General features: G+C 44.1%; 51 protein-coding genes (1 of these 51 running past the window's edge). 31 read left to right on the forward strand and 20 right to left on the reverse strand.

Annotated features, from left to right (window positions below; genetic code table 11):
- Window positions 1-386: 386 nt before the first annotated feature.
- Window positions 387-1,889: a guanosine-5'-triphosphate,3'-diphosphate diphosphatase gene (gene gppA / locus QNM18_RS21625; RefSeq protein ID WP_211012515.1), complete on the reverse strand. Its 1,503-nt coding sequence runs from the start codon at window positions 1,887-1,889 to the stop codon at window positions 387-389.
- Between the two features lie 30 nt (window positions 1,890-1,919).
- Window positions 1,920-3,203, reverse strand: coding sequence for an ATP-dependent RNA helicase RhlB (rhlB, locus tag QNM18_RS21630; protein ID WP_211012516.1), 1,284 nt, complete (start codon window positions 3,201-3,203; stop codon window positions 1,920-1,922).
- Window positions 3,204-3,295: 92 nt separating this feature from the next.
- On the opposite strand from rhlB, the gene trxA reads away from it, so the two are divergent.
- The 3 genes from trxA (at window position 3,296) to QNM18_RS21645 (ending at window position 6,499) form a co-directional block, all read left to right on the forward strand.
- Window positions 3,296-3,622: a thioredoxin TrxA gene (gene trxA / locus QNM18_RS21635; RefSeq protein ID WP_211012517.1), complete on the forward strand. Its 327-nt coding sequence runs from the start codon at window positions 3,296-3,298 to the stop codon at window positions 3,620-3,622.
- Window positions 3,623-3,830: 208 nt separating this feature from the next.
- A complete protein-coding gene (rho, locus tag QNM18_RS21640) occupies window positions 3,831-5,090 on the forward strand; it encodes a transcription termination factor Rho (protein WP_023399073.1) in 1,260 nt (419 codons plus the stop codon).
- 131 nt (window positions 5,091-5,221) lie between these two features.
- Window positions 5,222-6,499 carry a methyl-accepting chemotaxis protein gene (locus QNM18_RS21645; protein WP_284138409.1) on the forward strand — a complete coding sequence of 426 codons (1,278 nt, stop codon included), beginning with the start codon at window positions 5,222-5,224 and terminating at the stop codon, window positions 6,497-6,499.
- Here QNM18_RS21645 and QNM18_RS21650 read toward each other — a convergent pair.
- A complete protein-coding gene (locus tag QNM18_RS21650; RefSeq protein ID WP_211012519.1) occupies window positions 6,476-9,301 on the reverse strand; it encodes a tetratricopeptide repeat-containing hybrid sensor histidine kinase/response regulator in 2,826 nt (941 codons plus the stop codon). The two genes, QNM18_RS21645 and QNM18_RS21650, sit on opposite strands and share 24 nt — an antisense overlap.
- 92 nt (window positions 9,302-9,393) lie before the next feature.
- Between QNM18_RS21650 and QNM18_RS21655 the strand changes: the two genes are divergently transcribed.
- Complete coding sequence (locus tag QNM18_RS21655) at window positions 9,394-9,996, forward strand: DNA-J related domain-containing protein (protein WP_247687504.1); 603 nt, start codon at window positions 9,394-9,396, stop codon at window positions 9,994-9,996.
- Window positions 9,997-10,016: 20 nt separating this feature from the next.
- Here the strand turns inward: QNM18_RS21655 and dbpA are convergent, their stop codons facing one another.
- Window positions 10,017-11,399: an ATP-dependent RNA helicase DbpA gene (gene dbpA / locus QNM18_RS21660; RefSeq protein WP_417714858.1), complete on the reverse strand. Its 1,383-nt coding sequence runs from the start codon at window positions 11,397-11,399 to the stop codon at window positions 10,017-10,019.
- 218 nt (window positions 11,400-11,617) lie between these two features.
- On the opposite strand from dbpA, the gene QNM18_RS21665 reads away from it, so the two are divergent.
- Both QNM18_RS21665 and QNM18_RS21670 read left to right on the forward strand, forming a co-directional pair.
- The gene (locus QNM18_RS21665) at window positions 11,618-13,027 is read left to right on the forward strand and encodes a M20/M25/M40 family metallo-hydrolase (protein WP_284138410.1); all 1,410 of its coding nucleotides are present in this window, start codon (window positions 11,618-11,620) and stop codon (window positions 13,025-13,027) included.
- An 85-nt stretch (window positions 13,028-13,112) separates the two neighbouring features.
- On the forward strand, window positions 13,113-13,889 hold the full coding sequence (locus QNM18_RS21670; RefSeq protein ID WP_211012521.1) for a sel1 repeat family protein: 777 nt from the start codon (window positions 13,113-13,115) through the stop codon (window positions 13,887-13,889).
- Here QNM18_RS21670 and QNM18_RS21675 read toward each other — a convergent pair.
- Window positions 13,874-16,489: an EAL domain-containing protein gene (locus QNM18_RS21675; protein WP_247687505.1), complete on the reverse strand. Its 2,616-nt coding sequence runs from the start codon at window positions 16,487-16,489 to the stop codon at window positions 13,874-13,876. The two genes, QNM18_RS21670 and QNM18_RS21675, sit on opposite strands and share 16 nt — an antisense overlap.
- A 288-nt stretch (window positions 16,490-16,777) precedes the next feature.
- Between QNM18_RS21675 and ubiD the strand changes: the two genes are divergently transcribed.
- The 3 genes from ubiD (at window position 16,778) to QNM18_RS21690 (ending at window position 19,652) form a co-directional block, all read left to right on the forward strand.
- Entirely contained in the window at window positions 16,778-18,253 is a 1,476-nt protein-coding gene (ubiD, locus tag QNM18_RS21680) for a 4-hydroxy-3-polyprenylbenzoate decarboxylase (RefSeq protein WP_211012523.1), read from the forward strand.
- 143 nt (window positions 18,254-18,396) lie between these two features.
- Window positions 18,397-19,110, forward strand: coding sequence for an NAD(P)H-flavin reductase (gene fre, locus QNM18_RS21685; RefSeq protein ID WP_211012524.1), 714 nt, complete (start codon window positions 18,397-18,399; stop codon window positions 19,108-19,110).
- 131 nt (window positions 19,111-19,241) lie between these two features.
- A complete protein-coding gene (locus QNM18_RS21690) occupies window positions 19,242-19,652 on the forward strand; it encodes a CBS domain-containing protein (protein WP_023399063.1) in 411 nt (136 codons plus the stop codon).
- Window positions 19,653-19,665: 13 nt separating this feature from the next.
- On the opposite strand, the gene add is transcribed toward QNM18_RS21690, so the two are convergent.
- The 7 genes from add to cyaY all read right to left on the reverse strand — a co-directional run bounded on the left by add (window position 19,666) and on the right by cyaY (window position 26,552).
- Window positions 19,666-20,661 carry an adenosine deaminase gene (add, locus tag QNM18_RS21695; protein ID WP_284138411.1) on the reverse strand — a complete coding sequence of 332 codons (996 nt, stop codon included), beginning with the start codon at window positions 20,659-20,661 and terminating at the stop codon, window positions 19,666-19,668.
- Between the two features lie 170 nt (window positions 20,662-20,831).
- Window positions 20,832-21,956, reverse strand: coding sequence for a heme biosynthesis HemY N-terminal domain-containing protein (locus tag QNM18_RS21700; RefSeq protein WP_284138412.1), 1,125 nt, complete (start codon window positions 21,954-21,956; stop codon window positions 20,832-20,834).
- The gene (locus QNM18_RS21705) at window positions 21,953-23,773 is read right to left on the reverse strand and encodes a uroporphyrinogen-III C-methyltransferase (RefSeq protein ID WP_284138413.1); all 1,821 of its coding nucleotides are present in this window, start codon (window positions 23,771-23,773) and stop codon (window positions 21,953-21,955) included. Before QNM18_RS21705 ends, QNM18_RS21700 begins: the two co-directional genes overlap by 4 nt.
- A gap of 1 nt (window position 23,774) precedes the next feature.
- Complete coding sequence (gene hemC / locus QNM18_RS21710; RefSeq protein WP_211012529.1) at window positions 23,775-24,713, reverse strand: hydroxymethylbilane synthase; 939 nt, start codon at window positions 24,711-24,713, stop codon at window positions 23,775-23,777.
- Window positions 24,714-24,731: 18 nt separating this feature from the next.
- On the reverse strand, window positions 24,732-25,562 hold the full coding sequence (locus QNM18_RS21715) for a DUF2914 domain-containing protein (RefSeq protein ID WP_284138414.1): 831 nt from the start codon (window positions 25,560-25,562) through the stop codon (window positions 24,732-24,734).
- A 16-nt stretch (window positions 25,563-25,578) separates the two neighbouring features.
- A complete protein-coding gene (locus tag QNM18_RS21720) occupies window positions 25,579-26,232 on the reverse strand; it encodes an alpha/beta hydrolase (protein ID WP_284138415.1) in 654 nt (217 codons plus the stop codon).
- Window positions 26,232-26,552, reverse strand: coding sequence for an iron donor protein CyaY (gene cyaY / locus QNM18_RS21725; RefSeq protein ID WP_023399056.1), 321 nt, complete (start codon window positions 26,550-26,552; stop codon window positions 26,232-26,234). Before cyaY ends, QNM18_RS21720 begins: the two co-directional genes overlap by 1 nt.
- Before the next feature lie 131 nt (window positions 26,553-26,683).
- Between cyaY and lptM the strand changes: the two genes are divergently transcribed.
- The 9 genes from lptM (at window position 26,684) to QNM18_RS21770 (ending at window position 35,186) form a co-directional block, all read left to right on the forward strand.
- Window positions 26,684-26,863: an LPS translocon maturation chaperone LptM gene (lptM, locus tag QNM18_RS21730; protein WP_211012532.1), complete on the forward strand. Its 180-nt coding sequence runs from the start codon at window positions 26,684-26,686 to the stop codon at window positions 26,861-26,863.
- Window positions 26,864-28,120 carry a diaminopimelate decarboxylase gene (gene lysA, locus QNM18_RS21735; RefSeq protein ID WP_284138416.1) on the forward strand — a complete coding sequence of 419 codons (1,257 nt, stop codon included), beginning with the start codon at window positions 26,864-26,866 and terminating at the stop codon, window positions 28,118-28,120.
- Window positions 28,121-28,167: 47 nt separating this feature from the next.
- The gene (dapF, locus tag QNM18_RS21740; RefSeq protein ID WP_284138417.1) at window positions 28,168-28,998 is read left to right on the forward strand and encodes a diaminopimelate epimerase; all 831 of its coding nucleotides are present in this window, start codon (window positions 28,168-28,170) and stop codon (window positions 28,996-28,998) included.
- A complete protein-coding gene (locus tag QNM18_RS21745; RefSeq protein WP_284138418.1) occupies window positions 28,995-29,621 on the forward strand; it encodes a DUF484 family protein in 627 nt (208 codons plus the stop codon). Before dapF ends, QNM18_RS21745 begins: the two co-directional genes overlap by 4 nt.
- Window positions 29,618-30,538, forward strand: coding sequence for a tyrosine recombinase XerC (locus tag QNM18_RS21750; RefSeq protein ID WP_211012536.1), 921 nt, complete (start codon window positions 29,618-29,620; stop codon window positions 30,536-30,538). The genes QNM18_RS21745 and QNM18_RS21750 overlap by 4 nt, the downstream gene beginning before the upstream one ends.
- A 78-nt stretch (window positions 30,539-30,616) precedes the next feature.
- Entirely contained in the window at window positions 30,617-31,318 is a 702-nt protein-coding gene (locus tag QNM18_RS21755; protein WP_284138419.1) for an HAD-IA family hydrolase, read from the forward strand.
- A 148-nt stretch (window positions 31,319-31,466) separates the two neighbouring features.
- On the forward strand, window positions 31,467-32,990 hold the full coding sequence (locus tag QNM18_RS21760; protein WP_284138420.1) for a peptide MFS transporter: 1,524 nt from the start codon (window positions 31,467-31,469) through the stop codon (window positions 32,988-32,990).
- A gap of 151 nt (window positions 32,991-33,141) precedes the next feature.
- The gene (locus QNM18_RS21765; protein WP_284138421.1) at window positions 33,142-34,020 is read left to right on the forward strand and encodes a dTDP-4-dehydrorhamnose reductase family protein; all 879 of its coding nucleotides are present in this window, start codon (window positions 33,142-33,144) and stop codon (window positions 34,018-34,020) included.
- 23 nt (window positions 34,021-34,043) lie between these two features.
- Window positions 34,044-35,186, forward strand: a complete 1,143-nt coding sequence (locus QNM18_RS21770; protein WP_284138422.1) for a TIGR02281 family clan AA aspartic protease — start codon at window positions 34,044-34,046, stop codon at window positions 35,184-35,186.
- Window positions 35,187-35,197: 11 nt separating this feature from the next.
- Here the strand turns inward: QNM18_RS21770 and QNM18_RS21775 are convergent, their stop codons facing one another.
- Window positions 35,198-35,935, reverse strand: coding sequence for a hypothetical protein (locus QNM18_RS21775; protein WP_284138423.1), 738 nt, complete (start codon window positions 35,933-35,935; stop codon window positions 35,198-35,200).
- 242 nt (window positions 35,936-36,177) lie between these two features.
- Window positions 36,178-36,483: a DUF6482 family protein gene (locus tag QNM18_RS21780; RefSeq protein WP_284138424.1), complete on the reverse strand. Its 306-nt coding sequence runs from the start codon at window positions 36,481-36,483 to the stop codon at window positions 36,178-36,180.
- Window positions 36,484-36,603: 120 nt separating this feature from the next.
- On the opposite strand from QNM18_RS21780, the gene QNM18_RS21785 reads away from it, so the two are divergent.
- Entirely contained in the window at window positions 36,604-37,314 is a 711-nt protein-coding gene (locus QNM18_RS21785; protein ID WP_247687506.1) for a pseudouridine synthase, read from the forward strand.
- Window positions 37,315-37,325: 11 nt separating this feature from the next.
- Here QNM18_RS21785 and QNM18_RS21790 read toward each other — a convergent pair whose 3' ends face one another.
- Window positions 37,326-37,709, reverse strand: a complete 384-nt coding sequence (locus QNM18_RS21790; protein WP_211012543.1) for an MAPEG family protein — start codon at window positions 37,707-37,709, stop codon at window positions 37,326-37,328.
- A 294-nt stretch (window positions 37,710-38,003) separates the two neighbouring features.
- Here QNM18_RS21790 and QNM18_RS21795 point away from each other — a divergent pair, with 294 nt between their 5' ends.
- Both QNM18_RS21795 and QNM18_RS21800 read left to right on the forward strand, forming a co-directional pair.
- Window positions 38,004-38,891, forward strand: coding sequence for a DMT family transporter (locus QNM18_RS21795; RefSeq protein ID WP_284138425.1), 888 nt, complete (start codon window positions 38,004-38,006; stop codon window positions 38,889-38,891).
- 112 nt (window positions 38,892-39,003) lie between these two features.
- Window positions 39,004-40,077: a GGDEF domain-containing protein gene (locus QNM18_RS21800; protein ID WP_284138426.1), complete on the forward strand. Its 1,074-nt coding sequence runs from the start codon at window positions 39,004-39,006 to the stop codon at window positions 40,075-40,077.
- A 4-nt stretch (window positions 40,078-40,081) separates the two neighbouring features.
- Here the strand turns inward: QNM18_RS21800 and QNM18_RS21805 are convergent, their stop codons facing one another.
- Window positions 40,082-42,382 (reverse strand): penicillin acylase family protein, encoded by a 2,301-nt coding sequence (locus tag QNM18_RS21805; protein ID WP_284138427.1) that lies wholly within the window; start codon window positions 42,380-42,382, stop codon window positions 40,082-40,084.
- 229 nt (window positions 42,383-42,611) lie between these two features.
- On the opposite strand from QNM18_RS21805, the gene QNM18_RS21810 reads away from it, so the two are divergent.
- The 6 genes from QNM18_RS21810 to folX all read left to right on the forward strand — a co-directional run bounded on the left by QNM18_RS21810 (window position 42,612) and on the right by folX (window position 49,539).
- Window positions 42,612-45,941: an ATP-binding protein gene (locus QNM18_RS21810; RefSeq protein ID WP_284138428.1), complete on the forward strand. Its 3,330-nt coding sequence runs from the start codon at window positions 42,612-42,614 to the stop codon at window positions 45,939-45,941.
- 99 nt (window positions 45,942-46,040) lie between these two features.
- Complete coding sequence (locus tag QNM18_RS21815; protein ID WP_284138429.1) at window positions 46,041-46,658, forward strand: YceH family protein; 618 nt, start codon at window positions 46,041-46,043, stop codon at window positions 46,656-46,658.
- Window positions 46,659-46,747: 89 nt separating this feature from the next.
- The gene (gene nadE, locus QNM18_RS21820; protein ID WP_211012549.1) at window positions 46,748-47,578 is read left to right on the forward strand and encodes an ammonia-dependent NAD(+) synthetase; all 831 of its coding nucleotides are present in this window, start codon (window positions 46,748-46,750) and stop codon (window positions 47,576-47,578) included.
- A gap of 245 nt (window positions 47,579-47,823) precedes the next feature.
- On the forward strand, window positions 47,824-48,531 hold the full coding sequence (gene folM, locus QNM18_RS21825; RefSeq protein ID WP_284138430.1) for a dihydromonapterin reductase: 708 nt from the start codon (window positions 47,824-47,826) through the stop codon (window positions 48,529-48,531).
- A gap of 55 nt (window positions 48,532-48,586) precedes the next feature.
- A complete protein-coding gene (gene folE / locus QNM18_RS21830; RefSeq protein ID WP_023399034.1) occupies window positions 48,587-49,144 on the forward strand; it encodes a GTP cyclohydrolase I FolE in 558 nt (185 codons plus the stop codon).
- A gap of 20 nt (window positions 49,145-49,164) precedes the next feature.
- Window positions 49,165-49,539: a dihydroneopterin triphosphate 2'-epimerase gene (folX, locus tag QNM18_RS21835; RefSeq protein WP_211012639.1), complete on the forward strand. Its 375-nt coding sequence runs from the start codon at window positions 49,165-49,167 to the stop codon at window positions 49,537-49,539.
- Between the two features lie 42 nt (window positions 49,540-49,581).
- Here folX and QNM18_RS21840 read toward each other — a convergent pair whose 3' ends face one another.
- Entirely contained in the window at window positions 49,582-50,007 is a 426-nt protein-coding gene (locus tag QNM18_RS21840; protein ID WP_284138431.1) for a YqaA family protein, read from the reverse strand.
- 101 nt (window positions 50,008-50,108) lie between these two features.
- Between QNM18_RS21840 and QNM18_RS21845 the strand changes: the two genes are divergently transcribed.
- Window positions 50,109-50,618, forward strand: a complete 510-nt coding sequence (locus QNM18_RS21845) for a TlpA family protein disulfide reductase (protein ID WP_211012552.1) — start codon at window positions 50,109-50,111, stop codon at window positions 50,616-50,618.
- A 26-nt stretch (window positions 50,619-50,644) separates the two neighbouring features.
- Window positions 50,645-51,076 carry a DUF2721 domain-containing protein gene (locus tag QNM18_RS21850; protein ID WP_211012640.1) on the forward strand — a complete coding sequence of 144 codons (432 nt, stop codon included), beginning with the start codon at window positions 50,645-50,647 and terminating at the stop codon, window positions 51,074-51,076.
- Window positions 51,077-51,331: 255 nt separating this feature from the next.
- Here QNM18_RS21850 and QNM18_RS21855 read toward each other — a convergent pair whose 3' ends face one another.
- Window positions 51,332-55,390 (reverse strand): S8 family serine peptidase, encoded by a 4,059-nt coding sequence (locus tag QNM18_RS21855; protein ID WP_284138432.1) that lies wholly within the window; start codon window positions 55,388-55,390, stop codon window positions 51,332-51,334.
- A gap of 362 nt (window positions 55,391-55,752) precedes the next feature.
- Here QNM18_RS21855 and QNM18_RS21860 point away from each other — a divergent pair, with 362 nt between their 5' ends.
- The gene (locus QNM18_RS21860) at window positions 55,753-56,202 is read left to right on the forward strand and encodes a c-type cytochrome (protein WP_211012554.1); all 450 of its coding nucleotides are present in this window, start codon (window positions 55,753-55,755) and stop codon (window positions 56,200-56,202) included.
- 60 nt (window positions 56,203-56,262) lie between these two features.
- On the opposite strand, the gene QNM18_RS21865 is transcribed toward QNM18_RS21860, so the two are convergent.
- The gene (locus QNM18_RS21865; protein ID WP_211012555.1) at window positions 56,263-56,445 is read right to left on the reverse strand and encodes a PA3496 family putative envelope integrity protein; all 183 of its coding nucleotides are present in this window, start codon (window positions 56,443-56,445) and stop codon (window positions 56,263-56,265) included.
- Window positions 56,446-56,799: 354 nt separating this feature from the next.
- Between QNM18_RS21865 and QNM18_RS21870 the strand changes: the two genes are divergently transcribed.
- A complete protein-coding gene (locus QNM18_RS21870; RefSeq protein ID WP_284138433.1) occupies window positions 56,800-57,588 on the forward strand; it encodes a DUF2884 family protein in 789 nt (262 codons plus the stop codon).
- A gap of 35 nt (window positions 57,589-57,623) precedes the next feature.
- On the opposite strand, the gene QNM18_RS21875 is transcribed toward QNM18_RS21870, so the two are convergent.
- A protein-coding gene (locus tag QNM18_RS21875; protein ID WP_417714859.1) for an aminotransferase-like domain-containing protein crosses the window boundary here: on the reverse strand, window positions 57,624-57,671 show its final stretch. The gene runs 1,389 nt beyond the window's last position; only the last 48 of its 1,437 coding nucleotides appear in the window; its start codon lies off the right edge, out of view; the stop codon is at window positions 57,624-57,626.

Below are 57,671 nucleotides of genomic sequence, written 5' to 3' on the forward strand. Positions count from 1 at the left end.
TCTAATTCTTTTGCTCCTGAATCAAGAGCTGTTAGAACTCAATCTGTACGAGTGCCCACACAGATGATTGCTTCATATTTTTAAAGAACAGTGTAACTAACCCTTGGTTAGTTACCGCAGCATTGCTGCGAAGTGGAGCGCCATATTAACCGCTTCACTTTTAAAGTCAACTAGAAAGTTTAATTTTTCTTAATTAAGCTTTCCGTTTAACTTTCACCTTCACTTTGCTTCTTGCTTTTCAGCGTGTTGTTCCGTGTCAGTGGGTGCGCATTATAGGGGGATTTGAGATTGACGCAAGCGTTTTTTTGATAAAAATACAAAAAAACGCTCAACAGAACAAAACACAACCAAAACACGTGATTTCAGCTTGTTTTTTGAGCAAAAAGCTATTCACTTTCTACATTTAGAAGCCACCCACACTTTTCTTGGTATCGCGCTTCTTGTTCTAGTTCACTGCACATAAGAGGATGTGCATCTAACCAACTTTTAGGCATCGTGAGTGTCAGCGTTTCCGGCTCTGAAGCCGTCAGGAATAGTTCTGGTAAAACATCATCCTGTCGACGCATAGATAAGATCACACCTATGCGGAGCAATCGGATCAAGACTTCCGCTAAATGTTGATTAACACCCAACTTAGAAAACGAATCGGTATCTATATCAAGACGATGGCAGCTCACTAAAGCCGCAATAAGCTGTTTTTGCGCACGTGTATACCCGGGCATTACACTATTATTCAGTATATATGCACTATGAAGGTGATACTCTTTGAAGTCGATCAATAAGCCAATTTCATGCATCACAGATGCAGCTTTAAGCGCGTCACTGCCAAAACGCATGTCTACAGACCAGTACCCTTGTAGCTGCTTTAAGAAACCATTACTAATTTCAAAAACTCGCTGTGCTTGTAAATTATCTACATGGTAACGTGCCATAAAACAGTTGAGAGTACGCTTTCGAATGTCTGCAACACTCAAGTCTTCAATCATACTGTACAATACACCTTCACGCAGTGCACCGCCCGCCAAACCCATATATTCAATTTCTAAAGATTCAAACAAGGCAATTAAAATTGCGAGGCCTGATACAAATACTAAGCGTCTTTCCTCACTCAACCCTGGGAGGTCGAGCTGTGGGATTGTTTTGCATTCGCTCGCAAGCGCCTTGATATCGTATAACTTGTCCAGTGATAGATATTCATCTAGACCTAGTGCCGAGAAAATTTCCTGAATTGCCTGTACCGTACCCGAAGCGCCTATCGCGAGCTCCCAACCAACCTGTTGAAATGCGGTGACATGAGGAGCAATTGTATTTTTTGCCGCAGCGATGGCGCTGGCAAAGTTTTCTTCACTTAACTGGTCATCTTTAAAAAACTTTTCTAGGTAAGTAACACATCCCATATTCAGGCTGTGGTAAACCTCCGCATCAAAGCCTCTGCCTATGACAACCTCTGTACTTGCGCCACCAATATCCACAACCAGTTGCTTGCCGTGACATGCCGATGTATGGGCCACACCTTTATAGATCGTACAAGCTTCAAGTTCACCACTAATAATTTCTATTTTATGGTTCAGTATACTTTGTGCTCGCTGTTTAAATTCATCAGCATTCACAGCCAAGCGCAATGTCGCTGTTGCAACAATCTTTATATTTTGCGCTGGAATATCCTGCAGTCGCTCAGCAAATAAAGACAGACATTCCCACCCACGCTCCATCGCTTCTTGTGATAAAACATTTTGTTCATTTAGCCCGGCAGCTAACCTAACTTTGCGTTTCACTCGGCCAATTGTATGGACTCCCCCTGCCATGTGCTTTGCAATAAGCATATGAAAACTATTAGAGCCCAAATCAATGACGGCATATACATTATTTAGTGGTGAGTTGTATCCCACGCTTGTAACCTCTACTTACCTTTACTGCTTTTAACTGTGCTTAGGCGATGACTTTTGGTAATTACCTTGACGTCTAGAATTACCACGCTTCCTTTGACCAGCAGGATAGTTTCTACGATGCTGCTTTACTGGCGCTTTTAAATCATCCAGAAGTGCAGACTTATCGTAGTGAGAAATGGGAATAGCATGTTCAATATACTCTTCTATCTCATGTAAGTTGTATGCATACTGCTCACACGCAAAACTAATTGCATGCCCAGAAGCACCAGCTCGCCCTGTACGCCCAATGCGGTGTACGTAGTCTTCTCTGTCATCTGGTAAATCAAAGTTAAATACATGACTGACTTCAGGAATGTGCAATCCTCGAGCAGCAACATCTGTTGCTACAAGCAAATCTAAATCACCTTTAGTGAACTTAGTTAAGATTGACAACCGCTTCTTTTGATTCACATCACCTGTTAATAAGCCAACTCGATGCCCATCAGCTTTTAGCCATTCGTACACGTTTTCACAACTATGCTTGGTATTAGCAAACACGATTGCTTTATCTGGCCACTCTTCCTCGATTAGCGTTAAAAGTAAAGGCAATTTGTCCTCTTGTGAGGGTTGAAATAATTCTTCTTGAATTCGTTTGCCAGTTTTAACATCAGGTTCTATTTGAACATGTACCGGGTTGTGCATGTGCTCAAATGCCAACTCTTGAACTCGATAAGACAGCGTCGCAGAGAAAAGTAGGTTCATGCGATCTTGCGTACCAGGCATGCGATTAAACAAATAACGTATGTCTTTAATAAAACCAAGATCAAACATACGGTCTGCTTCATCTAATACAACAACCTCTATACTATTTAGGTTAAAAGCCCCCTGTTTATAGAAGTCAATGAGCCTTCCCGTAGTGCCAATTAAAATATCAACACCTTTTTCTAGCTGTGCCCGTTGTTTTTCATATTCTTCGCCACCATATACTAGTCCTAGTTTTAAATTACAGTGCGGTGCGATGATTTGAGCATCTTTGTGAATTTGTATTGCAAGCTCTCGTGTCGGAGCCATTATAATGGCACGCGGCTGTACCGAAGTTTGCTGCTCTGGTTGCGATTGCATTAAACGATGACAAGTCGCTGTCAGGAACGCCAATGTTTTACCCGTTCCTGTTTGCGCTTGACCCGCAATGTCCCTGCCTTCACATACGTAAGGCATACACTTTGCTTGAATTGGCGTACAATATTCGAAGCCATTCGCTGTTAAACCGGCGACCACTTCCGGTGCTAAAGCAAAGTCTGAAAATTTCGTGTTGGTCAAATGTGTCTTAGTCATAGCAATAAAGCATAACGTTTAAACTTGCAATAAGAAACAAGAGTGTTTAAATACGCACTAAATAATTCGCCAAATTTCTATCGGAGAACGTAATGAGCGACAAAATAATTCAATTAACTGACGATAGCTTTGAAGCTGACGTACTAAATGCAACAAGCCCAGTTCTTGTGGACTTTTGGGCAGAGTGGTGTGGTCCATGTAAAATGATCGCGCCAATTCTTGATGAAGTAGCTGATGAATTTGATGGTAAAGTGAAGATTGCCAAGCTGAACATAGACCAAAACTCTGGTACACCAGGTAAGTTTGGTATTCGTGGTATTCCTACGCTACTTCTTTTCAAAGATGGCGCAGTTGCTGCAACTAAGGTTGGCGCACTATCTAAATCTCAACTGGTTGAGTTCTTAAACGAAAACGTTTAAAAAAATATTAAAAACCCAAATACTGCGTATTTGGGTTTTTACTTTTGCTGACTAGCGACAACTGAAAGATAAATGGATTTATTTTTTGTATAAAGACTGGACGACTCGCTAGCTAGCTGCTAACTTATAGAGCCACTAACCTTTTATCGAATATCAACTCAATCCCTCGTGCGACGAGAAGACAACGTTAATTAAAGAACCCACCAATATGCATTTACGCGAACTTAAAGACAAGTCAATAAATGAGCTTGTAAAACTTGCCGAGTCAATGGGACTCGAAAACGTAGCCCGTCTAAGAAAACAAGATATAATCTTTGCGATTTTGAAAGCGCACGCAAAGAGCGGCGAAAACATCTATGGCGGCGGTGTTTTAGAAATTCTCCAGGACGGTTTTGGCTTTTTACGCTCTTCCGAAGCTTCATACCTAGCGGGGCCGGATGACATCTATGTATCGCCGAGTCAGATCAGACGCTTTAGTTTGCGTACTGGTGATTCAATTAGCGGTCTTATCCGTCCACCTAAAGATGGCGAACGTTACTTTGCACTGTTGAAAGTAAATGAAGTCAACTTTGATAAGCCAGAAAACTCTCGAACTAAGATCCTATTTGAAAACTTAACGCCAATTCACGCGAATGAACGTTTAGTTATGCAACGTGGTAACGGTAGTACTGAAGATATCACAGCTCGAGTTTTAGACCTTGCTTCACCAATTGGTAAAGGTCAACGTGCACTAATCGTTGCACCACCAAAAGCTGGTAAAACAATGTTGCTACAAAACATTGCGCAGTCTATCTCTTACAACAACCCAGATGCGACATTAATGGTACTACTGATCGACGAACGTCCAGAAGAAGTAACAGAAATGCAGCGTTTAGTACAAGGTGAAGTGGTTGCTTCAACCTTCGATGAGCCGGCGAGCCGTCACGTACAGGTTGCTGAGATGGTGATTGAAAAAGCAAAACGCCTTGTAGAGCATAAAAAAGACGTGGTGATTCTACTTGATTCAATCACACGTTTGGCACGTGCTTACAACACGGTTATTCCTTCTTCTGGTAAGGTATTGACTGGTGGTGTTGATGCTAACGCACTACATAAGCCAAAGCGTTTCTTCGGTGCTGCACGTAATGTAGAAGAAGGCGGTAGCTTAACCATTATTGCAACAGCACTTATTGATACTGGTTCTAAGATGGATGAAGTCATCTACGAAGAATTTAAAGGTACTGGTAACATGGAATTGCACTTAAATCGTAAGATTGCTGAAAAGCGTGTATTCCCTGCAATAGACTTCAACCGTTCAGGTACACGTCGTGAAGAATTACTGACTAAGCCTGATGAACTACAAAAGATGTGGATCTTACGCAAGATTGTACATGAAATGAGTGAAATAGATGCGATGGAGTTTTTAATCGATAAACTCTCAATGAGTAAAACAAACGATGAGTTTTTTGACTCCATGAAACGCAAATAAAAAAAACCTGCTTCGGCAGGTTTTTTTTTACCCTTCTTCAACTTGGATTTAGCTCTAATTTAGACTATACCTATTAATCTAATTGGAAAAAGTTTCTAGTTTTTAAACTCATAGAAAGGAGTATCAAGTATATGCGTTTAAACGTCGGTGTCATTAGTACCACGTGCGCCAACATTGTTATCACAGTACTTTGCGCTGTTTATTTTGATTTTACTTTAACAGCCACACTTCTCTTATGTACCTTAATGCTCCTTAGCGCCGTGCTTATTTATTTCACGATTTCAAAGTACGTCAATAAGGGGAATTATCTTGATGACCTAATTAATGCGCTGCTATCAGAAACTCACATTGACCTAACTTACAGATTTGATGATCAAGATAAAAAGCTCCCCCCAGCTTGTTTGGCTCTCAATGCCGGACTCGCAACCATAGAGCATTTGATCTGCGAAGTGTATACCTGCTCGGCTAGGTTGGGTCCTATGGCTGATGACCTTAGGGATACGTACGCTTCCATGACTCAAAAAGCAACTATTCAACATGCACATGGTGCAGATTTAGCTGAATCGATAAACCGTATGTTAGTTGTTTCCAGAGAGCTGGATGAGAACCTAGAAAAAATCTACAACTCTGTCGAAAGCGCAACCGAAGCAGTCAAGAAAACGAGAATTGATACCGATAAAAGCCAAGAAAGCTTGCTCAGCCTTGCTAACCATATTCGTCAAACTAGCCAACAAATTGAAGTGTTAAAAGCAGATAGCGATTCAATTAGTGCCGTGATAGATGTCATCAACTCAATTGCCGAACAAACTAATTTATTGGCATTAAATGCCGCCATTGAAGCTGCACGCGCAGGGGAGCAAGGGCGTGGTTTCGCAGTTGTTGCAGATGAGGTGAGAAACTTAGCTGCTCGAACAAGCCAATCTACGCAGGAAGTACGCACTATGGTCAGCAAGATCCAAGCGGGTACAGATAGCGCCCACTCTTTAATGTTGCTCGCTTTAGAAGAAACAGATAAAACAGTTCAATTATCAGAGGCGTCAACCAGAGAAGTGGATCAAATAGAGCATGCAATGTTAGATATTAACGCTATGTCTCACAGCATTCATACTCAGGTATCCCAACAAAAAGAAGTTTCGGACGAGGCTCAATCAAGTATTGAGTCCATGGTTGAGCTCAACTCTGACGCATTATCTAGCTCTAAAATTCAGGCTGTATCGAGCAAGGACCTACTGAATTTGTCTTCAAGCATCCACGAAAAGCTGAGTATATTTAAAACCGAAACGCCCGAACCAGATTTAGATCCTCGAGTTGATAAAAGTCGTGCGCATCAGCCTGCAACCAGTATTGAAAAAGCGCAAACGATGCACATCGAGGAAGATCAAGAATCAAGTGATATCGAACTGTTCTGAATAGGACTGTACTTTAAGCTCATCGCACAAAATCAAAAATAAGTCTTGGTATTGTGCGCTGTTTTGCTCTTTTAATGCTTGTTCGAACTGCTTCGCAATATCTGCAATTGGTGTAAAACCAAATACGGATGCCGCACCTGCTATTTTATGACAGTGGTACTGTAACCCGTCATAGTCGTTTTCCTGCCACAAATCTATTAACTTGTAGCGCTCTTGTTCTAGAGTAGAAGCAAAGCTCTGTTTTAGATCCGTCATATCCAAGCTCATATCTGTATCATTGAACTTTTCAACGTATTCACCCAGTTCGGCATGCAATACCTCAACTAGCTTGTTGTGTTCAATCGGTTTACTTAGATGGCCATCAAAACCATAATCCAGATAATAACTGATCTCGTGTTCCATTACGTTTGCCGTCAACGCATAGACAGGCCCTTCAAACCCGGCTTGACGCAATAATTTTAAAGCCTCTAAACCATCCATTTCAGGCATTTGTATATCCATAAGCACTAAATCTGGAAAGCTGCTCAGGCACTTTTCAACCGCCTGCCGCCCATCGACTGCGGACTCAACCTTAACACCTAGCTGACGTAAAATCCGCTCGAACAATGCGCGGTTATCATCGTGGTCTTCAGCCACTAACACTTCGCCATTAAACATCGCTCCTAGCCCTATTTGTGGTATCCGCTCTGATACCGCATAGCTTGATGCATTCAAACGCGTACATGGCAGCCAAAAAGAAAATTGACTGCCTACATGTTGCTCACTGACAACCCGGATTGTCCCTCCCATCATATTTGCCAGTTGCTGTGACAGGCTTAACCCTAACCCGGAGCCACCAAAACGCCTTGTAATACTATTATCGCCTTGCTGAAAGTAGTCGAAAATCTTATCTAGCTGCGATTGAGGCATACCTATGCCCGTATCACTTACCGTAAATAGTAGTCCATTCTCAGAGTATTCCGCTATTAATTCAACATGACCTTCACGGGTAAACTTAATCGCATTGCTCAATAAGTTGATAAGTACTTGTTTGACCCGAACGTAATCTAAGCAGACCAGACACGGGCTATCTAACTGGTGGTCAACGATCAGCTCGAGGGACTTTTCCATACAAGGGTGATGGAACATATCGGTGACATCAGTTAGCAATGACTCAACATTAAACTCTGTCATCTCCAGTTCTAACTGCTCAGCTTCTATTTTGCTGAGATCCAGCACATCGCTAATTAACTCCTTTAAATGTTCCCCCTGCCGCACGAGCACTTCCAGTGGCTCCTTTAGCTCAATGTTGCCCTGATTTTCACGTAGCATGTTTTCACTATAGCCAAGAATAGCGGTAAGTGGTGTTCTGATCTCGTGGCTAATATTAGCTAAAAATTGGCTTTTTATCTGGTTAGCACTTCGCAGCTGATCTGCTGTTTTTTGTAATTCTGCGGTACGCTGTGCTACTTCATGACGAAGGTCCAATTTGGCTTTGCGTTCGATACTGCGCCGATACCATGCAACCAAAGCCAAAAATGCAAAGCCAATAACTAAGCAACTCATCCAAATTAACTGTTGTTGCTGTTGCCGCTTCAGCACTTGAAGTTGTTGATCCTGTTTCAATTGTGCCAATTCTCGACTCAACTCACTTTCTTCAAATTGAGTTTGGTACTTTTCAGCTTCTTCTAATAGGGTTTGATTTAACAGCTCAGCACGCCCTTTGTTATATTCTGCCAATATGGACAGTGCCTGTGCAGTTTCCCCCTGAGCAGATTTGGCCAACGCAAGTAACGACATCGCTTTGTACTCACGTAAAGTTGCACCTAACTTTTTACTTATTTCCATACTGCGTTGAGAAGACTCCATAGCAGATAAGGTGCGACCATTAATTAAATCGAGTTGTGCCCGCACGTGCAACGCTTCTGACATATTAGATAAATTTCCCGATTTTTCTGCGTAATAAACCGCAAAATTCACCTCTGCTTCCGCTCGCTCTACCTCTTCGAGGGCAACGCTGACTTTTGCTAAGTTGGTATATTCGTATGACAAGTGTTTAATATCATTTGCAGCCTCATAGTAGTCGACGGCTTGTTGCAATAGCACACGTGCCTCTTCATAGCGCCCTGTTTGAGTATATACCACCCCCAAGTTTGCTTGAGAGAGCGCTAGGCCATAACTGTCTGAAAGCTCATTAAAAAGCTTGATTGCTTTAGCAAGTAATTCCTCCGCTTTTTCATAGCGCAGTAAGCGAATATACACACCAGCAATATTTAGGATAATATCTGCTTCATCCTGCTCATTGCCATGTGTTTGATAAAGTGAATACGCCTGCGTAAAGGAAGACAATGCATTGACTAAGTCATGCATTTTCAAATACGACAAGCCTAAATTATTTTGAATATGCGCAATCTCTATTGCCGGCATGTGTGATTGTGCAAGGATCAGTGCTCTGGCATACTCTTTCTGTGACGCGGCAAATCCACCGGAGTGATACCAGCCAATTCCTTGCATTTTAATTGCCTGAAACAGCAATTCCGGGGAATGCTCTGCGTTAACTGCAAGCTCTAGCTCTTTAAAGTACCCAATACCATCATTCAAATGCCCTGCTTCAAAGGCAAGCTTCCCCATTTGTTTTAACAAAGCTCTTCTTTGCTCTGACACCAATTGAGGATGACTCAGTAGTTGCTCCGCAGCCATTTTTTGCTCTTGCCAACGCTCTAGCTGAGCAATATTTTCCATTTGCTGCTCCAGTGACCGTATATCACTTAAAGGCTGTGATGCAGTTGCCTGAATACCTAAACTCAGTATCACTATCAACATGCAACATGTCTTTATTAATGCCATCCGTGTTAACCCTAATTTGCAATAGCGTAATATTTCATCAACAATATCTTAGGCAATGAAGATACACTATGTTTACAGAACGAACAATGACCAACCCATTACTTGATGCTATTTTTGAAATTATCACTACTGGCGAGCATTTAAAGATCCATGATCTCGCTACTCAGCTGAAGTCTAATAAAGCGCTGCCTATATTAGATCCAGACCCTCATAAAGAGTTGTTTAAGAAAAACTTTTTAATCATGAATGCGCTATATCAGCTACAAGATGAATTGCATACTTGCGGTTATACTTTACATGTCTCAAACCTAGATATTCATATACAGCTCACACAGCCAATTGACCTCAACCTAGATGCTCAGCCACTAGAGACAAGAGATCCACTTAAAGCGTATTATTTAGATTGGAACAATTATGAAACGACTAAAGAAGAGGTTGAATCTTTATTGAGTGACTTCTGGCAAAAATACCTACATACACCTGCACGATTGACCGATAAGGATAGAGCCAACTTACAAATTAAGTGGCAACTTCCCACTCAATACACAGCCACTCAGTTGCAAAAGCGCTGGCGACAATTAGCCATTGCCAATCATCCAGACAAAGGCGGTTGTACCGCGACCTTCCAACAACTAAAACAAGAGTATGAGCAGCTTAAGGGCACACTTTAAACCGCTCATATTAACGTTAATTAAACTAAGCGCTTTGCTTTAACGCGTTTGCCTTTTATTTTATCTGTTTGTAACTTGCGAATAGCCGGCTTCACTGCATCACGGTAAATCGCTACATATGCTTGATTGTCTTGCACCGAAATATGACCTATCTGTGCAGAACCAATACCGTTCTCTCCTGTTAAGCAACCGACAATATCGCCCGCTCTAATCTTTTGCTTTTTGCCCACATCGAGTATCACAGTTACCATGGTTGGCTTGTATACTGGCTTGTCTAACAGGCTCAATGGAGGTGTTGGTGACGGGTTAAACTCTCGTTCATACAATTCACTTAACTGGGTAACTTTAAACTTTTCGTTTTCTCCATACAGTGAGCAAGCAAAACCTTTCTTGCCACCTCGACCAGTGCGCCCTACCCGATGTACATGTGTTTGCGGATCAAGGGCCATATGATAATTCACAACCATATCAATATCTTCGATATCTAACCCTCTTGCAGCCACATCTGTTGCAACCAACACAGAGGCACTTTTATTGGCAAACCGCAAAAGCATTCTTTGCCGTTCTATCTGAGCGAGATCACCATGCAAGACAACCACTTGCAGCCCCGTTTGCTGTAATTCACTGTACAACTTTTTGGTTTCTACTTTGGTATTACAAAACACAATGCAACTTTCTGGTTTATGTTGTAGAAGTAACAGCTTCAAAGTGTTGAAGCGTAACTTATTATTCTTTAATGCGAAAAACTGCTGCTTAATTTGCTTATTAAGTGTTTCTGTTTCACCTTTGACCAAAGCTGGTGATTGCATAAAACGACCGGAAAGCTGCTCAATGTCTTTTGGGTAAGTTGCACTGAACATCATCGTCTGACGTGTTGGTGGCACATACACAGCAATGTTTTCAATGGCATCAATAAAGCCCATTTCTAGCATTTGATCTGCTTCATCTAAGATGAAATGGCTGACTTGGGTGAGATCTAAAGTCCCTTTAAAAAGGTGCTCTTCAATACGCCCTGGCGTGCCAACAATAATATGCGCACCGTGCTCAAGAGAGCTAATTTGCGGCCCAATCGGCTCTCCGCCACAGATGGTCAGTACTTTCACATTTGCGAGTGACTTAGCTAATTTGCGCACTTCTTGCGCTACTTGCGAGGCCAGCTCTCTGGTTGGCGCAAGGATCAAACCTTGTGTTAGTTGCACACCTGGCTTGAGCTGTTGCAACATTGCCAAACTAAATGCCAACGTCTTACCTGATCCCGTTTTTGCTTGCGCAACCACATCTTTACCTTCTAGAAGCTCGGGTAAAGCTTGGGCCTGAATTGGCGTCATTTTACTAAAGCCCGCTTTGGATAGTGCCTCCATAAGCTCTGAGCGCAAAGAAAGGTGAGAAAATAGCGAATTCACATGAATGTCCTGACAAATCAAATTGCAGTAATTTTAACAAACATCTACTACCTAGGTATACAACCATATCCCCTAAGCATTCTAGCCAAGATGGCGGGTCATCATTGCATAAATACAACTTATCTACAGCGAGTGCCCATGCAGTTCATCTTATTAACGTTTTAATCAAAAAGCTTCGATGTCAAAATGAAGCTCATTTTATCTATCAAGGATTAATCATGAAACATGCATTTCGTACGCTGATACAATCCAGCATACTTCCGCTTGTGACACTGTGTGCGAGCCAACTTGCTCAAGCACAAGAATTTACAAAAGCTGAGCTAGAGATGGTTGAAAAAGTGCGTGAACACGCCCATAACAGTAATCTTAGCTGGCAATTAGTCGAATCTCTCACCACTGAAGTCGGTCCACGCCTTCCCGGCACTGAAAATGACAAAATGGCAGTCGCGTGGGCCAAACAAAAGTTTCAACAACTAGGCTTTGACAAAGTATGGTTGGAACCTTCCAAATTTCCAGAGTGGCGCCGTTATCATGAGTCAGGGTTTATCTTGACACCAAGTAAACAACCCCTTCATCTTACTGCTTTGGGTAACAGTATCAGTACACCGAAAAAAGGCCTGACAGGTGAAGTGGTATTATTTGAGACTTTTGATGAACTAAAAGCTGCGCCTGCGGGTAGTCTTGAAGGTAAAATTGCCTTTATAAACTATCGAATGAATCGCGATATTGATGGCAATGGATATGGTCCAGCCGTGAAAGCACGTAACAAAGGCGCTGTTGAAGCAGCTAAAAAAGGCGCCATTGCTTATATGATGCGCTCTGTTAGTACCAGTCATCACCGCTTTGCCCACACCGGTGGTAGCCACTACACCAAAGGCATCACGAAAATTCCAGCGACCGCTGTTGCCAATCCAGATGCCGATCAACTGGCACGTCTAGTAGCCTTGGGTAACCCTGTGAGAGTGGAGCTAAATATTCAAACTGAAGATTTGGGCGAAGGCACAAGCTATAATGTCATCGGAGAGATCACCGGCACTAAATACCCTGAGCAATATGTACTACTTGGCAGTCATCTCGACTCTTGGGATTTAGGAACTGGCGCACTGGATGATGGTGCAGGCGTTGCACTGACTATGGCTGCTGCAAAACACATTGCCGATCATACCCAACCTGAACGCAGTATCCGTGTTGTCCTATTCGCCGCTGAAGAATTGGGTCTATGGGGAGCAAAAGCGTACTTCAAGCATTATGAAAAACGCCTAGGTAATATTGTTGCTGCTGCAGAATCTGATTTTGGCGCAGATGTCGTATATGCATTTGAATCAAATGTAAATGCCGCATCGTTACCAGTGGTTCGAGCGATTGCCGAGCAACTAAAACCGCTAGGCGTTAAATATATTCGCAAGAATGAAGCGCGTGGCGGGCCTGATCTGATCCCTTTAAGACAAACTACATCGGCACCGATTTTCGATTTACATCAGGTGGGTACAGATTATTTTGACTACCACCACACTGCTGACGATACGTTGGATAAAGTCGATCCAGAAAAACTGAAACAAAACACCGCTGCATACGCGGTATTTGCTTTGATGGCTGCCAACGCTGAAACAAAAATGGCTGGTAAGTAACCTAGCTTTATGCCAAGGCAAAGGCATGTTATCTTTGTCTTGGCACGCTACATAATGATAATTAAAATCAACCACGGAGCTGGCGATGATTAAACACGCAATCTTTCGTTCTCACGACATCATCTCTGAATTACTAAGTCGCTACAAAGCTATTGTTATCGCATTTATTATCATTGCTTTTTGTGCCCATTGGATTGCCAAACACCAGCGCACACAACAGCTACAGTACACTTGGTTAGAGGCACCAAAAGTGGATGATGTCATTATGGTCGATATAGGTAAAATGCAGACTGACCGTGTCTATCAGGCGCAGTATCGTATTGCCCAAGTCATTGCAGTCAATGACAGTCAACTTACGCTCAAACAAGGTCGCTACACTTACGCCAGAAAACGAGATGCAAGACGTGCCATTCAACTTGATAATTTAATGGTGGACGATTATTTTCAAGCAGCGCCTTGGCATATTCCCAGATCACAAGTTATGCCCTATTATCAAAGCGGTGCCATTTACGCCGCATATCGGCCCAATGATATTTATGTATTGGGCGGTATTGTCAAACAGCGAGCCTTGCCTCACTTTCCAAAACACCAGCGTGCCGCTTTATCCGCAGAAAATAGTCAAGGGATAGGCTTGTATCAGCGCGGTGAGCTTGTCGCTGCCAGAGAGGCCTTTGAACTCGCAGCAAAGAGCAAAGATCAATGGGGTATGTATAATTTAGCAACCATGCTGATAGCAGCAGAGGGCGGTGAGCAAAACTTACAACGAGGATTTGAACTACTCAAATCAGCCAGTGCACAAGGTAACGTAAAAGCCAAAGAAGCACTTACATCCTTATGCACGCTGCATCAAATTTGTGAATGATCTGTGCGCGTTTGATATTTTAATAAAAAAGCTTCAAATTCGGCGGCACTGCTGGGCTTAGAGTGCAGATAACCTTGGGTGTAGTCACAACCTAGCTGCTGCAATAAGGCGAGCTGAGCAGGTGTTTCCACTCCCTCAGCGATCACGATGAGATTTAACTTACTCGCCATTGAGATGATCGCACTTATTAGGGTTTTATCTTCTTCATCATCAGGTAAATCTTTGATAAAGGCGCGATCTATTTTAAGCTTAGACAATGGAAAACGTTTCAAATACCCCAGTGATGAATAGCCAGTGCCAAAATCATCTATAGCTAGCCCCACGCCCATCACACGTAATTGCTCCAATTGACGCTCTATATCATCCGAATTATCAGCCAGTACCGTTTCTGTGATTTCGAGGGTCAAACATTCCGCAGGCAAGCTAGTATCTCTCAATACTTTTTCTACCAATGCCACCACATTTTGGCGTTTAAACTGTGTGCTCGATACATTGACCGAAACAAAAAATGGCTGCTGGGTCTTATTGAGCCAAGCTCGCGCCTGTGCACAGGCTTGATATAATACCCACTCTCCCATTGCCATGATCAACCCTAACTCTTCGCTGATGGGAATAAAGTCGACTGGCGAAACCTCTCCTAACGCGTCATTATGCCAGCGTAGTAGCGCTTCACAGCCAAGCCGGTTGTCGCCAACAATAGGCTGATACACGACTCGCAATTCTTGATTAGCAAGCGCTCTGTGCAGTGCACCTTCTAGTTGGCTGCGCGCTTTGGCATGCTCATGCATGGCCGTGGTGAAAAATTGAAAGCAATTGCGACCATTCTCTTTCGCTTTATACATCGCGCTATCAGCATTGCGTAACAACACTTTGCGATCTTCCCCATCATCTGGATAAAAGGTGATCCCCATACTTCCAGACACATAGGCTTCATGGCCTTCAAGATGAAATGGCGCGCTCAGTGCTTTGAGCACCTTTTCCGCGACCTTCTCCATATCACTGATCAATTCCATGTCAGGCAGCAACAATGCAAATTCATCTCCACCTAATCGCGCGACAGTATCTGAGTTTCGAGTACACTCGCGAATGCGATTTGCAGCTTCAATTAACAATAAGTCACCAATATGGTGCCCTAAGGTATCATTCACCGCTTTAAATCTATCTAGATCTATAAAACACACCGCCACTCGCGTTTGTTTGCGCTGCGCCTGACCTAAAGCAATGTCGAATTTTGCGTGATAATGATGACGATTAGCCAGACCTGTTAAGTTATCAAAATTTGCCTGTTGCCACATCAGTTGTTCATTGCGTTTGCGTGACGTAATATCATTAAAAAGCGCGACATACATATCTATATCGCCGTGCTGATTAAATACCGCAGAGACCTGTAACCAACTGGGATATACCTCACCGTTTTTACGTTTGTTCCAAATTTCGCCTTCCCAGTGTCCCCGTGAACTCAGCGCATCATACAGTTGCGTAAAATAAGCTGTATCGTGACGCCCAGAGTTAAAAATAGCGGGCGTTTTCCCCATCACTTCTGGACCGGTAAAACCCGTTATATCGGTGAATGCTCGATTGACCATTTGAATACAGTTGTCTTTGTCAGAAACCAGTACCCCTTCACTGGTTGTTGAAAATACCGTGCTGGCAAGTCTTTGTTCTTTTTCATCCGCTAGGCGCTGGGTGATGTTTTGCAACAAATAAATATGACCATATAGACCTCCATCGTGATCCATTACATCGGTTTTACTAATCTCAACATCCAAAGTGCCAAAGTTGGTGGTGATTTGACACTCTTTTGGTTCAAATTGTATTTGCTCTAAGCAAATGCACGTCGATAGTACTTCCGCAATGGCTTTGCCATCGAGCTCCCCCATATCTTGATAGGCTGCTCGGTTGGCCGACAGCACCTTATCATTCACATCGGTGAATATGAGATAGTCACCAATGGCATCAAATATCGCATTCAGTCTCGCTCGATGGAATTCAGAGCGCTTTTTCGTTTTGCGCAGCCGTAAAAACCCCCAACCCAACAATAAGGTTGTTCCGACAAATATCCCCATTACACTGCTGAGCAAAAAGACTTGCACTGTGCTCGCGTGTTTTATTTCTTGTGTTTGCTGTGCAACTTGTTGCTCCAAGTTGCTCTGATAGTGCCACAGTGCTTGCTCAAGCTTACGCCGCTCGCTCACATCCTGGATGACAGAAAAAAGCAGTGCACTACCGTCTTCATCCATAAAAGGAGATGAATAAACAGACACGGTGCGATTATCACCAGACGCTAAACGATGCTGAAAAATAAAGTAGTTACGCCCTTCATTTAGCGCAGAGAGACGTTCTTTTTCCACTTGCTGTGGAGAGAATTGATTAATCTCTTGAATATGTAAGGCTTCGAGCTCTGCTTTGTTATAGCCGTAAAAATCCGCCGCCGCTTGATTGGCACGGACAATTTTGCCACTACTGGGCTCGATCAATAACATCACGGCACTATGGTTATCAAACACCTCACTCGGGAGTGTTTGTGATAAGACTTTAGGCGCATGAAGCCCAATACAAGCAAAGAGCAGTCGCTGTGCTATTTTTGTTATTTTCTTCAAGCCGCCTCCACCCAATACCCGTCGACTCTCACAGAATATAGCCTATACACTAGGGCATTGAAACTAAAGAGTGAGTATCATGAAGAAAAATATGATCAGTGTTAAACCAATTACTTATTAATACTTAATAGAATGTAATGACCTAATTACAACAACAAACGTATGCTATCCGTTACAAATAAATTCACCTCGTGTGACATCAATGGGCTGTTTGAGTATGTGCTGGCTCGAGGGGAATTGATATACTCAGCCATACCGAGAAGCGTACTCACTGCGTAACAGGCAAAAATGAAATATAAAGACTTAAGAGAGTTTATCGAGTTGCTGGAAAAGCAAGGTGAACTCGTGCGTGTCAGCCAACCAATTTCCACCAAATTAGAAATGACAGAGATCGCCGATCGCACACTACGTGCTGGCGGCCCCGCTATTCTTTTTGAAAACCCAGAAGGGTTTGATATTCCCGTACTCGCAAATCTGTTCGGCACACCCAAACGTGTTGCCATGGGCATGGGCCAAACTGATGTCAGTGAATTGCGTGAAGTAGGCAAACTGCTGGCATTTTTAAAAGAGCCGGAGCCACCAAAAGGTATCAAAGAAGCTATCGGACAGATCCCTGTTTTCAAGCAGGTACTTAATATGCCTGCTAAAGAGGTTAAAAAAGCCCCTTGCCAGCAAGTTGTGCTCACTGGCGACCAAGTAGACCTTACCAAGCTGCCAATTCAGCACTGCTGGCCGGGTGACGCCGCACCACTCATTACTTGGGGACTGACAGTCACTAAAGGTCCGCATAAGAAGCGCCAGAACTTGGGTATTTATCGCCAACAATTGTTAGGCAAAAATAAGATCATCATGCGCTGGTTGTCACACCGTGGTGGTGCGCTTGATTTTCAAGAGTGGTGTAAAGAACACCCAGGCAAGCCTTACCCAGTATCTGTCGCATTGGGCGCGGATCCTGCGACCATATTGGGTGCGGTCACACCTGTACCTGATACCCTCAGCGAATATGCGTTCGCGGGTTTATTGCGCGGTAGTAAGACAGAAGTCGTTAAATCAATTTCCAATGATCTTCAGGTTCCAGCCAGTGCTGAAATTGTCCTTGAAGGTTATATCGAGCAAGGTGAAATGGCACCTGAAGGACCATATGGCGATCATACTGGTTACTATAATGAAGTCGACGACTTCCCAGTTATGACGGTGACCCATATAACTCATCGCGAAAACCCTATTTATCACAGCACTTACACGGGTCGTCCACCCGATGAGCCTGCCATTTTAGGTGTGGCGCTGAACGAAGTCTTTGTGCCAATTTTACAAAAGCAATTCCCTGAAATTGTCGACTTTTACTTACCACCCGAAGGCTGCTCATATCGTATGGCAGTCGTGACGATGAAAAAACAATACCCAGGCCATGCCAAGCGCGTGATGATGGGTGTCTGGTCTTTCTTACGCCAATTCATGTATACCAAGTTTGTTATAGTGTGCGATGACGATGTAAACGCACGCGACTGGAATGATGTCATTTGGGCCATTACCACACGTATGGATCCCGCCAGAGACACCACCATGATAGAGAGCACGCCAATCGACTATTTAGACTTCGCTTCGCCCGTCTCAGGCTTAGGCTCTAAAATGGGCATGGATGCAACCAACAAATGGCCAGGTGAAACTGACCGAGAATGGGGTGTACCAATTGTGATGGACGACGAGGTGAAACGTAAGGTCGATGACATTTGGGATAGCCTCGGGATCATGGACAAGAAGTGATCTCGGTAATGCAGTGCGTACTATCTGGCTGTGATTGTTTACAAATTAGGTAAACAATCACCAAAAGCGATATATCAAAATCGCGGGCAAATATGTTACAGTGCGCATACTTTCGCCAAAGTGCTTAATAATTAAGGTTCGAAATGCAAACACTAAAAGCGCGTGTAGAGGCTATTTCCCCTCTCACTGAATTTGTTCATAAAGTGCTATTAAAGCCACAACATGATGCAGAATTTTCTGCGGGTCACTATTTACAGCTCGTGCTTGGCGAGAAAGACAAGCGTGCCTTCTCTATTGCCAGCAGCCCATCTAGAAAGCAAGAGCTTGAGCTACACATTGGCGCATCTGGCGCAGACTCTTATGCGATGCAAGCACTCGACCATCTAAGAGAAGCACATAGTAACGATGCCGATGTTGATTTAGAAGTTGGTTTAGGTGTGTCACAGGTTCGCCCAGAGCAATCGAGACCTTTAGTATTACTTGCTGGCGGTACTGGCTTTTCTTACGTTAAATCAATGGCTGACTACCTTGCAGAAATTAACTATGACCAACCGGTACTATTTTACTGGGGCGTAAAAGAAGAAGCTGCTTTATATGCAAAAGCAGAAATGGAAGCTTGGGCTGACGGAAAAACAAACTTCCAGTTCATCCCTGTGGTAGAGAATGCGTCTGACGATTGGACGGGTCATACTGGGTATGTACACCAAGCAGTAATGAAAGACATCGTATCACTAGAACCATACAGTGTTTATATGGCTGGTCGATTCGACATGATCGGTATTGTCCGCGATGACTTTATCAATCATGGTGCACAGCGCGACTTTATGTTTGCGGATGCCTTTGCATTTATCAAGTAATGCATTTTAATGCGCGGTTATCCAGCCGCGCATACCCATTGAAAAAACCAATTAAAGCGATATAAATAATCAATTTTAAAAATGTTTAAGGGTTGTCCATACTAGTTCTATCACTTAACAGGAGAGCTACCATGGCAAATCAATTTATCGCAGACATCATGTCGACCCAGTTTCCTAAGATCACACCAGATACAGAAATTACCGAGGCTATCGAACAATTGCAAACCTTTGGTCTGTTTGGCGCACCCGTTCAAGATTTTCAAGGTAAATTGGTTGGGTTCATTTCAGAACAACAGCTTCTCGCACCGCTGCTACAAAGCAGTTATTTTTGCGACGGTGCAAACCAAGTTGCTCAACTGATGAGTACAGAAACGTTATCCGTTAAAAAAGAAATGACAGTGGTCGATTTAGCAGCGCAAATGCAGCAAAACAAACCCAAAATTTACCCAGTTGTTGAGGAAGGAAAAGTCATTGCTATTGTCACCCGCAGTCAGGTTATCAATGTACTTAAAGAAAACTACTTAAGCTGCTCAACGCATTGAGCAGCGCATTAGGTTAAGCGTATTTTTGTAATAATGCGTGTTTGTCAGCATCGCTCAAAAAGGCAATGTCGACCGCATTTCTCTGCGCTTGGACGATATCATCCGCGCTCAGTCCAGCCAGAGGCGCGGCTTTTTCGAACTCATTGTCTAACTCAACACCCTGCACAGCTGGGTCGTCCGTATTAATGGTTGCCAAAATACCATGATCTAAAAATTGCTTCAGTGGGTGAGTCTCAATGCTGGCCACTGTGCTCGTCTGTAAATTACTGGTTAAACAAGATTCAATACCAATGTGATTGTCGCGCAAATAATCCATCAGTTTCGGATCTTCAATGGCTTTTACACCGTGACCGATGCGAGTCGCACCTAATTCTTGGATGGCCTGCCAGATACTGCTTGCCCCCTCGGCTTCTCCGGCATGAATGGTTGCGCCTAGGTATGCATCGTGAACCTGTTTAAAGTGATCAATAAACAACTCACCAGGGAAGCCAAGTTCATCACCAGCTAAGTCAATGGCAACTAAATCGTTTTTAAAGGCTAGCAATGCGTCTAGCTCATATTGGCACTTTTCAACACCAAACGTACGAGACATGATGCCAATTAAATTGACTTTGATATCACGCCCGTTACTGGCCGACTTAATGCCATCAACAACCGCTTCTACCACGCCTTGAGGATGCAAGTTATGGTTTTTTGCCATGTAATAAGGACTGAATCGCAATTCAGTGTAATCCATATTTTGTGCAATTGCGTCTTCGACGTTTTCAACTGCAATACGACGACAAGCATCATAGTCACCCAGTACCTTAACACCCCAGTCCAACTTAGCCAAAAATGCCATCAGGTTTGGGGCATTGTCGAGTACTTGCACATGCGGCCTTAAGCCTTCAACATCGTGTGCAGGGAGCGCCATGTTAAACTTTTGACCAAGGTCTAAAATTGTTTCAGCACGCACATTACCGTCTAAGTGGCGGTGTAAATCAAGTAAAGGTAGTTTGGTATTGATCATAAGGCACTCGGTTTGCAGATAAAATTTTTCAGATCATACGCATCTTAAGTTTAGATACAAGGACAATTATCCGCAAAAATAAACTAACCAGACCTCTGACAAATAAACCACTCTGGTGCAACAAGCCACCGCTCAGAACACAAAAAAGCCAGCGATATCGCTGGCTTTTTCTAGCTTTGCTGATCACTCAGTAACAAATAAGCTTTTTCATATTGTCCGGTTTTTGCGAAAGCCAACTCTGCTTGGTGCTGCCACATAGCCTGCCAAGGTGTCTTTGAAAGCGTATCAAAAATTTGTGCCGCCAGCCCGTGATCTCCTTCACCATTGGCTAGACACGCCAAACAAAATAATAGCTCTGTTTGCTCCGGTTGCTTCTTAAGTTTACTTTGAACCAGTTTTCGCAGTTCAATGTCCGCACCGCCTAGATGCTGTAATATCTTTGCCAGTTCGTCCAGCTGATCCTTTTTGAGCAACTTAATCAGCTCTTTACGCACTGGCGCCAATTGACCTGTGCGCACACAGACCGCAATAAACGCCTTGTGACTAAGTAGCTTCAGTGCCCGAGGTAACTCACTTTGCAGTGATTGAATATCTTTATCCGTGTGTTGCGTAATGGCGTCAAAATAGCCGTTAAAAAAGCTGTCCCACTGTTGCTCATTCCAATGCAGCTGTTTATGGCGCTGTACTATCGTCGACAGCAATGTATCCCAATCTTTGGCCTGTAACAGTGCACTGATATAAGCGTGTAGCTCTGTTGGGGAAGCTTTTTTCATTTGTGCTTGCGGTGTCAAACTTTCCAGCGCTTGCTCTTGTTGCTCTGCCGCAAGCCAAAGCTGACTAACTTTACTTTGAGCCGGTTCGCTCAGTTGCTGCAAATACTCCCTCGCCACAACTTTTTGACCTGCATGCAGTGCCGCTTTTGCTTGAATAGCACATTGTTGATCACGCCACTTTTCTGGAAACTCTGCTTTTTGTAAGGCATAGCTTAAACTGTCGTCTTGGCCATTGATGAGCGCCCAAATGCTTTGTTCAAATGCCGCTTCTTGACGCGCTGCACGCTTGTTAGCACGGTGCTTTGAAAGCCCCCCAAAGACACGCCAAATGGCTTTGCTACTTTTAAACGCGATGACTAAAATAGCAAGGGACATTAACAATATAAAGATCAACGAAACCAAAGTGCTTTCTACTGTATAAACCCCCGCAGACACCAATACATAGCCTTTCTCATCGATCAGTAAATGCGCGCCGGCCATCACGATGAAAAACAAAGACACCACCAATAACCATCGGATCATTGCAACCACTCCTTCAATGCTTGAGGTGTGGAGATCTGTGGCACTTTTGTAACCGAATGCTCTGTGCGCTGTAATACCTGCAATCGTTCAAGCACCATGTCGCTCGTCGCGTCGCCACTTCGATAGTAACGCGCCAACGTATTTTTAGCACCGGTCAAAGCCTGATCGAAAATGCTGGCTTGCTGATCCAAAAAGGCAGTTTGTGCTTGTTGTAAATAGCTTCTTAGTTGCGCACGGATCAACTGCTGCTCTTGTGCATCCAACAGCGGGTCGATCACAGGTTTATCATGCTGACGAATTGTCAAAAAATCAGCCTTAATTTTATTCCAGCTACGTATGATATTTGATTGCCAATCGCTGATGTCTTTACTCAGTTGCGCATCCTCTGAAGCGTTCGCTTTTGGCTTATCAATGGTTTTAAGCGGTAATTTATCTACTTGCGAAATCAGCCCAGCCAATTCCATGTATATGGCTTCAGTACTGGGCTTTGGTAATGCACGTAACATCGCGATATCTTGATTGATGGCCAATTTCAAAGCATCCGTCGCCACCTCTTCTGCAATGGCACTCTCTAGGCGCTGAAGAACAATCACTGCGCCCAAGTAGTCGCGTTCACTGGCAACTTTAAACTCGGCGTAACGTGCTAGCGCACGCAGTTCTGAGCTGACCGCACCACCTACTTGTTGGCGGGCTTGAGAGAGCGTTTTCTGCAAACTTTGTTCGACTTTTTGTTGCTGCTTATTTAACTGCGCGGCCATGACTTGCTGCTGTGTTTGCCACTGCGCTTGCAAGTCATTGAGCGTTTTTTGGGTCGCAGTGAGCTGCGATGCCAACTGAGCATTTTGTGCGGCCAACTGCGTCAATTGCGCATCTTGTTTAACCGCTTGCTGTTGATTATAAACATATACGCCACCTGCGCCTGCCACTCCTGTCAAGGCGACCAGCAAGGCAAGCACAGCTGTTTTGCTCAACTTCGCTGTATTCTTAGTTGATTTTTTTTCCATCTGTTGCGGCTCATTAGATGGTATTGAAGCCGACGACTCTTGTTTTTCCGTCATTGCGCTGCCCTGTTGGGAAATTAAACCACAAATCGTCTGTGCTAAGGCCTCATTGCTTGCCCCTGCACTCACCACGATCTGCGTATCGGTTATTTTATACTGTATTTTTAGATGTTGCGCTGTCCGTTCACTGACTACCACAAATATGCGCGCTTGCAACCAATGCTGATGCGCGGCTTGTCGGCTGTTGAATATTGCGTCGACGGCAGCGTTACTCGTCACCACTATACCGTCAATTTTCGATGCCTGCCAGTGGTCTAACCAGTTTTCAGCAGTGTTGTGCTCAGTAACACGTTCATAAACATTACAGGTACTTAGAAGTGCACCACGCGCTTTGAGTGTTTTGGCAATATGCGTTCGACCACCTCGCCCTTTCACTATGACGATGCGCTGTGCCTCTATATCTTGTAACTCAGTCAGCGCCACCACTCCCTCTGAATCTTGGCGCGTTGGCGCAATTGCACTGCGCGATAAACACTGCTTGACCGCTTCAGCAGTTTGCGTACCCACAGCAAAAAGCTGACAGGTCGTGGCTAAAGAAAAACCATCAGCTTGTAATTGCTGCGCAAAGTTCTGCACTGCATCTTGTGAAATGAAAATAATGATGTCAGCATCGCAGGCATCGAGTAATTGCTGTGGTGTGGCCTGGACTGAATTGAGTTTCAGCACTGGTGTGCACAGCGCTGAAATATTTGATTTTGCCAACTCAGTGGCAAGTGCTTCCCCTTTTCCCTGCGGCCGAGTTATGGCAAATTTCACCTTAAGCGTCTCTGTAAACTTCCGCTAATATGCTGTCAGCACCTTGGCTTAGCAGCGCCTCTGCCAGCTGAGTGCCCAGAGCTTGTGCGTCGGCAACATCACCAGTCAATTCTGCCCGCAAAATTTTACTACCGTCAACCGCACCGACAAGTCCACGTAAATATAGCTGCTCGCCCTGTAGCTCCGCGTATGCGCCAATTGGCACCTGACACCCGCCTTCTAAGCGGCGATTCATGGCTCTTTCCGCTAGTACGCGCGCGCGTGTTGGCGCATGCTCAAGAGGTGCTAATAGAGCCTGAATTCGCGCATCATCACTGCGGCACTCAATCCCTACAGCACCTTGACCATTGGCTGGTAAGGAATCTTCAACAGCAACAAAACAGGCAATACGCTCGGCCATTTCTAATCGAATAAGCCCTGCTGCTGCAAGTATGATGGCGTCAAATTCACCAGCATCCAACTTCGCCAATCGCGTGTTAACATTACCACGTAAATCTTTGATCACCAGATCTGGACGGGCTTCGCGAATTTGGCACTGACGACGCAGGCTAGAAGTACCAACAACGGCACCAGCAGGCAACTCATTGATGTGCTTATATTGGTTTGAAACAAAAGCATCGCGCGGGTCTTCTCGTTCACAAATAGTATGCAGCTCTAACCCCGCAGGAAAATCTACAGGCACATCTTTCATTGAGTGCACTGCAATATCAGCTCGCCCTTCAAGCATCGCTTGTTCAAGTTCTTTGACAAATAACCCTTTGCCGCCAATTTTCGCCAAAGGGGTATCAAGGATCTTGTCGCCTTTGGTGGACATCGGTACCAATTCAACAGTTAAGTCTGGGTGAAAGTGCTCTAGCTGCGCCTTTACAAACTCTGCTTGCCAAAGTGCCAAAGCACTTTTGCGTGTTGCAATGCGTACGCTATTTTTAGTTTCTGTCATGTCTTGCCTTGTCGACCCCTAAGGAGCCTTTGCTAAAATTCGAAATGATTTTTGTGCCAACAATTGACCACTCTCAGTGATCACTTCAACTCGCCACTCTCCAGTTTGGCTCGGCATGATATTTTTGCTCGAGTAAGTGCGATATCTTGGTGTGCTGACTGGCAGAGAAATATCCGCCATTAGTTGGTCTTGATGAAACCATAAATGTTGCACTACCTGACCTTGCAGACCTTTGATCTCGGTAAAGAAAAATAGCTTTTCTTGAAATTTATTGGGTTCAACAAGATGCTTGAGCACATTGATAGGCTCACGGTTTTCAATACCCGATGTCAACACCGCACGGCTAATGTGACTGGTATCGACTTTGGCATTTAGCGCAATACTTGCCACATGAGCATCCGCTGCAAATTGTGTTTGTGAATTAGACACTTTTGGCTCATTGATAGGCGCAGGTTTGCTCGGCTCTGGTTCGCTTGCCTGAGGTTCATCTGCAACTGGCTCAACCATACCCACTTCAAGTTCGGGCGTGTCTGTATCTGCCACCAAAGAGGTTGGTATAACCAAGCTCTCTGTTTGCTCACTTGCCGATGTATCAACAGGTGTCAATATTGGCTGCTCGGCCTCATCACCTGATACAACCGCATTCGGTGCTAGCTGTAGCTCAGTATCTGTTTCATCAGCATATACGGACGTGAACACACCATATGACAACGCAGTCACACCAAAACCCGCTACGCACAATGCCGTGAAAATACGCCGCCAATGATATTGATAACCCACGGTTTCAACTCGGCGTGGCTGTGACGTGGCATCTGTCATTTTGGTTTTGATCACTATACGTTGAGTCATATGTATGTCCTGTTCACTATGACAAGCGTGAAATCAACCACGCTCGGATCGCTTTAAGTTCTTCAATGCACACTTGGTGCTCCATCGGGTAATCTTGCCAACTGACATCATACCCCTGCTCTACAAGCGTATTGTACGCAGTTTGTCCCGCTTGCATCGGCACCACAGGATCATGACTTCCGTGGGCCATAAATACGTTGAGTGCTGGCTGAATGGCTTCTGAGCCAAGCTTTTGTGGTGCACACATATACGTTGACAATGCCATCACACCTGCCAGTGTATCAGATAGGCGTGGCGCCAAATGTAAACTGATCACGCCCCCTTGCGAAAAACCAGCAAGAATGATTTTGTCTGCAGGTATTCCTGCTGCGATTTCTTGCTCAATTAATTGGGCGACAGCCGCTGCAGACTCACGAACACCGGCTTCATCTGCGCGGTTTTCAAGTTCCATACTTTTAATGTCATACCAAGCACGCATTTCCATGCCACCGTTGATCGTAACAGGTTGGATGGGGGCATGAGGAAAGACAAATCTGACGCCCAAAGATTCTGGTAAATCTAATTCCGGTGCGATTGGCAAAAAGCCATTGCCCGAGTCTCCTAACCCATGGAGCCAGATCACAGTCGCCTTGTGCTGCCCTTTTGCTGCATATTCTACAAATTCTAACATCAGTCGTGTTGCCACTCTATTTTTTGACCCGCTTGACGAGTAGCTGCATCAGCCATAAATTGCCAAAACTCAGCGCCCGAACGGTTATCTATCCATTTATCATCACGTAATTCAAAGTGATGGCCGTTAAATTTGGTTGCTACCCATACTTGATGCAATGGCGCTTGTTTGTTAATGATTATCTTAGATTGATCTGCAAAGATGATCTCTAAAATACCGGAAGCTGATTCATAATCTAAATCGGCATCGCAATCATCGATCTGTTCTTCGATAGTTAACATTAACGCTTCGGCTAATTGATGATACTCGTGATCTGTCATGACTAACTCCTTAAATACGGCTAAGCGAAGCCTTCTTTCCCAAAACAGGGAATAAATTTCAACCGCAAAAGCTGCTTTTTTCGCGAATTCTGTTACTCTGCGATTATAAAGGCACTGACATCATTAATCTAATGAAAGCGACATACACTCAATTTAGCTTACTTGCCCTAGCATTGACTAGCACCTTAACGTTAACAGCTTGCGGGCAACGTGGTCCACTGTATTTGCCTGAAGACGCGGATAAGAACCGCTCTTCAACATCACAGAAAAAAGCACCAGACAGCAAAAACACTGACGAAAAGGATAACTAAATGGACTTTTTCCAGTACAAAGACAATCAATTGTTTGCCGAACAAGTCGCTGTTAAAGATATTGCCGCGCAATACGGAACACCTTGCTATGTCTACTCACGCAAAACCCTAGAGCGCCACTACCGTGCGTTTACAGATGCCGCTGCCAAACACAAACATTTGGTATGTTACGCAGTAAAAGCCAATAGTAATATCGCAGTCCTCAATGTGCTGGCCAAGATGGGCGCAGGGTTTGATATCGTGTCAAAAGGTGAACTAGCACGCGTATTAAAAGCCGGTGGCGATCCGAAAAAAGTGGTCTTCTCTGGTGTCGCAAAAACCCGAGATGAAATCACTTACGCACTTGAGCAAAATATCAAGTGCTTCAATGTCGAATCTAAAGCAGAGTTAGAACGGATTTCAGAAATTGCTGCATGCATGCAAGTGCAAGCGCCAGTGTCTATTCGTGTAAATCCTGATATTGATGCCAAAACCCATCCTTACATTTCAACTGGGTTAAAGGAAAACAAATTTGGTATAGATATCAAACAAGCGTTTGACGTCTATCAACTTGCCTGTGCCCTACCCGGTATTCAAGTTGTCGGTGTGGACTTCCACATTGGCTCACAATTAACTGAAGTTGAGCCATTTTTAGCCGCCTTGGACAAGGTTCTTGCACTGATAGATACCTTGAAATCAGCGGGTATAGAACTCAAACATTTAGATATCGGCGGTGGATTAGGTGTACCTTACGATGGTGAAAAGCCGCCACATCCAAGCGCGTATGCCGCGCAGGTCATTGCTCGCCTTGAGTCTTACAGTAGCCTCGAATTAATCTTTGAACCTGGACGTGCCATTGCTGCTAATGCAGGTTTGTTAGTTACTAAAGTAGAGTATTTAAAACCGACCGCAGATAAGCACTTTGCTATTGTAGATGCGGGGATGAACGATATGTTACGCCCTTCACTGTATCAAGCTTGGCAGGAAATCATCGCCGTGACCCCAAGAAATGATGGCACACCGGAACACAACTACGATGTCGTTGGGCCTGTGTGTGAAACTGGAGATTTTATCGGTAAAGATCGCACACTGGCCATTTTACCAGGTGACTTACTTGCTCAACGCAGCGCGGGCGCTTATGGTTTTACCATGAGCTCAAACTATAACTCGCGTCCACGTGTGGCTGAAATAATGGTAGATGGTGATCGCGCACAAGTGATCAGAGCAAGAGAGACGCTTGAGTCTTTGTGGCAAGGCGAAACATTACTTTCAGAATAATAACAGCGATGATGCATCGCACTCAGCGGCTAGAATAGTAAGGTAATATGTTTGTAAATTTTTCAAAAATGCATGGCCTAGGAAATGACTTTGTCGTGATCGATAACGTCACACAAAACGTTTTCTTGTCACGTGATCAAATAAAAAAGCTCGCAGATCGACACTTTGGCATTGGATTCGACCAATTGCTCCTTGTTGAACCGCCTTATTCCCCTGATTTAGATTTTCACTATCGTATTTTCAATGCCGATGGCACTGAGGTTGAGCAATGCGGTAACGGCGCTCGCTGTTTTGCCCGCTTTATACGCATGAAAGGGTTGACCAATAAACACAAAGTCAGTGTTTCCACCAAAGGTGGAGACATCACCCTCTACACCGAAAAAGACGGCCAAGTCACGGTTAATATGGGTACACCCCAGTTTGTACCTCAAGACATTCCCTTTAAAGCACAGCAAAGTGAGCTAACCTATGTACTTAGAGCACAGGAGCAAACAATTTTTTGTGGAGTGGTCTCTATGGGCAACCCACACTGTGTAATTGAAGTTGATGATATTGATACTGCCGACGTAGATACATTGGGTCCCATGATTGAACATCATGAACGCTTTCCAAAGCGCACCAATGTAGGCTTTATGCAGATCATTAACCGAGAACATATCAAGCTTCGTGTCTGGGAGCGCGGCGCTAACGAAACACTGGCATGTGGCAGTGGTGCGTGTGGTGCTGTTGTAGTTGGTATCAAACAAGGCAAACTAGCAGATACAGTACGCGTCGATTTGCCAGGAGGGACATTGCAAGTACGCTGGAATGGCGGAAACAAACCAGTCAAAATGACTGGGCCCGCTGAACATGTATTTGATGGACAGGTAGCAATATGAGCCATAACCAAGATCCTATGTCAGCCCATGATGTCATGGCATTTTTGCAGAAAAACCCCAACTTTTTGTTAGAGCACCCCTATCTGCTGCTTGATATGAATCTACATGTGCAACACCATGGCGCGCCCAACCTTGCTTTAATGCAACAGCGCGTGCTGCGCGATGAAAATACTAAGCTCAAAAAGCAAATCGATTCTATGGTCGATTCAGCGCGCGAAAATGAACTGATTTTTAAGCTGTTCAGTGACTGTCAGCGCGCTCTGTGGTATTGCAATAACTTTCAAGAGTTAGCTGATATTTTGGCAGATACTTTGTCGCAATCTCCTAAGATTTCGGTCTGTCAACTCATCCCTTATGATGTGACACTGGAAGAGCTGGTGACCCGGCGATTCAACAAGCTCGCGCGCTACTTAGGACGATTAGACCTACAAGAACAGAAACTCTTGTTTAGCGGCTTTGCATGCCAGTCTGTGGCGCTTTATTTATTAGGCCCCAGTGACAAACCGACCGCCATTTTGGCTTTTGCCAGTGACTGTGCTGACCACTTTTCACCAAACAATGGAAACTTGTTCGTCAATGAACTGGTGTCATCGTTACAAATGAGGCTCAAGGAGCTGGCATGAGCGAGCACTCGCTCAGCGCAATTTGGCAAAAACCCATTGAGGAGTTTATGGCCTATCTGCGCTATGAAAAACAGTACTCACCTCATACATTGACACAGTACCAAACCCAATTGAGACTGGCTGCACAGTTTTTTTCGCCACACTGTCAGAGCTGGTTGAGTGTCAGTAGCGACTTGATCCGTCGCTTTTCAATGCATTTGCGTGCCAAGCAATACAACCCACGCAGCATCAATTTGAAGCTCAGTTGTATCCGCAGTTTATATAAATTTTTAAAAACCAAGCAAGTAACTGGATATAATTTACATGATCCAGCCGCAGGTCAGAAAGGACCGAAGTTTCAAAAACCCCTACCTAAAAACCTTGATGTCGACCAGATGATGCAGCTTTTGGATATTGATGACGAAGATGCACTCGCTGTTCGTGACAAAGCCATGATGGAATTAATGTACTCTAGTGGCTTGCGGATCAGCGAACTGGTCAATACCAATGTTCAGGATATCCGAGAAGGTGAAATTCGCGTATTGGGTAAAGGTAGCAAAGAAAGGGTAGTGCCTGTAGGTAGTAAAGCCCTCGATGCCATTGCTGCTTGGTTACAGGTACGGCCATTATTTGCACTTGATGGTGAGATTGCGATGTTCGTCAGCAAACGTAAGACTCGTATTTCGACTCGCCATGTGCGCGCAAGAATGAAGGAGTGGGGCATAAAGCAAGGCATTAGTGCAAATGTGCACCCCCATAAATTACGCCACTCATTTGCCAGCCATCTGTTGGAGTCAAGTGGTGATCTACGCGGTATCCAAGAGATGCTCGGCCACAGCAGCCTATCTGCTACCCAAGTATATACGCATGTAGATTTTCAGCACCTAGCTAAGGTCTATGACCAATCTCACCCGCGTGCTAAGCAAAAGAAACCCTAACCTACCCACACCGCTGACTTCACCATAACAGGGCTTTGGCATACAATGAACTCATTGTTGCCCAAACTAAAGATCACAATGCGATTTAATCGAGCGATTTCTCCCATCAAAGTTTTGAGCTTTGACCTAGACGACACCCTTTATAACAACCACCCTATTATTTTGGGTGCCATTGGCGCTATGCAAACTTATTTACAATCTATCCCGCAGTGGGCTGCCCAAGAAGACGACTATTGGCTGGCGTGTAGACAGTACATAGGTAACACACAGCCACACTTGCAAAGTGATGTCACGCAATGGAGGAAAGTTGCTCTAGAGTATGGCCTGTCGCAACTTGACCTAACACAAGAGGAAATTGAGCGACATACCCAGTTGGCATATCAAGCGTTTGCTGATGCTCGTAGCCAAATTACCGTCGCCACATCAGTGTTAACTCTATTGGATAAACTTGCACAAAAGTACACTTTGATCGCCATTACTAACGGCAATGTGGAAGTCGACAAATTCAATTTATCAGGGGTATTCGAGCGCGTGTATTTAGCAGGGCCAGATGGCCAAGCAAAGCCCGCTGAAGATCTGTTTAGACGCGCATGTCAGGATTTAAATGTACAGCCGCAGCAAATTTTGCACATAGGCGATAGTTTAGATACCGACGTACAAGGCGCCAACCTCGCAGGATGCCATAGCACCTGGTTAAACAACCAAGGTGTTAACTATAAATATCAAGGCCTTGCAGATATTGAAATCTGTGATATCCACCAGCTTAGTACACTGTGTTAGACACCAAACCCACGACTTAATTGGACGCGAGTTGCGTCCTTTTTGCGCACTGTCAATGCGCAATTAGTCTGCTAAAGTTGCATTCAATGTACAGATAACGTACTAATATTGGCTTTCAAATATAAAAATCATAGAATCGGAAGTCATTATGTCATCTCACGAAGCAGCTGCTGCTGAGTCATCAGACAACAAGTTAGACACGGGCTTTTTTGGTCACCCGCAAGGCCTTTCCACCCTCTTTTTCACTGAAATGTGGGAGCGTATGAGTTACTACGGTATGCGCGCACTGCTGGTATTATTTATGACTGCCAGCCTCCAAGAAGAGGGCTTAGCCTTTACTGTCGCTACCGCAACAGCCATTTATGGCCTGTACACCGGTGCGGTTTACTTCCTCGGATTGCCAGGCGGCTGGATAGCCGATAGGTTGCTAGGTGGACAGCGCACCGTCTGGTATGGCGGCATTATTATCATGTTAGGTCATATTGTGCTTGCCATCCCCGCCCAAAGTACTTTTTTCATTGGCTTAATTTTAGTCGCAATGGGCACAGGCCTGCTCAAACCCAACATCAGTGCAATGGTTGGTCAACTGTACAGTAGTGAAGATGTGCGTCGCGACAGTGGCTATGCCATTTACTATATGGGGATCAACATTGGTTCGGTGATCGGCTACATGGTATGCGGCTATTTTATGGAAAATGTTGGTTGGCACTGGGCATTTGGTGCGGCCGCTGTAGGTATGGCCATCGGCCTAGTGCAATACCGTTTCACCTTGGGCAGCATTGAAGGTGTTGGAGACAAGCCCAGTAACCCATTAACCCCGGCTGGCAGCAAAAAAGCTTGGTTTGCTATTGGTGCAATACTCGCCGCGACAGGTGCGATTGTCGGACTCACTTACGCAGGCAGCATAGTAATCAACCCTGTGGTGTTAGCTCAATATGTTGCTGTAGCGTTTACGGTAATTTTTCTCGGTTACTATGCCTATATCTATTTTGCTGGCAACTTAAATGCAGATGAAAAGAAAAAACTATGGGCGCTGTTTTTAGTCTGTGTCGCCTCAGCTTGTTTTTGGTCTGGTTTTGAACAAGCTGGTTCATCGTTAAATCTGTTTGCACAAGACTATACTGATCGTGTCATTGCGGGCTTCACCGTACCAACAGCTTGGTTCCAATCATCTAATTCATTCTTCATTATTATTTTATCCCCTTTCTTTGCAGCCCTCTGGATAAACTTAGCTAAACGCATGATCACACCATCATACAGCTTAAAATGTGCCATTGGTCTGGTGATTATGGCGAGCGGCTTTATTGTCATGTTCTTTGCCTCACAGTATGCAGCACAGGGCTTAAAAGTAGCGCCCATGTGGTTGATCACTACTTACTTTTTACACACTGTTGGTGAGTTATGCCTTAGTCCAGTGGCACTCAGTGCGGTCAGCAAGCTGTCACCTAAGCGTTTTGCCGGTCAAATGATGGGGATATTTGTACTTACTTATTCTATCGGTAATATTATTTCAGGCCTACTTGCGGGCAATTTCGATCCTGAACAAGTCGATCAAATTCCAAATCTATATTTGCAGATCAGCTTATTTGGTATCGGTGTGGGTATTCTTATTCTGTTATTTAGCTTCAGAGCTAAGATTTGGGAAGGGCAAACCCAGCAACAACCTGCATAATCAGTTCATAGAGATGCAACCCAAACGCGTGTTGCATCTCTAAACGCTGCGTGCCACTGATTACGCAGCTATGTTATTTCTCCACATTTCCCTTTTTTTACACCAAGTTCTAAGGTTAAGATAAACAGGTGTTTTAGGAGATGAATCAACCATGAAAAAAATCGTCGTTACAGGCGCAACGGGGCTACTCGGACGTGCATTGGTGAAGGTATTGTCACAGTCAAATACTGTCATTGGTACCGGTTTTCGCAGAGCCGCTCCGCCAATTGAGCAACTGGATTTACACGACCAAACAGCCATTACAGCCTTTTTAGATACACACCAACCTGAGGTGTTGGTGCACGCCGCAGCTGAACGCAAACCTGACATTTGTGAAAATGACCACCAAGCAACCATGGCTTTAAATGTCCAGGCGGCAGAATTTTTAGCGAGCCAATGCAAAAAAAGACACATCCAATTTGTCTTGGTCAGCACAGATTACGTGTTTGACGGTCAATCAGCCCCATACACAGAAAATGATGCAACTTCGCCAGTTAATTTTTACGGCCAAAGTAAAGCGCACGCTGAACTTGCGGTATTGGCAGCTTGCCCTGAACATACAGTAGTGAGAGTCCCAGTACTCTATGGTGACGTAAAATATTTAGCAGAGTCAGCCGTTACAATCATTGCTGAGCAAGTCATAAAAGACCGCAATAGCGCACATGATGATTGGGCAATACGTTACCCAACACATGTTGAGGATATCGCACTTACACTCAACGACTTATTAGCACAACCTCGCGACAAACAATGTGGTACTTTCCATATCTCAAACAACCAGCTGATGACCAAATACGCCATGGCAGTAGAGATTGCCAAGGCACTAGCGCTTGACACACAAGGCTTAGTCGCGCTACCAGAGCCATCGCAAACAGCGACAAGGCCATACAACTGTGCATTACAAGACACTAGGTTGCACACAATGGGTATAAAACATCATCGCGATTTTGCCACGGCAATAGCCAAAGTGCTGAGTCAGCACAGCCATTAAAGCAACATTGGGGACGTTCAATTATGCGATACTTTATTCGACTATTACTTGTCTGTTCCCTGTCTCTCAATGTCTATCTAGAATGGCAACGGCCACACTCGCTGCTAAAAAGTATGCTCTCCCACGCTGAGCCGCTACCGCAGAGTATCAATATGGATTCTATGTCCGATGTTCCGCACACTGACGTCCAACTAGTCAAAAAAGAATCCCCCTTAGAGCGAGCAGATCAAGCCTTTAAAGCGGGTGATTTACTCACCGCAGCGCGCCTGTGGCACGACAGTACAAATCCAACTCAGCACCTTAACACAGTACATGCATGGCTAACTGAGCTACGCAGAGATTTAAAGCTCAAAAGTGAGCAGCAACTTGCCAGTATCTTAATGTTTGTACAACGCATTCTAGCAGTAGTCCCCCAAGACTTTGCAGCGCTTAAATTAGAAGCAGATGTATATCTTGCGCAAGGAGAGCAAAATGAAGCGATTTATCGCTATATCAAGCTGTTGCACCTTTACCCTGAATATCAACATTTACAGGACATCATTGCAGCTTTGATCGCGCAACGTCTCAACCACCTCAAAGAACACAGCGATTGGCATGAAATAATCGCACAAGGGCAAATATGGCTCAGTGAGCAGCCTAATAACCTCCCTATCATTGCCGCCATTATCGAAGCACACTTAGCGCTCAATAACCCAGTAGAGGCAGAGTTATTGCTCTCGCAGCTCAGTGCTCAGCAGCAACGCCATAAAGCGATTGCGCCACTTAAAGATGTGCTTGAAAACGTCACACAGCAAGTCGAGCGAATTCCATTGGAACGCCGTGGTGAGCACTATGTTTTAAGAGCGCAAATAGCAGGGCAAGAAATTTCTTTAATGATTGATACGGGGGCTAGTATTACGGCACTGACAGCCGCCCAATTCGAACAACTCGCATATGACGTAAACTATTTAAACTCTCGTCGTGTGAGCACGGCTAACGGTATAACTGAAGTTCCTTTTTATATGAGTACGGGGATACAGATTGGTAGCAAGCAAAAAACCCCTTTTGAATTTGGGGTAATGGAGCAATCCCATTACGGGCCTGGGTTACTTGGCATGAATTTCTTGCGTCATTTTGAATTTGAAATAGATCAACAGCGAGCCGAACTGATTTTAAAACCAAGATAATTTACGGTGAATTATGCCGCACTAGACGCAGATAACCTTTTATTCATAAATGTCAGTTCAAGCGGCGCTGCCAAACAGTCTATGGATGCCGCTTTATCAACATCAACTCCATTGCTAGACACATAAACAATATCAAAGCTCTCTGACATACGCTCAATGAATGCTTCTACTTGCTTAATACATTGTGGTATTGGCGACAACTCGATCGTCACCACACTGAGCATGCTTTCCAGTGCAATGATATCATCAACTAAATGATATTCGTCGCAGGACATACTAATATTCAACATAGTGGCATTGTCATCTATCGTGCCATAGACTGCAATTAAGGTTTCTAAACTGATATCCACTTCATTGGTTTGTGTGCTAACACGACGGCGTAGCAACCGATTACTACTGCTGTAAAACGTATAAAGTAAGATTTGATTAAGCAGTGAGTCTGCATGACGCTTGCTTTGTTTTAGCTTGCCTGACAGTGCACTGCGCAATGACTTAACACCACTGCCAAAAGCCTCACTGAGCACCGATGATAAGCTGAGCTTGTGATCGACACCAATTATCTGGCATTCAGGATTGAGTGCCTGAAATGCTTTATCAAAGCGCCAATTGTCATTTGCACCCAACGAAAGTAATGTCTTTGTTCTCGAAATCGCACGAGCTGGGACCTGATGACCACGTTCATGCGGTCCACCTACTCGTACGAGATCACCACATTGACTCAATTGTCTCTGTAATTTATTGATCTCCACAACCAGTAACACCAATTTAACCCAAGTTATATTAAGTGTAACTCCAATATATATGATTGTTTTAATAAAGTGTGAACTTTTTTAAGAAAAGTAATTTTTCACACAATAAAATTTCATGCAAACCTTATGAGGGCCTTGTATTACTTGTAGTTTAACCACTATGACACAATTTAAAAAATTGATAATAACCGCACAATAAAGATATCAAGATCAGTAGAATCAAACACAATGTCAACATTTAGCTAGTATAACTTGTTGTCACCAAAGGGAACTTCAAGTAGGTTACTGCTTTGACGTACTGGCTGACCTATCATCTCGTCATAGGCGCTTTGCTGGCGTAACATCATTTTTTGATATGGCAGGTGCTGGACGAGCTTTTGCAGTGCCAGCGGGTTATGCGCTTTAATTCCTTTGCCCTGTGCGTCGACAACAATATATTCGGAATCGCCCAAGCACACGCTAAGTTGGTACAGTGCCTGATCGAGTGAGTTAATGATAAACTTTTCAATAATTGGTTTGTCTACCAGTGCCGCCAGTGTGATTTTCATAACAGACCTCCAAATATTGAGTTATACGCGTCATATTCCGATGGGGTTTATAGCAGATACATAACGATTGAGATTTGATATAATTTGCCCTTCTCTAATCCTGATTGTGGCTCCTCGTAAATGTCTGAAAACTCCCATATTGCTCCTATGCGTCTAGCTAAGTTCCTCAGTCATTGTGGAGTTTGTTCAAGGCGACAGGCATCTAGATTAATTGAATTAGGGCAAGTGCAAGTAAATGGCCGCGCAGCGAACCATATCGACCATGTCACAGAACAAGATGATATCTGGGTCAATGGACAAAAAGTCGTAGGACTGGCCCCCAAGTTACTTTATCTTTATCACAAACCAGTTGGCATAGACTGTAAGTTAAGTGAACAAGACCCTAGTAGCCTGCTCCATCACCTGCCAAAGGGCCCCCGTGTTTATCCAGTAGGTAGGCTCGATAAAGATAGCCGAGGCCTATTATTGCTCACCAATGACGGCGAGTTATGTCACGCGTTGATCCACCCAGATAAACATCAGGAAAAAGAATATATAGTCAAAGTTGATAAACCCATTGATGGTACCTTTTGTGAAACGCTGGCAAAAGGTGTGCCGGTCGACGGGCAAACTACCCTGCCATGCACGGTGGTTCAAATCGATGAACGAACATTTAAGATTGTGCTAAAACAGGGTCTCAACCGCCAAATCAGGAAAATGGCAAAACACTGTGGCCGACAAGTGATGGACTTGTACCGCGTGCGTATTGCCAACCTCATGCTCGATCCAATGACTGTGCCAGAGGGACAATATTGTCAGATCGATATCGCGGCGTTAGTATTATCCGTGTAGCGCTCTTCAGGCTATAAACACAGCGCAATCATACCTATGGGACAGGCAATGCCCACCAGCCAGCTCAATGAGCGCAACATGTCTAAATCACGCCAATAAAATACACAGTACAAGCACCTTGCCACAATATGAGTAATTGCAAGACCTTGAATTAGTGTGCCAGTAGTCTCAGTTGCGAGCACAATTGCGATTGCAAGACCAAATACAATCAGTGATTCAAAACAGTTGTAGTGCGCTGCAACAGCGCGGGCGCCAAGACCAGACAATTTGCTTTGTTGTGTTCTTGGCTGCTTATTGTCGTAGCCACCTTCTTTACCTGCGGCAATGATAATGGGGACTTTTGCTAAATAGGGTAGTAGTACACCGATCAGTGCACACACAATAATGACACTCATAAATACTCCTTGATGAACAATTGGCCACTATTTAAGCGCAATTTATCAAGAAATGAAATCATTCCAACCAATAGAGTCTATTTGGAAGAAATAAAGCCACCCAATCACATCCCAGTGGCTTTATGAGTAACATCGGCAATCAGTATATGCACCCAGATTGCAAAGCGCACTGCGACAGATTGTCGCAGTGCTGTCTAGTCACATTTAGAAATAGCCAATATCACAAAAATTCATTATGAAACAAGACATAACAGTTGTATTTTAACAACGCAGTTTTAAACAAAGGAGCAAATCATGGGGTGGTTTTTATTTACTTGTCTCGCCGCATTTAGCCAAGCTTGGCGTAATGCGCTACAAAGTCGCCTCAGCAAACAAGCCAGCGTCAACGCTGTGACTCTGGCTAGATTTATTTTTGCCACACCATTGGCTGGACTCTACTTATATTTCCTTTACTACTTTGATCCTGCTCCAACACCACAGTTCTCACATACCTTATTAATCTATATCCTAGGCGCCAGCATCATGCAGATCATCGCGACTGCGCTCATGGTAGTGCTATTTAAACAAAAGAACTTTGCAACGGGTGCAGGATTAGCAAAAAGTGAAGCCTTAATGGCGGCGATACTCGGTATGTTATTTTTTGGTTCGGCTTTGACATTCTTAGGCTGGATTGGCGTGCTGATCGGTGGGATTGCAGTTTTCCTACTCAGCGGATTCAGCTTTAAACAACTCAACTTTAAAACCGCAGCAATTGGTATCTTATGCGGCACCTGCTTTGCATTAACATCGCTGTGGGTGCGAGAAGCCGCGCTGACCTTGGCGCTACCTTTTCCACATAGTGCTGGCTGGGTTTTACTCTCTGTGCTCTGTTGCCAAACTCTCTTATTAAGTGGGTATGCCTGGCTTACAGAACCTCAAATTTGGAAATCGCTCAGAGCACATCTCCCAATCGTGTTGTTGATCAGCACTACCAGCTGCATTGGCTCTATCGGTTGGTTCAGCGCCATGAGTTTGCAGCACGTCGCCTATGTTAAAACCTTAGGCCAAATCGAAGTGTTTTTTACTATGTTAATCGCAACTTATTGGCTCAAGTCTCCGCCCAAAAAGCGCGATACGCTGGGGCTCAGTTTAATCGCACTCGCGGCTGTTTTAGTAATGGCGGATGATATTATCGCACTGTGATGCCCTCATTTGCACTGCATATTGTTCACCGCATCACTTATTCCCCAGCAAGTTTTCAGCTTGTAATACTTCTCCTATACTGTAGTAACGGTGAAATACAAATGGAGTTGGGGTGGCAACACGTCAACATTACTTTAGTCAGCCAGATACTGTCGAACTGGTAAAAAACCGCTTGTTCAAACAGCTGGCTTATTACTGTTTGGCGCTTCACAGTCTGTTGCTGGTTTTCTTTTGGTACTGTGATATTTGGGTATTAGCCGCAGTTAATGTCGGCAGTGTGATTGCGTGGTCTGTGGGGATCAAACTGTTATACATGCACCAAACCCCTCTGGCCCTGAGACTGTTTTGCATTGAAGTTACAGTGCACTCCGTTTTCGTGTGTGCCACACTGGGCATGGACTATGGGTTTCAATATTATCTTTGGACCATTGCCAGCCTTATCTTGCTTGATTATCAACTCAAATTGAAATTTGCGTCAGCGCTGGCTCTGTTATTAATACTTACGTTTGCCATGCTCTTTGAACTGTTCAACACGGTACAAAACACTTTTTTATTCAGTGAATTTGCACCTTATATTCACTTTATCAATGTGCTTATATGTGCCCTACCCAATATTTATACCATTGGCCATATTAGAGAGGTTTCATTTTCAAACCGTTATCAACTCGCCCAGATGGCCGCCATCGATCCCCTGACTAACCTATTTAACCGCCGCTACGCTAAAGAACTGATCAACAATGCTCAAGAGAATAGTATTGAAACATCACAGCAATTATCCGTCATCATGGCCGATATTGATCACTTTAAAACCATTAATGATAAATATGGTCATGAAATAGGTGATGAGGTTCTTATTGAAGTTGCATCGAAAATACAGCAACACACATTACACTCAGACATTGCGGTACGGTGGGGAGGAGAAGAGTTCTTACTGGTGCTCGTCAACTGTGATTTAACCACAACGCAAGCTCGTATTGAAAGCTTGCGCCGTGACATTGCAACGCACGCGTTTAATGATCAGCGCCTGCCTGTCACCATGAGTTTTGGCATTGCTCAGTGGCATCCTGCGTTGCCGTTTCGAGTTGCCGTCAAGCTCGCTGATGATGCGTTATATATGAGTAAAGCTAGAGGGCGAAACCGCACCACCAGCGCCCACTCAGATGCGGTTCAACACTCTCTACAATAACTTTTTACTGAGCCGAAAACGTAATGGTGTGCTGTATACTACCAGGTAACAAAGGTGTCAGTTGACCTTCAGCATATGCACCAAAGCCCTTGCGATAATAAGGTGATAGAGGGTGACCGCTTTGTCCCCCTGCAACCGTCATTACTGCATTTTCCAAATGACCCGGCTGAGCGATAAAGCGCTGCGATGCACCAAAACTTTTTCCCTGAACTGCAGGCATAAAACTATCGCCAAACCCGGGAACAGCGGGCATATCTAAAAAGCGGCTCAAAAATGGCATTTGCTGACTAAATGGATGCTGTACGGTCAAAGTATTCACCTCGCCCCATGTCCAATTAGCCATTCCAGCGCCAAATTGAGTTTGCAGCCTAGCATGAGTACGTAAATATGCCGCTTCTAATAAGTGCTGCCAATCTTGATGCCCCGCTAACCAAGCACGGGGCTGTGTTTGGATCAACTGCCACAAGGCTGGCTCAAAGTAGCGCGCTAAATGTGCCAGTGTTTCATCTTGGCCTTGCAGATACTGCTCAACGGGGCTAAAAACAATATCGATCACACTCTTTCTAAAAAACTTCACTAGGGTATAACCGACTGAACCCGTGCATGCGCAAGCTTGCCAATTAGCCAAATGGGCCAGCGCCTGTTTGTAATTTTGCTCTTTTCCTGACGCACTTGTGAGTGTATTCACCAACAAGTCATGCCATGGCATTAAAAAGCGCGCTTCATTGTCTAGTTGCAGTTTATTGAAATCTGTTTCAGTAAATTGTTCAGCTGCCAGCAATCGGTCTCGAATTTGAACTGCACGCGCTCCCAACGCGTATCCTCCATCGCCAAAGCGGCGATGATCTATAGCCGACATCACTCGTGAATTAGCAGTCCATAGCTTGCCATTGTCGGGATTGATCACTTGTGGACGAACCGCTTCATTCGCTTTCCAAAGCAATGATTCTGCTCGCACAGATGGGACAGCCAAATCACTGGGAAAGACTCGAGATGGCAAAGCGCCTATCGGTTGCCAAGCCGCATTACCCCGATTATCAACTACCATCAGGTTTTGTACTGGGATCCCGACATCAGTTGCGACCTTGAGTGCTTGTTCTACAGATTCCACTTGCTCCAACTTTAGCAAGTTCAGATTTACAGCATAAGGTTGATGTGCAACCCATTGCAGCGCATAACGCTTATTGTTGAACTGCTTAACTGGACCAAATTGGCTCATAGGGAGCGAGTAGGTCCGCACCTCACCATTTGGCAGCTTGATCTCTTCAAGTACCGTTTGCACCTCATCTTGCTCTGATAGCTCAATCCAATCTGCTGTATCCAAATACCCATTGGTAAAACCCCATGCAATATGCTCATTGCTACCAACCACAATGGCAGGCACGCCAGGTAAACTGACACCTGTTACCGTCACAGGCTTAGCTGAGTCAGCATGGTAATTTAGTTGAGCACGATACCAAATGGACGGCACATTAAGGCCAAGATGCATATCGTCAGATACCATCGCAGCACCTGTTTCAGTCAAACTCCCAGTCACAGCCCAATTATTACTGCCGTAAACAGGAGTTGCCTCAATGTGTGTCACATTTTTCGCAACATTAACTGACGGTGTCAAAGCAGGGATCGGCACTGTCGCTGTGGACAACTGGCTGCCATCCAGTGCAGCTTGGAATTGACTTGGCTGAAGAATAAAGTCGACCATAGGCTGGCCAAACTGCTCAGCAATATGGATCAGTGTTTTATCTCTTTTGAACGTGGCAGTCTGTAAGTCGAGATACATACTGAATATAACTAACAAGGAATCCGCAGGACGCCAATCTTTGGCTTGAGCACCAAGCAATAGATATTCGAAGTTTGACATGCCTGATTGCAGTCGACCATCATTGACGCCTTGAGCGTAAACTTGTAGTAAGGTTTGCTCCGCTGCGCTCAAAGTTGCAAAAATCTCTTCACTACGCTTTCTGAACTGATGAAACCGAAGGGATTTATCAAGTGAAACAGCCCCTTCACCAAAAAGCTCACTCAACTCACCGGCGGCATTTCGACGCAGTAAGTCCATCTGGAAGAAACGATCCTGACCATGCGCATAACCCATCGTATATGCTGCATCTTGACGATTTTGCGCATGGATCACTGCCTGCCCTAGCGCATCCCGACTCAGTTTGCTGTTTGCTTGCAAATTGCTGCTTTGAGTATGACCATCCAAAGCAGGTAAACTCAGTGAGAGTACCCCATATATTGCTGCTGTAAGCGTCAATATGCCTATAACTAAGACCGAGACACTAATCCTAAACCATTTCAACATATACTTTCCTTTCTACAAATAAGCGGGTGATACGCACCGTTGCAACTTACTCTATTCGCCAACACAGTTATAGCAATTCATTTCACCACGTTCAAAGACACTTTTGATGCTTTAAATTTACGACGCTTTTTTTGCAATTTATTTAAGCTTGGTTTAAACAAGGTTTGATTTGGCGACTTTTAGGCAAGACAACTATAGTTAAATAATTCATGGATCCGACAGATAAAACATGCAAACTGAGAATGTTGTGCCGCCAAGGAAAGCAATATTATCCAAGCTTGGAGTGTTAATGCTACTGACGGTGATCATCGCCACGGGTTGGTATGTTGACCGTGTTAACCATAAGCACCTCATAGAAGTACAAAAAAACCGTACTTATGAACAAGTCAATGTCTACCGTACCCGCATAGAGGGACAACTTGCAGCTAATATTCAATTAGTGCGTGGGCTTGCAATTGCTCTTGCCAATGAAGAGCAACTCAGCCAACAAAAATTTTCAAATATAGCATCCCCTTTATTCGAGTCGGATGACATACTGCGCAATTTGGGCGCAGCACCGGATATGATCTTACAGTTTGTCTATCCACTCGAGGGCAATGAAAAAGCAATCGGGTTAAACTACCGCACTCACCCTACTCAACGAATTGAAGCGCTAAAAGCTCAGGAAACCAGAGAAATCGTATTAGCAGGCCCCCTTCAGCTTGTCCAAGGCGGAGAAGCGTTAATAGCACGGGTGCCCGTTTTTAATTCCGAGGATCAGTTTTGGGGGCTACTCTCAGTGGTCATTGATATGCAAAAATTGTATCAAAGCGCCCGACTAAATGAACTGGAAGACAACTACCAAATTGCCATTCGTGGACAACACGCTCGTGGAGAACAAGGAGCCTATTTTTATGGCTCAAGTGATATCCAACACCTCAATCCACTATCCTTTGAGATAAATGTGCCTTCTGGCTCTTGGTTGCTCTATGCTGCACCAAGGTTTGGTTGGTCAGGAGAGGATTCTGCACTGTGGCCGTTTCGACTGGCACTGCTCACTATCGTGATAATATTTGTTGTCGCTTTTATCTTTTTTACGCGCTTGCTAAAACAGCTTGAAGATCAAGCCAACTCCTTAACCAGTATGGGATCTTTAGCTGAAGTTGGAGCATGGGCTGTGGAATTGAGTAACCATCACATCAACTGGTCCACAGTGACCAAGCAAATTTTTAATGTACCAACACATTACCAACCCTCGTGGATGGGCAGTACCGAGTTTTTTAAAGAGGGTGCACAGCGTAAGAAATTTCAAGATGCCATGAGTACAGCTATTAAGAAGGGTCAGGGTTTCCAAGGAGAGTTTTTAGTAGTTCCTAAAGATAAACCTCCTTGCTGGGTGCTTATCAAAGCACAAACTAAAACTTCGGGTCGCAAAACACTCGAAGTATATGGTTCAATTCAAAATATCCATCAGCGTAAAACCATGGAAGTCGAGCATGAAAAAGTCGCCAAAAACAATGAGCTTTTGGCCCAGCTTAGCACTCATGAAGCCATATTAAACAACCACTTAGATAGAGCGCAAGAATTGTGTATTGACACGACCTGCCAAGGTGTCAACGCATCCCGAGCCAGCATCTGGCTATTCAGTGAGGAGCAAACTCACCTCTACCCGGTCTGTTTTAGTAATACTAAAAAAGACAGCTTACAGCACTACCCTCCATGGCGAAAAACCTCTCAGGCTGCGCTGTTTAGTGCTCTGGCCGATAAAAATATCATCGAAGCGTGGGCGGCAAAAAGCCACCCTGTAACCCGAGTGATCAATGAGCAATATCTCTCGCCATTTGAAATAGATGCAATTGTATTTGTGCCCATATTTTTTAAAGACACGCTATACGGCACGTTAACAGCGGAGTTTACTACCGCATATCCACAATGGACCCAAAGTGATAAACGTTTTTTGAAAGCCATTGCAGCCATGCTGGCAAGCCTGTTTAGTAGTCAACAGCAGCAAAAAGCACAACATAAGGCGATCATGGAAAAAGAATTGGCGGAGCAATCCGCCAAAGTCAAAGCATCCTTTTTGGCCAGCATGAGTCATGAAATTCGTACTCCAATGAATGGCATACTCGGTATGCTGAATATCTTGAGTGGTTCGACCTTAAATGACGGGCAAAGACGCCATTTAACCTTAGCCCAGAGCTCTGCGGAGTCTTTATTAACTATCATCAACGACATTCTCGATTTTTCAAAAATCGAAGCCGGAAAAATGTCAATTGATACGGTGCAATGTGACTTAATTCAGATTATTAGTGACTGCTTTTCAGCCTTTGCCCCTAAAGCCATTGAGCAGCATACCGAGCTGTTTCTCGACAGCCGTAATATGCAATATCAATTTGCGAAAACAGATCCACACAGATTAAAACAAGTACTGAACAACTTGATCAGTAATGCCATCAAATTCACTGAAAATGGCAAGATCACCCTAACTTGTTATACAGAGCAAAGTAACCAAAACACGCGATTATGGTGTAGTATCGAAGATACAGGCATTGGGATCAGCAAAGCACAGCTCGACAAAATCTTTGACTCATTTACACAGGCTGATCCCTCCACCACTCGCAAATTTGGCGGTACTGGGCTAGGCCTAACCATCGCCAAACAGCTGTGCGAATTACTTGGCGGGGCGCTGCATGCTTATAGTAAGCTCAGTGTTGGCAGCACTTTTACTTTTTATATTGAACTGCAAGATGCACAGCCCATAAAAGCGTTAGACAGTACCAGTGACTACCTGCTTATAATAGACCAGCACGCTCAAACAGAGCTGAGTGCGCGGCACATGCTCAATGCATGGCGAGTTCCGACAGAGCACTTTTTAACTATTCCAGATGCCCTTGAGTTTTGTGAATCACAGTGCAACTCTCATCCCGCGCTTATCGTCACAGCCACAGTATTAAATCACAGTACAGAGTTGGTTTCACAAGCCTTGTTTACGTTTATAAAAAAGCATCAACTCAACTACGCCATTTTGTGCCACACACCTGAAGAACTCGATGCATTGCCGCATGCTCACGACTGCAATACCATACTTGCACCACTCACACCTGCCAACGCGCTGGCACTGGTGCAAAAAAGGCCCACTGCCAAATCAGAGAACCAAGATGTGCAGCTCAATTGCTCTGTTTTGTTAGTCGAAGATAACAAAATCAACCAAACTGTGGCACTTAGCTTACTTGCCAAAATAGGCATAAAGGCACAGTGTGCAACCAATGGCCGCCTTGCAATAGAGCATTTACAAAGCCTAGAGCAACCCTATGATGTGATCCTGATGGACTGTCAAATGCCAGAAATGGATGGTTACACAGCCACCCAAGAAATACGCCATGGAAAATGTGGTAAGCAGCATCAAGACACTATAATTATCGCACTCACCGCAAATGCAATGGAAGGCGATGAAGAAAAGTGCCTAGCCGCAGGTATGGACGCCTACTTGAGCAAGCCAATCAATTTTGATTTGTTGACAAAATCACTACAAGAATGGACTGGCTCAACTAGGAAAATATCTTTAAATAGCATAGAGTAAAGCAAATTACTGACACCCTTATTTCGATTTGGTTCCTTGCCACAAAGCCAACAAGCGGTGTCCAAACTTCGTTTACGATACTACTTGAAAAGGGAAACTATGAAGCTCACTAAAATCGAACAACGCTTGATTGGTTGTTTGCTGGAAAAAGAAACCACCACACCGGATCAATATCCTCTTTCTGTAAATGCACTGACCAATGCCTGCAACCAAAAGTCGAATAGAGAGCCCGTACTAGCGCTCACAGAAGCTGAGGTTTTAGATGGTCTGTCAGAACTGAAATCTCAGCGTTTAGTTATGTGTGATGAAGCTTTGTCAGGCCGTGTTTCTAAATACACTCACCGCTTTTGTAATACCGAGTTTAGTAGCCTGCAATTAAATGAGCAGCAGCGAGCTATTGTATGCTTGTTACTTTTACGCGGCCCACAAACGCCAGGTGAGTTACGTACTCGTAGTGGCCGTCTTGCCGAATTTGCCAATGTAACCGAGGTGGAAGAAGCGCTCAATCAATTACAGCAACAAGAACTGGTGGTGAAATTAGAAAGAGAACCAGGTAAGCGAGAAAGTCGCTATCAGCACCTATTTGGTGACGTGCCAGATCAAGCAGACAACCCCACGGCATCCATTGATGAGCCAGGTGAGCTCAACGCTCTGTTAGAAGAAATCAATCAATTAAAGGCTGAGCTAAAAGCAATCAAACAACATTTGGGGCTTTAAATTGCCTGTGGCAAAAAACATCGTTGCCCCAAGACTGACGGATCTATTAAACTGTTTGTGAAGATTATGAAGAGGCCTGAGGATATTCAATGCGCGAAGCTATAATTGCCGAAATGAAAGTTAAACCTTCTATTAATGTAACCGAAGAGATCACTCGTCGAGTGCAGTTTATCAAACAGCGTTTGCTTTCAGCACACTGCACCAGCCTAGTCCTTGGGATCAGCGGTGGAGTAGATTCTTCCACGTGCGGTCGTCTTTGCCAGCTAGCAGTAGATGAATTGAACCAAGAACAACAAGATAAATCTTATCAATTTATCGCTATGCGTCTTCCCTATGGTGTGCAAGCAGATGAAGACGAGGCACAAATGGCGATGAATTTCATTAAGCCAACTACACGTCTTACCGTCAATATTAAACCTGCCGCCGACGCGATGCATGAGCAAGCTATTCAAGCTATGAAAGATGCAGAATTAGCACTCCCAGCACAAACGCAAATTGATTTTGTCAAAGGTAATGTAAAAGCTAGGCAGCGTATGGTTGCTCAGTATGAAATTGCGGGGCTGAGTGCAGGCTTAGTTGTTGGTACAGACCATAGCGCAGAAAACATCACCGGGTTTTACACCAAGTTCGGTGACGGAGCCTGTGATCTGGCACCACTATTTGGACTGTCTAAACGTCAAGTGCGCTCATTGGCTGCACAGTTAGGCGCACCTGCACAGCTTGTCGAAAAAGTGCCAACGGCTGATCTTGAATGCGATCGCCCCGGCTTGGCCGACGAAGCTGCGCTCGGCTTAAGTTACGATAATATTGATGACTTTTTAGAGGGTAAACCAGTTTCACAGGAGGTTGAAGAAAGACTGATTGCGATTTATCAACGCACTCAGCACAAGCGTCAGCCTATTCCCACCGTATATGACTAAACCCTAGTCTAATAAATCCTATTGGGTGCGCTTAGCACCCAACGCTATTTTTATTCCAGCCGCCACTATTTAACAAAATAGTTACACATCTGTGTACAGCCAATAAAAACTCATGCTAAGTTAGTGATCATAAAGGTAACTTATCCCGTAATATCTATTATGTGTATCAGCTGGTGGCACTTGACCCATTCAACCTCAAATTTGAATTTGAATGTACCACAAGATACTAATTTTAAAGGAAACCAATGGAAGCCCCTATTTTAATCACAGGTGGAGCACAGCGTATTGGGCTTGCACTCGCTCGGCACTTCATCGCAGCTAACGTACCACTCATAGTCACCTATCGAACGCGCCACAATTCGGTGGAAGAATTAGCTGCACAAGGCGTGAAGTGTATACAAGTTGACTTCAACGAACCAAACGCCATCGATAAACTTGTTCATCAAGTCAGTGAGTATACGCCAGCGTTGCGCGCCATAGTGCATAATGCTTCGAGTTGGGATTGTGAAAAACTCAATCCGAATCACGATGCCCTGTTTGATGATATGATGCGCATACACGCCAAAGTACCCTACTTGCTCAATATGGCGCTAGCCCCGCTACTACAAGCATCACAAGAAGTGACTGACATAATTCATATTACGGATTATGTCGCGGAAAAAGGCAGCCCCAAACACATTGCATACGCTGCAAGCAAAGCTGCCTTAGACAATTTAAGTCGCTCTTTTGCAGCCAAATATGCGCCTGACATTAAAGTCAATTCAGTGTCTCCATCACTTATTATTTTTAATGAGCACGACGATGAAGCTTATAAAGCCAAAACCCTTAAAAAGTCGCTCATGGGCATAGAGCCCGGTTGCAAAGAAGTCATTGCAAGTATTGAGCTCTTACTCAACAGCAACTATATAACAGGTAGAACACTCGCCGTTGATGGTGGCAGGCATTTAAAGTAAGTTTGGGTTTGATGCATTGATTTAAGCCCAAGCACAAATTTTGTGAGTTATTATTATGCATGAAGAATTAAAGAACAGTTACACAGAGATCATTAACGCCGTTGGTGAAGACGCAGACAGAGAAGGGCTGTTAGACACGCCTAAGCGTGCGGCCAAAGCGATGGAGTACTTAACTCAAGGTTATCGACAAACTTTAGATGAGATAACCAATAATGCGGTGTTCTCATCTGATGCTGACGATATGGTATTGATCCAAGACATCGAATTGTACTCAATGTGTGAACATCATCTGCTCCCTTTTGTTGGCCGTTGCCACATTGCTTACATTCCCAATGGCAAAGTGTTAGGCTTATCTAAATTTGCTCGAATTGTCGACATGTATGCACGCCGCTTTCAAATTCAGGAGCAATTGACTCATCAAATTGCCAAAGCTGTTGAAGAAGTGACGGGTGCACGAGGTGTTGGTGTGATTGTCGAAGCAAAACACATGTGCATGATGATGCGTGGCGTAGAAAAGCAAAACTCGAAAATGCGCACCTCAGTCATGTTAGGTAACTTCAGAGAGGATGCAAAAACTCGCAATGAGTTTTTACAACTCGTCAAACACGACTAAATTGCAAGGACATGCCAATGATGCATAATGCGATTATCAATATCACCAACCTGAGGCTGCGAACCTTCATCGGGTTCAATGACGAAGAGCGCGAAAAAAAACAAGACGTGGTTATCAATATTGAGATCCACTACCCCGCTGACACTGAATGTGTTCAGTTAGACGAAGTTGATCATGCGCTTAATTATAAAACGATTACCAAATCGGTAATTAAACTCGTTGAGAATGGACACTTTTTACTGTTAGAAAAATTAGTCGCAGATATATTATCGGAGTGTCACCAGCATCCGGATGTTTCTTTTGCCCGTGTGCGAGTTGATAAACCCCACGCGCTGCGCTTTGCTGACTCTGTATCTTTAACACTAGAATGGCGCAAGGCACGTAACATAGATTAAAAAGCCCGAATGCTCCAGATGGCTGGAGCATTGCCAACAAGCTCAAAACAACTCCATGGCCAACGCTATCACCAAGGCATAGCGAAGCCCTTTTCCAATACTCACCAACAACAAGAATACGCTAAATCTTATTTTAAATACCCCAGCTATTAACGTCAGTGGATCGCCGACAATCGGCAACCACGCAAACAAGAGGCTAAATGTGCCATAGCGTTGAAAATGCGCTTGTGCCCTCGCCATGCTGCTCTGCGATACCGGAAACCAGCGGCGATGGCTAAGCCGCTCAACTTGCGTGCCAAGGTAATAATTCACACAACTTCCGAGCACGTTGCCGATGGTTGCGCTACACCAAAGCAAAAATACATGACCAGATTGCTTAACAACCATACTGGTGAGCAGTAACTCCGATGCCGCAGGTAACAGCGTCGCAGCAATAAATGCGCTGAAAAAAAGACTTAGATAAACCATAATAAAAAGACAAAATGTGTTGGAAATACAGCAATCACAAAGCTTGCTATGTGATTAAAAATACGCGTAAATAGGACCAGCCTACCATAAGGAAATCAACAATGATAAAAAGTCAGCTCACAATCAGTTTTCTCGCCGCCGCATGTCTAACCATAAGCGCATGTGGCACCACTGAATCGACCGCCCCTAACCCGGACTATGAAACCTATATTAGCCCAGGCGACATATTTAAACATCTGACATTTAAAGACATCCATGGTCAGCCTATCGATTTGGCTAATGCTCCAGGCAAAAAGCTTGTCATCTTCTTCGCTACTTGGTGTTCAGACTCACAACGTATGTTTAATGCACTCAACGCTTCTCCTTTAGTCACTGATCACAATCTCACGATTGTCGCAATTGGCCGAGAAGAAACCTCTGAATCACTTGCACAATTTGCTGTTGACTATAATGTCTCTTTTCCCCTCATCACAGATGAACAGCGCAATGTTTACAGCCAATATGCCAATAAAGGGGTGCCTAGACTGATCCTACTTGATGAAAACAACCGAGTCGTTAACACTTTAATTGGTGAAACAGAAAATATAATTGAGCAGGTAAAGTGGAACTAAACTCAGACGTTGTCAGTATCTTAACTATGGCCAAAGTGATCCAAACCGCTGTGGCCCCAGTCTTTCTATTAACAGGGATCGCCGCATTTTTGGGGGTTTTATCTAATCGATTAGCGCGTATTACAGACCGAGCACGTTTACTTGATAGAAAGCTCAATGCCAATCAAGATGACACCCTACATTTTACGCTCACCCAAGAAATGCGCGCTTTGCTAAAGCGCTCTCGCTGCATTCACATCGCTTTTAGCATGAGCGTCCTTAGTGCACTCATGGTGTGTGCAGTGGTCGTCCTGCTGTTTATTTCACACCTCTATACGTGGTCACTTGGTATCACGGTTTCAAGCTGCTTCATTGCTGCCATGCTGCTTTTAATTGGGGCTTTTTTGGCATTGCTCGCTGAGGTCATGCTGGCAACACGTAGTATGCGGCGCGGTATGATTTTTAAAGATATAGGGTAAGCGCTCAATTCAGTCGTTTCCCTATTTTCTGGCGGGTTTATATAAGTCTATATAAGTTCCGCTCCCTCCATACAAACTCAGCTATAACTCTCCCTCTCATATAGTGCAGGTGTTGCAGATCCACCATTTCATAGATCTAGGCTACTGCCCGAGAGTTTCAAAAAAGTTATCCTGACTAGAAATAAAAAAACACCGGCTCAAAGCCGGTGTTTATTATGTTTGATTAGTTATCAGACCTAGCTGATATCAATCATATTACTTTTGCTTACGGCGACGTAGTGCAGCAAATGGTGCAGCTAGTAGTGTCAACCAAGCTAGTGAACCTGAATCGTCATCGTCGTCACCATTGTCTTCGCTTACATCAATTAAGCGAACTTCAACGCGAACGTCGTCAGAGTATTTACCTGCCGCATCTTTCGCAGTTACGTCGAAGCTGAACTGACGGTCGAATTCGAAGTCTAGGTTACCAGCAACGATTAGCTGACCTTGTTCGTTAATCGTGATTAACGTAGTACCCGCTACCATGAACTCAACAACATCATTGTCGAAATCAGAGAACGTTAGCTGACCAATTACAGTACCAATTGGGCTATTTTCTTCGATGTTGAAGCTCTGACCTTCTTCGATCATTGGCTTACCTTCGTACTCGTCTTCTTCAACGTTGAATACGACAGTTACCGCTTCAGACTCAAGGCCATCTGCATCAACCGCAGTTACAGTTACTTCGAAAGACTCACCCATGTCAAAGTCAATTTCGCCAGCAACAGTGATGTTACCTTCTGCGTCAATTGCAATTGCATCAGAACCTTCAACTTTGAATGAAGAAACATTGTCGTCTTGGTCCATGAACTCAAGCATACCAACTTCAGTACCTAGGTCTGCGTTTTCTTCAACGTCAAACTCTTGGCCTTCAGCAACATATGGTGCTTTCTCTGAATCTTCGTCAACCGCGTTTAACACGTCAACAATGATATTTGTTGGCTCTGACTTGAAGCCTTTTTCATCGTGTGCAACAACAGTTAGTTCAACTGACATTACGCCTGCATCGTAGTCAAGAGGCTCACCTTCAGCAACAACAACTGAACCGTCTCTGTTTACTGTGATACCTGAGTGTGAACGAGCAACAAGCTCAAACTCAGAAACCTTAGCAGCACCGTCTTGTTCAACGACTTCTAGCTGACCAATTACATGGCCTACTTCTGCATCTTCAGAAACTTCTAAGTCTGCATCAGCAATCATAGGTACCACAACTGCTGGTAGCATATCTGCTGTAATATTAGCTAAGATTTGGTCATCTGACGCTAGTGTGAATGGCTTGTAGCTATCAACAAACGCTGATGCGCCCGGTGCTAGAGACTCAACACGGTTACCATCTGCATCAACTAGAGATGCTGGCGCAGTTTCGAATGTAGTGTGACCTGTTAAAGAGTCAGTTACTTCGAAGATACCTGATTGATAGTTACCAATACCCGCTTGCGCTTCGATCATGATCTTGTCGCCAAGGTTAGACGTGTCTAAACCGATTAGGCTAGTACAACCAGAGAATGTAATTGTGTTAGTACCACCTTCGTGGAACATAGCTGACAAGAATCTCCACTGATCTTCACCGTCTACAATTGGACCACTCAATGTACGAGCACGACCGATAACGGCTGCACTACGACCTACATCGTTGTAGTTTTGTAAGAAGAAATCAGGTACACCATCGTAGTTAACATCTAATGTCATACGGTAACCCGCTTGACGGTGCATTGTTAGCTCATCACGTAGTGCCATTGAAGCCGTGAACAATGCGCCAGAAGCACATGAATCGCTACCGTATACGTTGAATGACGTGCTTAGGATATTGAATTGCTTGTCTTCTGCAGATGCTTCTTCACCTACTGCAACCAACTGATCTGTTACAACGTTAAAGGTTGTGAAACCGTTGTTTGTTACTTGAATGCGCTTGTCGCCTTCTTCAAGTACAGATACTTCAACACCTTCATTTGCACGTGGTAAAACATGGTAAACCATGTGGATGTCATGATCGCCATCTAGAGATTGGTCATCAAAAATTAGTGCACCGTCTAGCTCAGAAAGAGTCAACGCCGCCGCACGTGCAGTTAGGTCATTTGCACCTTGTGGGTTAGGTAGGCTCCATGCAGGCAGTTTACTTGGGTCAATTGTTAACTCAACTTGGAAAGAAGCAGTTTCACCAGCAGCAACTGTAACTGACGCAGGGAATTTCCAGCTTGTTGCACCTAGATCTGTATCACTTGTGTAGCGATCTTCAGTACGTAAGTTATATGTTTTCGCTTCAGTGTGGAAGTTCTTAACATATACAGTCTTAGTATAAGTTGTTGTTTCTTCTAAGACGTCAAAACCAAATGAAAGTGCAGCTTGAATTGTGTCATAGTCATCATGGTGTACCCATGCAACAGTTTGTGAATCAACTGCCTTCTTAACATCAACAAGACCGGCACCGATTAAGCTGATTGGCGCTAGTTCTGTTTCCGCATTTAGTGATTTTGGCTCCATGAATACATTAAGGTTTGCAGTATTCATTAGTACCGCTTTCACTTGTGCAGCACTTAGCTCAGGACGCGCTTCACGTACTAGTGCAACAGCACCTGCAGTGATTGGGCCAGAGAAAGAAGTACCTGTCGCACCAGCTAGCTGGTCAAGTGTACCTGTTGCAGCAACCTGGATGTTAACACCTGGCGCTGTAATTTCTGGCTTAAGTAGGCCATCCATTGAAGGACCACGAGAAGAGAAATCAGCCACACTGTCAATTGCAACGTGTGATTCAATACCAAAGTTAAACGTTGGTTGGTTACCAGCTGCCAATACCGCTTTAATTGCAGTACCTGTATCTAGAGATACAGAAATAGTTGGTACAGTTACCGCGTCACTTGAACCACCAAGACCTGGCGCACCACCTTCAACATTGTTAGCAATGATAACGTATTTTGCACCTTTAGCTTGGGCATTCAATGCTTTGTCAACAAATGCACATGCACCACGGTCAATCAGTACTGCTTTACCTGTGAAGTCCATGCCTTCAAATGGATTTAACACTTCACCTTCGTTATCTGGATCAGGGATGTTACAACCATTTTGATTTGCTTCAGGGTAAACAAGTTCTGTATCTGTGTTAGTGAATGAGAACGGGTCTTGTGGACCAAAGCTCGCAGTACCTACATCGATACGGTCGCCATTTAAAGTACCAACTGCAAATAGGTCAGGTAGTACAGGGTGACCCATTGCACCTACAGATAGAGCATTTGGAGTCGTGCTTGGACCACCGATACGGAATGGGTGGTTACCATCGTTACCCGCTGAGATAACAACGTTAGTACCCATTTTAACTGCTTGATGGATTAGGAATTGCGTACCGTCTTCACGATCTGTAGAACCGAATTCACCACCTAGTGACATATTGATTACATCAACGCGGTCGCTGATATCACCGTCACCATTAGGGTCCATTGCCGCTTCTAGTGCACCTAGCTGAGCTGCAAATGGACAACCGCCACCACACACTGAGTAAACGTAAAGTTCAACATCAGGAGCAATACCCGTTACAGAGTGAGATACAGACGTACCATGAGATGTTGGTGCGTCATCTTCAGTTGGGTTAGCTGGATCGTTTTCAATCGGGTCAGCATCGTTACGCATAAAGTCGTAACCGCCAACAACTTGACCTTGTGGCCATGTTACCGCTGCAGGATCTGCCTGTGCTGCGTCATACGCTTCTTGTGTACCCGCGCCGCCAAATACTTTGTGCGTGTAGTCAATACCTGTATCTAGTACAGCCACTTTTTGGCCAGTACCAGTGAAACCTGCAGTGTTAATAGGTGCAGCTTGGATGTAATTGTTTGCATCAGCAACATGTAGCTCATAGTCATATAGAGGTAAGATGCGCGCTACATTGTTATTCTTTTTAATCTTTTCAAGTGCTTCATCTGACGCTTCAACAATCAGTGTAGATGCTAATAGTTTAGTAGAACCAACAACTTTGATGTCTGCATTTAGGCTTGCTAAATCACGTTTAACTGTTGTTTGTAACGTCTCTACAGATGCAACCGTTTGGCGTGCATCACTTACTGAGTAATTACCACGCTCCATTAGGTTTGCAGCAGTTTCTTGCTTTAACACGACTAAGAAAGCTTCAGCTCTATTTTCTTGCTTTGCAGATAGCTCTACTTTTGCTACTTCTGTGTTAATTGAACGAGTGTTGGTCTCTAATGTCGCAGCACTTACTGATGCTGCTGAAAGAGCACCTGAGACAGCCATAGCTACCGCTGTCGCTTTAAATGAATACTTGGCCATAGTTTCCCCTAGGACTTGTTGTTTAATTTGGTGTTTATTTATATTTAGAGAGTAGAATCATTCATCAATATAATGTGACTACATGGTTAATTGCAATAATGGAAATACAATTAAGTTACATTTTTTGAACTTTAATTTTATTCAACACCATAACATGTTGTTTTAAAAGAAAAATAAACAATGTGAAGAAAAGTAAACAGATCTAAATTAAATTTACTGTAAATGAGCCACTAATTTGGACCCATAAAGTAAACAGTTTGTTTTCACTTTGTACCGCTTGCTCCACCGTTGAACTCAGAATCTTGCTAAATCCTATTGAAACCCTTAAAAAGGGATAGAATTATTTATTTAAGGGGCAACTTATGAAAAAGTTATTAACACTAGTAACCTTGCTGGCGGGTTTCAGTATGCAAAGTCAAGCCAACACACTATTTAAAGAAAAAGAGGATGCCATTGAGTATCGCAAAGCAGCGTTTCAATTAATTCGCTATCAGATTGGTGATATGGGTGACATGCTTAAAGGTAAAGTGCCATTTGATGCAGAACGTTTCAAACAACGTGCTCACAATGCAGCCCAACTTTCTAATATGCCATGGGAAGCGTTTATCGCGGGCACCGATAAGGGCGATACCAGCGCTTTACCAGAAATATGGAGCGACAGAGCAACATTTGATAAAAAAGCGGCAGACTTCGCAAAGTATGCGCAAGCGCTCGCTACAGCGTCAGAATCTGGAGACAAAAAGGTGATTGCCAAAGCATTTGGCAAGTGGGCGCAAGGCTGTAAAGATTGTCACAAATCATTTAAAGATTAATCGCCAAAATACAGCACATATAAAGAGAGCATCACCGTCGCTCTCTTTCATGCTGTGAAACTACTCATCAAAAAAATCAAATTCATCATCTCCTAAATGTCGCCGCAATCGCTTTTGCTCTAAGTACTCATCTAGCTTTTTTCTGACCTTTTGCCGCTGCTTATTAACATCCTTTTCACTCAGTACGCCAAATTCTTCTTGATATTCGTCATCCAATGGATCATAGGAATATGTTTTACCCATGATAAGCTCCTATTTAACCTTTAGAGATTAACTTTCAATACACGGATGTAGCTGTTTACTACTGTGTGCATAACTGGAAAGGGCGAAAAGACCTCCCCACAGACACATTACGACTTATAAAGTATTTAGCTCGAAATAAGCCTCTTGGACAGTGAATGATTTTTATCGTGACGATTAATAAAACAAATTAAACCAATTTATGAGTAAAATGGCCAAATTTTAGTTTAAAGGTTATTTCTCACTTAACCTCCCATCTCGACAAAAACCATATACGCTTGAAAAATAAAGGCTTTAAAAATTGGCATCATACTTGGAACACACAAAGTGTCATCAACAAAAAATAAGAGCCAAGCCATGAAAACCACTTTAATTACACTTGCAATTTTATCGTCTTCCTCTGTCTATGCGCATAGCGATCACAACTTTTCAATCTCTAGTGATAACTGCCAGTTAGAGTTCAAAAATGATGTCAAAATCACTCCCGAAGAGATCTCAATAACACAAGCCAATAACCAAAATATGATGATCGCTGCAGACGGTACCTTGTCTGTTAATGGGCAAATAATCACAGTGACACCGCAGCAACGCCAAGCGCTCTCTTTTTATGCAGAAACATTGCGGGCTGAATTACCAAAAGTCGCCGAAGTCGCGACACAAGCGGTCGATCTGGCCGAGGTTGCTTTAAATGAAGTTGCCACAACATTCAATTTAAACAGCTTTGATGACCTATCAGAGATCCTCGATGAACTAAGTGTGGAAGTACAAAATACCTTTTACCAAGAGGGTACTTTTGTCATGGGTGAGCAAACCATGGCTGAATTTGGCGAACAATTCGAGCATCAATTTGAGTCCCGTGTTGAAAGCGCAGTGAAAAGTGCCATGTTTGAGTCAATCGGTACACTGCTCATTTCACTGGGCTCTGAAATGAAAAACGCGGACGGTGACATCAGTGTCTTTGAGCAACGCATGGAACAATTAGGTGCCAATTTTGAACACCGAATAAATGCGCAAGCAGAACAGCTTGAAGCAAGTGCAGACTCATTATGTGATCAGTTTGCACAGATAGCCCAGCAAGAAGCTCATCTAGCACAGTCAATGCCGACGCTGTCTGGGTACGCATTGATGCACACCAAACCCCAATAAGTAAGATAGCATTCCAACCAATGAGTGGGCGCTGTTTAAGGCCCCCTCTTCTTGTCGCTCAGTACTTGTACCAGCTCTCCCAA

Origin of the sequence: Pseudoalteromonas obscura (assembly GCF_030135505.1) — a bacterium.
Classification (GTDB): domain Bacteria; phylum Pseudomonadota; class Gammaproteobacteria; order Enterobacterales; family Alteromonadaceae; genus Pseudoalteromonas; species Pseudoalteromonas obscura.

Excerpts from the sequence above, each read along its gene's own strand:
- rhlB (WP_211012516.1), bottom strand. The coding sequence starts at position 3,203 with ATGACTAAGACACATTTGACCAACACGAAATTTTCAGACTTTGCTTTA.
- trxA (WP_211012517.1), top strand. The coding sequence starts at position 3,296 with ATGAGCGACAAAATAATTCAATTAACTGACGATAGCTTTGAAGCTGAC.
- rho (WP_023399073.1), top strand. The coding sequence starts at position 3,831 with ATGCATTTACGCGAACTTAAAGACAAGTCAATAAATGAGCTTGTAAAA.
- QNM18_RS21645 (WP_284138409.1), top strand. The coding sequence starts at position 5,222 with ATGCGTTTAAACGTCGGTGTCATTAGTACCACGTGCGCCAACATTGTT.
- QNM18_RS21650 (WP_211012519.1), bottom strand. The coding sequence starts at position 9,301 with ATGTTGATAGTGATACTGAGTTTAGGTATTCAGGCAACTGCATCACAG.
- QNM18_RS21655 (WP_247687504.1), top strand. The coding sequence starts at position 9,394 with ATGTTTACAGAACGAACAATGACCAACCCATTACTTGATGCTATTTTT.
- QNM18_RS21665 (WP_284138410.1), top strand. The coding sequence starts at position 11,618 with ATGAAACATGCATTTCGTACGCTGATACAATCCAGCATACTTCCGCTT.
- QNM18_RS21670 (WP_211012521.1), top strand. The coding sequence starts at position 13,113 with ATGATTAAACACGCAATCTTTCGTTCTCACGACATCATCTCTGAATTA.
- ubiD (WP_211012523.1), top strand. The coding sequence starts at position 16,778 with ATGAAATATAAAGACTTAAGAGAGTTTATCGAGTTGCTGGAAAAGCAA.
- fre (WP_211012524.1), top strand. The coding sequence starts at position 18,397 with ATGCAAACACTAAAAGCGCGTGTAGAGGCTATTTCCCCTCTCACTGAA.
- QNM18_RS21690 (WP_023399063.1), top strand. The coding sequence starts at position 19,242 with ATGGCAAATCAATTTATCGCAGACATCATGTCGACCCAGTTTCCTAAG.
- add (WP_284138411.1), bottom strand. The coding sequence starts at position 20,661 with ATGATCAATACCAAACTACCTTTACTTGATTTACACCGCCACTTAGAC.
- QNM18_RS21700 (WP_284138412.1), bottom strand. The coding sequence starts at position 21,956 with ATGATCCGATGGTTATTGGTGGTGTCTTTGTTTTTCATCGTGATGGCC.
- hemC (WP_211012529.1), bottom strand. The coding sequence starts at position 24,713 with ATGACAGAAACTAAAAATAGCGTACGCATTGCAACACGCAAAAGTGCT.
- QNM18_RS21715 (WP_284138414.1), bottom strand. The coding sequence starts at position 25,562 with ATGACTCAACGTATAGTGATCAAAACCAAAATGACAGATGCCACGTCA.
- QNM18_RS21720 (WP_284138415.1), bottom strand. The coding sequence starts at position 26,232 with ATGTTAGAATTTGTAGAATATGCAGCAAAAGGGCAGCACAAGGCGACT.
- cyaY (WP_023399056.1), bottom strand. The coding sequence starts at position 26,552 with ATGACAGATCACGAGTATCATCAATTAGCCGAAGCGTTAATGTTAACT.
- lptM (WP_211012532.1), top strand. The coding sequence starts at position 26,684 with ATGAAAGCGACATACACTCAATTTAGCTTACTTGCCCTAGCATTGACT.
- lysA (WP_284138416.1), top strand. The coding sequence starts at position 26,864 with ATGGACTTTTTCCAGTACAAAGACAATCAATTGTTTGCCGAACAAGTC.
- dapF (WP_284138417.1), top strand. The coding sequence starts at position 28,168 with ATGTTTGTAAATTTTTCAAAAATGCATGGCCTAGGAAATGACTTTGTC.
- QNM18_RS21745 (WP_284138418.1), top strand. The coding sequence starts at position 28,995 with ATGAGCCATAACCAAGATCCTATGTCAGCCCATGATGTCATGGCATTT.
- QNM18_RS21750 (WP_211012536.1), top strand. The coding sequence starts at position 29,618 with ATGAGCGAGCACTCGCTCAGCGCAATTTGGCAAAAACCCATTGAGGAG.
- QNM18_RS21755 (WP_284138419.1), top strand. The coding sequence starts at position 30,617 with ATGCGATTTAATCGAGCGATTTCTCCCATCAAAGTTTTGAGCTTTGAC.
- QNM18_RS21760 (WP_284138420.1), top strand. The coding sequence starts at position 31,467 with ATGTCATCTCACGAAGCAGCTGCTGCTGAGTCATCAGACAACAAGTTA.
- QNM18_RS21765 (WP_284138421.1), top strand. The coding sequence starts at position 33,142 with ATGAAAAAAATCGTCGTTACAGGCGCAACGGGGCTACTCGGACGTGCA.
- QNM18_RS21770 (WP_284138422.1), top strand. The coding sequence starts at position 34,044 with ATGCGATACTTTATTCGACTATTACTTGTCTGTTCCCTGTCTCTCAAT.
- QNM18_RS21780 (WP_284138424.1), bottom strand. The coding sequence starts at position 36,483 with ATGAAAATCACACTGGCGGCACTGGTAGACAAACCAATTATTGAAAAG.
- QNM18_RS21785 (WP_247687506.1), top strand. The coding sequence starts at position 36,604 with ATGTCTGAAAACTCCCATATTGCTCCTATGCGTCTAGCTAAGTTCCTC.
- QNM18_RS21790 (WP_211012543.1), bottom strand. The coding sequence starts at position 37,709 with ATGAGTGTCATTATTGTGTGTGCACTGATCGGTGTACTACTACCCTAT.
- QNM18_RS21795 (WP_284138425.1), top strand. The coding sequence starts at position 38,004 with ATGGGGTGGTTTTTATTTACTTGTCTCGCCGCATTTAGCCAAGCTTGG.
- QNM18_RS21805 (WP_284138427.1), bottom strand. The coding sequence starts at position 42,382 with ATGTTGAAATGGTTTAGGATTAGTGTCTCGGTCTTAGTTATAGGCATA.
- QNM18_RS21810 (WP_284138428.1), top strand. The coding sequence starts at position 42,612 with ATGCAAACTGAGAATGTTGTGCCGCCAAGGAAAGCAATATTATCCAAG.
- QNM18_RS21815 (WP_284138429.1), top strand. The coding sequence starts at position 46,041 with ATGAAGCTCACTAAAATCGAACAACGCTTGATTGGTTGTTTGCTGGAA.
- nadE (WP_211012549.1), top strand. The coding sequence starts at position 46,748 with ATGCGCGAAGCTATAATTGCCGAAATGAAAGTTAAACCTTCTATTAAT.
- folM (WP_284138430.1), top strand. The coding sequence starts at position 47,824 with ATGGAAGCCCCTATTTTAATCACAGGTGGAGCACAGCGTATTGGGCTT.
- folE (WP_023399034.1), top strand. The coding sequence starts at position 48,587 with ATGCATGAAGAATTAAAGAACAGTTACACAGAGATCATTAACGCCGTT.
- folX (WP_211012639.1), top strand. The coding sequence starts at position 49,165 with ATGCATAATGCGATTATCAATATCACCAACCTGAGGCTGCGAACCTTC.
- QNM18_RS21840 (WP_284138431.1), bottom strand. The coding sequence starts at position 50,007 with ATGGTTTATCTAAGTCTTTTTTTCAGCGCATTTATTGCTGCGACGCTG.
- QNM18_RS21845 (WP_211012552.1), top strand. The coding sequence starts at position 50,109 with ATGATAAAAAGTCAGCTCACAATCAGTTTTCTCGCCGCCGCATGTCTA.
- QNM18_RS21850 (WP_211012640.1), top strand. The coding sequence starts at position 50,645 with ATGGCCAAAGTGATCCAAACCGCTGTGGCCCCAGTCTTTCTATTAACA.
- QNM18_RS21855 (WP_284138432.1), bottom strand. The coding sequence starts at position 55,390 with ATGGCCAAGTATTCATTTAAAGCGACAGCGGTAGCTATGGCTGTCTCA.
- QNM18_RS21860 (WP_211012554.1), top strand. The coding sequence starts at position 55,753 with ATGAAAAAGTTATTAACACTAGTAACCTTGCTGGCGGGTTTCAGTATG.
- QNM18_RS21865 (WP_211012555.1), bottom strand. The coding sequence starts at position 56,445 with ATGGGTAAAACATATTCCTATGATCCATTGGATGACGAATATCAAGAA.
- QNM18_RS21870 (WP_284138433.1), top strand. The coding sequence starts at position 56,800 with ATGAAAACCACTTTAATTACACTTGCAATTTTATCGTCTTCCTCTGTC.